At 72.0% G+C, this 53,745-nt stretch carries 60 protein-coding genes and 1 pseudogene (1 of these 61 only partly in view); 53 read left to right on the top strand and 8 right to left on the bottom strand.

The genetic code is table 11. From position 1 onward, the window contains the following. From rpsC to glmM, 29 genes are all read left to right on the top strand, one after another. Window positions 1-365 carry the final stretch of a 30S ribosomal protein S3 gene (gene rpsC, locus ACWD4P_RS17930; RefSeq protein WP_359820416.1) on the top strand. 460 nt of this gene lie to the left of the window's left edge, so the window shows 365 of its 825 coding nt (coding positions 461-825); its start codon lies beyond the left edge, outside the window; its stop codon occupies window positions 363-365. A gap of 5 nt (window positions 366-370) precedes the next feature. Further along, a complete protein-coding gene (rplP, locus tag ACWD4P_RS17925) occupies window positions 371-790 on the top strand; it encodes a 50S ribosomal protein L16 (protein ID WP_030300385.1) in 420 nt (139 codons plus the stop codon). Then, a complete protein-coding gene (gene rpmC / locus ACWD4P_RS17920) occupies window positions 790-1,014 on the top strand; it encodes a 50S ribosomal protein L29 (RefSeq protein ID WP_030232478.1) in 225 nt (74 codons plus the stop codon). Before rplP ends, rpmC begins: the two co-directional genes overlap by 1 nt. Then, a complete protein-coding gene (gene rpsQ, locus ACWD4P_RS17915) occupies window positions 1,014-1,286 on the top strand; it encodes a 30S ribosomal protein S17 (RefSeq protein WP_030055826.1) in 273 nt (90 codons plus the stop codon). The genes rpmC and rpsQ overlap by 1 nt, the downstream gene beginning before the upstream one ends. A gap of 102 nt (window positions 1,287-1,388) precedes the next feature. Continuing rightward, window positions 1,389-1,760 (top strand): 50S ribosomal protein L14, encoded by a 372-nt coding sequence (gene rplN, locus ACWD4P_RS17910; protein ID WP_030300391.1) that lies wholly within the window; start codon window positions 1,389-1,391, stop codon window positions 1,758-1,760. Between the two features lie 15 nt (window positions 1,761-1,775). Then, window positions 1,776-2,087, top strand: a complete 312-nt coding sequence (gene rplX, locus ACWD4P_RS17905) for a 50S ribosomal protein L24 (protein ID WP_030232484.1) — start codon at window positions 1,776-1,778, stop codon at window positions 2,085-2,087. Continuing rightward, window positions 2,087-2,656: a 50S ribosomal protein L5 gene (gene rplE, locus ACWD4P_RS17900; RefSeq protein ID WP_359820418.1), complete on the top strand. Its 570-nt coding sequence runs from the start codon at window positions 2,087-2,089 to the stop codon at window positions 2,654-2,656. The genes rplX and rplE overlap by 1 nt, the downstream gene beginning before the upstream one ends. Before the next feature lie 4 nt (window positions 2,657-2,660). After that, window positions 2,661-2,846: a type Z 30S ribosomal protein S14 gene (locus ACWD4P_RS17895; protein WP_030055830.1), complete on the top strand. Its 186-nt coding sequence runs from the start codon at window positions 2,661-2,663 to the stop codon at window positions 2,844-2,846. Window positions 2,847-3,133: 287 nt separating this feature from the next. Then, window positions 3,134-3,541 carry a 30S ribosomal protein S8 gene (rpsH, locus tag ACWD4P_RS17890; RefSeq protein WP_030280781.1) on the top strand — a complete coding sequence of 136 codons (408 nt, stop codon included), beginning with the start codon at window positions 3,134-3,136 and terminating at the stop codon, window positions 3,539-3,541. 22 nt (window positions 3,542-3,563) lie between these two features. Continuing rightward, entirely contained in the window at window positions 3,564-4,103 is a 540-nt protein-coding gene (gene rplF, locus ACWD4P_RS17885; RefSeq protein WP_359820420.1) for a 50S ribosomal protein L6, read from the top strand. 3 nt (window positions 4,104-4,106) lie between these two features. Beyond that, window positions 4,107-4,490, top strand: coding sequence for a 50S ribosomal protein L18 (rplR, locus tag ACWD4P_RS17880; RefSeq protein WP_030280785.1), 384 nt, complete (start codon window positions 4,107-4,109; stop codon window positions 4,488-4,490). Between the two features lie 48 nt (window positions 4,491-4,538). Then, complete coding sequence (gene rpsE / locus ACWD4P_RS17875; protein WP_030393306.1) at window positions 4,539-5,159, top strand: 30S ribosomal protein S5; 621 nt, start codon at window positions 4,539-4,541, stop codon at window positions 5,157-5,159. Beyond that, a complete protein-coding gene (gene rpmD, locus ACWD4P_RS17870; RefSeq protein ID WP_030055835.1) occupies window positions 5,159-5,341 on the top strand; it encodes a 50S ribosomal protein L30 in 183 nt (60 codons plus the stop codon). The genes rpsE and rpmD overlap by 1 nt, the downstream gene beginning before the upstream one ends. Window positions 5,342-5,343: 2 nt before the next feature. Further along, the gene (rplO, locus tag ACWD4P_RS17865) at window positions 5,344-5,796 is read left to right on the top strand and encodes a 50S ribosomal protein L15 (RefSeq protein ID WP_392867334.1); all 453 of its coding nucleotides are present in this window, start codon (window positions 5,344-5,346) and stop codon (window positions 5,794-5,796) included. 309 nt (window positions 5,797-6,105) lie between these two features. Continuing rightward, window positions 6,106-7,416: a preprotein translocase subunit SecY gene (gene secY, locus ACWD4P_RS17860; RefSeq protein ID WP_359820423.1), complete on the top strand. Its 1,311-nt coding sequence runs from the start codon at window positions 6,106-6,108 to the stop codon at window positions 7,414-7,416. Next, window positions 7,416-8,069 (top strand): adenylate kinase, encoded by a 654-nt coding sequence (locus tag ACWD4P_RS17855; RefSeq protein ID WP_359820426.1) that lies wholly within the window; start codon window positions 7,416-7,418, stop codon window positions 8,067-8,069. The genes secY and ACWD4P_RS17855 overlap by 1 nt, the downstream gene beginning before the upstream one ends. Before the next feature lie 117 nt (window positions 8,070-8,186). Continuing rightward, window positions 8,187-9,026, top strand: coding sequence for a type I methionyl aminopeptidase (gene map, locus ACWD4P_RS17850; protein ID WP_359820428.1), 840 nt, complete (start codon window positions 8,187-8,189; stop codon window positions 9,024-9,026). Between the two features lie 142 nt (window positions 9,027-9,168). Then, window positions 9,169-9,594 (top strand): large conductance mechanosensitive channel protein MscL, encoded by a 426-nt coding sequence (gene mscL, locus ACWD4P_RS17845; RefSeq protein ID WP_359820430.1) that lies wholly within the window; start codon window positions 9,169-9,171, stop codon window positions 9,592-9,594. Between the two features lie 194 nt (window positions 9,595-9,788). After that, a complete protein-coding gene (gene infA / locus ACWD4P_RS17840) occupies window positions 9,789-10,010 on the top strand; it encodes a translation initiation factor IF-1 (RefSeq protein WP_003956442.1) in 222 nt (73 codons plus the stop codon). Window positions 10,011-10,042: 32 nt separating this feature from the next. Further along, window positions 10,043-10,156 carry a 50S ribosomal protein L36 gene (gene rpmJ / locus ACWD4P_RS17835; protein WP_003956441.1) on the top strand — a complete coding sequence of 38 codons (114 nt, stop codon included), beginning with the start codon at window positions 10,043-10,045 and terminating at the stop codon, window positions 10,154-10,156. A gap of 172 nt (window positions 10,157-10,328) precedes the next feature. Further along, on the top strand, window positions 10,329-10,709 hold the full coding sequence (gene rpsM / locus ACWD4P_RS17830; RefSeq protein ID WP_188306769.1) for a 30S ribosomal protein S13: 381 nt from the start codon (window positions 10,329-10,331) through the stop codon (window positions 10,707-10,709). A 72-nt stretch (window positions 10,710-10,781) separates the two neighbouring features. After that, on the top strand, window positions 10,782-11,189 hold the full coding sequence (rpsK, locus tag ACWD4P_RS17825) for a 30S ribosomal protein S11 (RefSeq protein WP_030232513.1): 408 nt from the start codon (window positions 10,782-10,784) through the stop codon (window positions 11,187-11,189). 130 nt (window positions 11,190-11,319) lie between these two features. Further along, window positions 11,320-12,342: a DNA-directed RNA polymerase subunit alpha gene (locus tag ACWD4P_RS17820; protein ID WP_049649049.1), complete on the top strand. Its 1,023-nt coding sequence runs from the start codon at window positions 11,320-11,322 to the stop codon at window positions 12,340-12,342. A gap of 127 nt (window positions 12,343-12,469) precedes the next feature. Next, window positions 12,470-12,949, top strand: coding sequence for a 50S ribosomal protein L17 (rplQ, locus tag ACWD4P_RS17815; protein WP_097237496.1), 480 nt, complete (start codon window positions 12,470-12,472; stop codon window positions 12,947-12,949). Between the two features lie 88 nt (window positions 12,950-13,037). Beyond that, a complete protein-coding gene (truA, locus tag ACWD4P_RS17810; protein WP_449780199.1) occupies window positions 13,038-13,949 on the top strand; it encodes a tRNA pseudouridine(38-40) synthase TruA in 912 nt (303 codons plus the stop codon). A gap of 41 nt (window positions 13,950-13,990) precedes the next feature. Then, on the top strand, window positions 13,991-15,649 hold the full coding sequence (locus tag ACWD4P_RS17805) for an ABC-F family ATP-binding cassette domain-containing protein (RefSeq protein ID WP_359820435.1): 1,659 nt from the start codon (window positions 13,991-13,993) through the stop codon (window positions 15,647-15,649). 232 nt (window positions 15,650-15,881) lie between these two features. Next, the gene (gene rplM / locus ACWD4P_RS17800; RefSeq protein ID WP_030055846.1) at window positions 15,882-16,325 is read left to right on the top strand and encodes a 50S ribosomal protein L13; all 444 of its coding nucleotides are present in this window, start codon (window positions 15,882-15,884) and stop codon (window positions 16,323-16,325) included. A 45-nt stretch (window positions 16,326-16,370) separates the two neighbouring features. Beyond that, the gene (gene rpsI / locus ACWD4P_RS17795) at window positions 16,371-16,874 is read left to right on the top strand and encodes a 30S ribosomal protein S9 (RefSeq protein WP_224273932.1); all 504 of its coding nucleotides are present in this window, start codon (window positions 16,371-16,373) and stop codon (window positions 16,872-16,874) included. 168 nt (window positions 16,875-17,042) lie between these two features. Next, on the top strand, window positions 17,043-18,407 hold the full coding sequence (gene glmM, locus ACWD4P_RS17790) for a phosphoglucosamine mutase (RefSeq protein ID WP_449780198.1): 1,365 nt from the start codon (window positions 17,043-17,045) through the stop codon (window positions 18,405-18,407). Window positions 18,408-18,468: 61 nt separating this feature from the next. Here the strand turns inward: glmM and coaA are convergent, their stop codons facing one another. Continuing rightward, window positions 18,469-19,464 carry a type I pantothenate kinase gene (coaA, locus tag ACWD4P_RS17785; RefSeq protein ID WP_359820439.1) on the bottom strand — a complete coding sequence of 332 codons (996 nt, stop codon included), beginning with the start codon at window positions 19,462-19,464 and terminating at the stop codon, window positions 18,469-18,471. A 99-nt stretch (window positions 19,465-19,563) separates the two neighbouring features. On the opposite strand from coaA, the gene glmS reads away from it, so the two are divergent. Beyond that, window positions 19,564-21,420 (top strand): glutamine--fructose-6-phosphate transaminase (isomerizing), encoded by a 1,857-nt coding sequence (gene glmS / locus ACWD4P_RS17780; protein ID WP_359820443.1) that lies wholly within the window; start codon window positions 19,564-19,566, stop codon window positions 21,418-21,420. Between the two features lie 42 nt (window positions 21,421-21,462). On the opposite strand, the gene ACWD4P_RS17775 is transcribed toward glmS, so the two are convergent. Continuing rightward, window positions 21,463-22,011 (bottom strand): Uma2 family endonuclease, encoded by a 549-nt coding sequence (locus tag ACWD4P_RS17775; RefSeq protein ID WP_449780204.1) that lies wholly within the window; start codon window positions 22,009-22,011, stop codon window positions 21,463-21,465. Between the two features lie 180 nt (window positions 22,012-22,191). Here ACWD4P_RS17775 and ACWD4P_RS17770 point away from each other — a divergent pair, with 180 nt between their 5' ends. The 5 genes from ACWD4P_RS17770 (at window position 22,192) to ACWD4P_RS17750 (ending at window position 27,286) form a co-directional block, all read left to right on the top strand. After that, on the top strand, window positions 22,192-23,703 hold the full coding sequence (locus tag ACWD4P_RS17770; protein WP_449780197.1) for an NAD(P)H-hydrate dehydratase: 1,512 nt from the start codon (window positions 22,192-22,194) through the stop codon (window positions 23,701-23,703). Window positions 23,704-23,807: 104 nt separating this feature from the next. Beyond that, window positions 23,808-25,007 carry an alanine racemase gene (gene alr / locus ACWD4P_RS17765; RefSeq protein ID WP_449780196.1) on the top strand — a complete coding sequence of 400 codons (1,200 nt, stop codon included), beginning with the start codon at window positions 23,808-23,810 and terminating at the stop codon, window positions 25,005-25,007. Next, a complete protein-coding gene (locus ACWD4P_RS17760; RefSeq protein ID WP_359831040.1) occupies window positions 25,004-26,245 on the top strand; it encodes an alpha/beta fold hydrolase in 1,242 nt (413 codons plus the stop codon). The genes alr and ACWD4P_RS17760 overlap by 4 nt, the downstream gene beginning before the upstream one ends. Before the next feature lie 128 nt (window positions 26,246-26,373). After that, complete coding sequence (gene tsaE, locus ACWD4P_RS17755) at window positions 26,374-26,871, top strand: tRNA (adenosine(37)-N6)-threonylcarbamoyltransferase complex ATPase subunit type 1 TsaE (protein WP_359831042.1); 498 nt, start codon at window positions 26,374-26,376, stop codon at window positions 26,869-26,871. Between the two features lie 220 nt (window positions 26,872-27,091). Then, on the top strand, window positions 27,092-27,286 hold the full coding sequence (locus ACWD4P_RS17750; protein ID WP_359831319.1) for a hypothetical protein: 195 nt from the start codon (window positions 27,092-27,094) through the stop codon (window positions 27,284-27,286). 84 nt (window positions 27,287-27,370) lie between these two features. Here the strand turns inward: ACWD4P_RS17750 and ACWD4P_RS17745 are convergent, their stop codons facing one another. Then, on the bottom strand, window positions 27,371-27,937 hold the full coding sequence (locus ACWD4P_RS17745) for a hypothetical protein (RefSeq protein ID WP_449780203.1): 567 nt from the start codon (window positions 27,935-27,937) through the stop codon (window positions 27,371-27,373). A gap of 154 nt (window positions 27,938-28,091) precedes the next feature. Here ACWD4P_RS17745 and tsaB point away from each other — a divergent pair, with 154 nt between their 5' ends. The 5 genes from tsaB to ACWD4P_RS17720 are packed head-to-tail and all read left to right on the top strand — an operon-like array spanning window position 28,092 to window position 31,587. Further along, window positions 28,092-28,748 carry a tRNA (adenosine(37)-N6)-threonylcarbamoyltransferase complex dimerization subunit type 1 TsaB gene (tsaB, locus tag ACWD4P_RS17740; protein WP_359831317.1) on the top strand — a complete coding sequence of 219 codons (657 nt, stop codon included), beginning with the start codon at window positions 28,092-28,094 and terminating at the stop codon, window positions 28,746-28,748. A 23-nt stretch (window positions 28,749-28,771) separates the two neighbouring features. Continuing rightward, window positions 28,772-29,260: a ribosomal protein S18-alanine N-acetyltransferase gene (rimI, locus tag ACWD4P_RS17735; protein WP_359831321.1), complete on the top strand. Its 489-nt coding sequence runs from the start codon at window positions 28,772-28,774 to the stop codon at window positions 29,258-29,260. Then, on the top strand, window positions 29,253-30,344 hold the full coding sequence (gene tsaD, locus ACWD4P_RS17730) for a tRNA (adenosine(37)-N6)-threonylcarbamoyltransferase complex transferase subunit TsaD (RefSeq protein ID WP_449780195.1): 1,092 nt from the start codon (window positions 29,253-29,255) through the stop codon (window positions 30,342-30,344). Before rimI ends, tsaD begins: the two co-directional genes overlap by 8 nt. Further along, the gene (locus ACWD4P_RS17725) at window positions 30,341-30,643 is read left to right on the top strand and encodes a hypothetical protein (protein WP_359831314.1); all 303 of its coding nucleotides are present in this window, start codon (window positions 30,341-30,343) and stop codon (window positions 30,641-30,643) included. Before tsaD ends, ACWD4P_RS17725 begins: the two co-directional genes overlap by 4 nt. 38 nt (window positions 30,644-30,681) lie before the next feature. Next, window positions 30,682-31,587: a polysaccharide deacetylase family protein gene (locus tag ACWD4P_RS17720; RefSeq protein ID WP_449780194.1), complete on the top strand. Its 906-nt coding sequence runs from the start codon at window positions 30,682-30,684 to the stop codon at window positions 31,585-31,587. 6 nt (window positions 31,588-31,593) lie between these two features. Here the strand turns inward: ACWD4P_RS17720 and ACWD4P_RS17715 are convergent, their stop codons facing one another. Further along, a complete protein-coding gene (locus ACWD4P_RS17715; protein ID WP_449780193.1) occupies window positions 31,594-32,760 on the bottom strand; it encodes a THUMP-like domain-containing protein in 1,167 nt (388 codons plus the stop codon). An 82-nt stretch (window positions 32,761-32,842) separates the two neighbouring features. Beyond that, window positions 32,843-33,196 carry a hypothetical protein gene (locus tag ACWD4P_RS17710; protein ID WP_449780192.1) on the bottom strand — a complete coding sequence of 118 codons (354 nt, stop codon included), beginning with the start codon at window positions 33,194-33,196 and terminating at the stop codon, window positions 32,843-32,845. A 259-nt stretch (window positions 33,197-33,455) separates the two neighbouring features. Between ACWD4P_RS17710 and groES the strand changes: the two genes are divergently transcribed. From groES to ACWD4P_RS17695, 3 genes are all read left to right on the top strand, one after another. Next, on the top strand, window positions 33,456-33,761 hold the full coding sequence (groES, locus tag ACWD4P_RS17705; RefSeq protein ID WP_014136232.1) for a co-chaperone GroES: 306 nt from the start codon (window positions 33,456-33,458) through the stop codon (window positions 33,759-33,761). 117 nt (window positions 33,762-33,878) lie between these two features. Beyond that, window positions 33,879-35,507 carry a chaperonin GroEL gene (groL, locus tag ACWD4P_RS17700; RefSeq protein WP_359828563.1) on the top strand — a complete coding sequence of 543 codons (1,629 nt, stop codon included), beginning with the start codon at window positions 33,879-33,881 and terminating at the stop codon, window positions 35,505-35,507. A 132-nt stretch (window positions 35,508-35,639) separates the two neighbouring features. Next, the gene (locus tag ACWD4P_RS17695) at window positions 35,640-36,632 is read left to right on the top strand and encodes a LysR family transcriptional regulator (RefSeq protein WP_359828565.1); all 993 of its coding nucleotides are present in this window, start codon (window positions 35,640-35,642) and stop codon (window positions 36,630-36,632) included. A 97-nt stretch (window positions 36,633-36,729) separates the two neighbouring features. On the opposite strand, the gene ACWD4P_RS17690 is transcribed toward ACWD4P_RS17695, so the two are convergent. Beyond that, a complete protein-coding gene (locus ACWD4P_RS17690; RefSeq protein ID WP_049654358.1) occupies window positions 36,730-37,056 on the bottom strand; it encodes a WhiB family transcriptional regulator in 327 nt (108 codons plus the stop codon). A 562-nt stretch (window positions 37,057-37,618) separates the two neighbouring features. On the opposite strand from ACWD4P_RS17690, the gene ACWD4P_RS17685 reads away from it, so the two are divergent. The 4 genes from ACWD4P_RS17685 (at window position 37,619) to ACWD4P_RS17670 (ending at window position 42,346) form a co-directional block, all read left to right on the top strand. Next, window positions 37,619-38,230: a response regulator transcription factor gene (locus ACWD4P_RS17685; RefSeq protein WP_014136228.1), complete on the top strand. Its 612-nt coding sequence runs from the start codon at window positions 37,619-37,621 to the stop codon at window positions 38,228-38,230. 338 nt (window positions 38,231-38,568) lie between these two features. After that, on the top strand, window positions 38,569-39,276 hold the full coding sequence (shbA, locus tag ACWD4P_RS17680; RefSeq protein ID WP_359828566.1) for an RNA polymerase sigma factor ShbA: 708 nt from the start codon (window positions 38,569-38,571) through the stop codon (window positions 39,274-39,276). Between the two features lie 279 nt (window positions 39,277-39,555). Continuing rightward, window positions 39,556-41,058, top strand: coding sequence for an IMP dehydrogenase (guaB, locus tag ACWD4P_RS17675; RefSeq protein WP_359828568.1), 1,503 nt, complete (start codon window positions 39,556-39,558; stop codon window positions 41,056-41,058). A 160-nt stretch (window positions 41,059-41,218) separates the two neighbouring features. Then, on the top strand, window positions 41,219-42,346 hold the full coding sequence (locus tag ACWD4P_RS17670) for a GuaB3 family IMP dehydrogenase-related protein (RefSeq protein ID WP_359828570.1): 1,128 nt from the start codon (window positions 41,219-41,221) through the stop codon (window positions 42,344-42,346). A gap of 71 nt (window positions 42,347-42,417) precedes the next feature. Here ACWD4P_RS17670 and ACWD4P_RS17665 read toward each other — a convergent pair whose 3' ends face one another. Continuing rightward, window positions 42,418-42,990, bottom strand: coding sequence for a hypothetical protein (locus ACWD4P_RS17665; protein WP_359828572.1), 573 nt, complete (start codon window positions 42,988-42,990; stop codon window positions 42,418-42,420). Between the two features lie 252 nt (window positions 42,991-43,242). Between ACWD4P_RS17665 and ACWD4P_RS17660 the strand changes: the two genes are divergently transcribed. Further along, the gene (locus tag ACWD4P_RS17660) at window positions 43,243-45,153 is read left to right on the top strand and encodes a protein kinase domain-containing protein (RefSeq protein WP_449780191.1); all 1,911 of its coding nucleotides are present in this window, start codon (window positions 43,243-43,245) and stop codon (window positions 45,151-45,153) included. A gap of 9 nt (window positions 45,154-45,162) precedes the next feature. On the opposite strand, the gene ACWD4P_RS17655 is transcribed toward ACWD4P_RS17660, so the two are convergent. Continuing rightward, entirely contained in the window at window positions 45,163-45,693 is a 531-nt protein-coding gene (locus tag ACWD4P_RS17655) for an SHOCT domain-containing protein (RefSeq protein WP_449780190.1), read from the bottom strand. Between the two features lie 57 nt (window positions 45,694-45,750). Here ACWD4P_RS17655 and ACWD4P_RS17650 point away from each other — a divergent pair, with 57 nt between their 5' ends. From ACWD4P_RS17650 to ACWD4P_RS17630, 5 genes and pseudogenes are all read left to right on the top strand, one after another. Further along, window positions 45,751-46,866, top strand: coding sequence for a protein kinase domain-containing protein (locus ACWD4P_RS17650; RefSeq protein WP_449780189.1), 1,116 nt, complete (start codon window positions 45,751-45,753; stop codon window positions 46,864-46,866). A 161-nt stretch (window positions 46,867-47,027) separates the two neighbouring features. Beyond that, the gene (locus ACWD4P_RS17645) at window positions 47,028-48,782 is read left to right on the top strand and encodes a serine/threonine-protein kinase (protein ID WP_449780188.1); all 1,755 of its coding nucleotides are present in this window, start codon (window positions 47,028-47,030) and stop codon (window positions 48,780-48,782) included. Between the two features lie 95 nt (window positions 48,783-48,877). Next, window positions 48,878-50,509, top strand: coding sequence for a succinic semialdehyde dehydrogenase (locus ACWD4P_RS17640; protein ID WP_359829878.1), 1,632 nt, complete (start codon window positions 48,878-48,880; stop codon window positions 50,507-50,509). Window positions 50,510-50,726: 217 nt separating this feature from the next. Further along, window positions 50,727-52,541 carry a GMC oxidoreductase gene (locus tag ACWD4P_RS17635; protein ID WP_449780187.1) on the top strand — a complete coding sequence of 605 codons (1,815 nt, stop codon included), beginning with the start codon at window positions 50,727-50,729 and terminating at the stop codon, window positions 52,539-52,541. 120 nt (window positions 52,542-52,661) lie between these two features. After that, a pseudogene (locus tag ACWD4P_RS17630) lies at window positions 52,662-53,745 on the top strand (hypothetical protein); the annotation flags it as partial.

The raw sequence follows: 53,745 nt of genomic DNA, 5'->3' as shown, positions 1-53,745 counted from the left end.
GTCGTCTCGGCGGCGCCGAGATGAGCCGTTCGGAGTTCTACCGCGAGGGCCGTGTGCCGCTGCACACCCTGCGCGCGAACGTCGACTACGGCTTCTTCGAGGCCAAGACCACCTTCGGCCGCATCGGCGTGAAGGTCTGGATCTACAAGGGCGACGTCAAGAACATCGCCGAGGTCCGCGCTGAGAACGCCGCTGCCCGCTCGGGCAACCGCCCGGCCCGTCCCGAGGGTGGTCGTCCCGCCCGCGGTGGCGACCGCCGTGGTGGCGAGCGCGGTGGCCGTGGCCGTCGTCCCGCCGCTGCCGAGGCCCCCGCGGCCGCGGCTGCCGAGGCTCCGGCTGCCGAGAACACCGGAACGGAGGCCTGACCCCAATGCTGATCCCCCGTCGGGTCAAGCACCGCAAGCAGCACCACCCGAAGCGCCGTGGCGCCTCCAAGGGTGGCACCGAGCTGGCGTTCGGCCAGTTCGGCATCCAGGCCGTGACCCCGGCCTACGTGACGAACCGTCAGATCGAGTCCGCTCGTATCGCGATCACCCGTCACATCCGCCGTGGCGGCAAGGTCTGGATCAACATCTACCCGGACCGTCCGCTCACCAAGAAGCCGGCCGAGACCCGCATGGGTTCCGGTAAGGGTTCGCCGGAGTGGTGGATCGCGAACGTGCACCCGGGTCGGGTCATGTTCGAGCTGTCGTACCCGAACGAGAAGGTTGCTCGCGAGGCGCTCACCCGTGCCGCGCACAAGCTGCCGATGAAGTGCCGGATCGTCCGGCGCGAGGACGGTGAGAGCTGATGTCGGCCGCTACCAAGGCTGCTGAGCTTCGTTCGCTGGACAACGAGGGTCTCGTTGCCAAGCTGCGCGAGGCCAAGGAGGAGCTGTTCAACCTCCGCTTCCAGGCGGCGACCGGGCAGCTCGACAACCACGGACGGCTCAAGCTCGTCCGTAAGGACATCGCGCGGATCTACACCCTGATGCGCGAGCGCGAGCTGGGCATCGAGACGGTGGAGAACGCCTGATGACTGAGAACACCAACGAGACGCGCGGTTTCCGCAAGACCCGTGAGGGTCTCGTCGTCAGCGACAAGATGGACAAGACCGTCGTCGTCGCCGTCGAGGACCGCGTCAAGCACGCTCTGTACGGCAAGGTCATCCGCCGTACGAACAAGCTGAAGGCGCACGACGAGGCCAACGCCTGCGGCATCGGCGACCGGGTCCTCCTCGCGGAGACCCGCCCGCTGTCCGCGACGAAGCGCTGGCGCGTCGTCGAGATCCTCGAGAAGGCCAAGTAACGAAGCCGATGAGGTACGGCCGTATGTGCAGCGGGCCCCGCAGGGGCGCCGATGTGAGCAGCGGCCGGCCCGTCGACTCTCGTTGACGATCAGGAGAAAGCTGTGATCCAGCAGGAGTCGCGACTGCGCGTCGCCGACAACACTGGTGCCAAGGAGATCCTTTGCATCCGTGTTCTCGGTGGCTCCGGTCGCCGCTACGCCGGTATCGGGGACGTCATCGTCGCCACCGTCAAGGACGCGATCCCCGGTGGTTCGGTGAAGAAGGGTGACGTCGTCAAGTGCGTCGTCGTCCGCACCGTCAAGGAGCGTCGTCGTCCGGATGGCTCGTACATCCGTTTCGACGAGAACGCCGCGGTCGTTCTGAAGAACACCGATGGTGACCCCCGTGGCACCCGCATCTTCGGCCCGGTGGGCCGCGAGCTGCGTGACAAGAAGTTCATGAAGATCATCTCGCTTGCGCCGGAGGTGCTCTAACTCATGGCGAACAGCATGAAGATCAAGAAGGGTGACCTGGTTCAGGTCATCACCGGCAAGGACAAGGGCAAGCAGGGCAAGGTCATCCAGGCCATGCCGGCTGAGAACAAGGTCCTGGTCGAGGGTGTGAACCGGGTCAAGAAGCACACCAAGCCGGGCCCGGGCACTCAGGGTGGCATTGTCACCGTCGAGGCCCCGGTGCACGTCTCCAACGTCCAGCTGGTCGTGGAGAAGGACGGCAAGAAGGTCGTCACCCGCGTTGGCTACCGCTTCGACGACGAGGGCAACAAGATCCGTGTTGCCAAGCGAACCGGTGAGGACATCTGATGTCTGAGACGTCTGTTGAGAAGGTGACCCCCCGCCTCAAGGAGCGTTACAACTCCGAGATCAAGGGTCAGCTGCAGGAGCAGTTCAAGTACGAGAACGTCATGCTGACGCCCGGCCTGGTCAAGGTCGTCGTCAACATGGGTGTCGGCGAGGCTGCCCGTGACAGCAAGCTGATCGAGGGCGCGATCCGCGACCTGACCGCGATCACCGGTCAGAAGCCGGCCGTGACCAAGGCTCGCAAGTCCATCGCGCAGTTCAAGCTGCGCGAGGGCCAGCCGATCGGCACCCACGTCACCCTCCGCGGTGACCGCATGTGGGAGTTCCTGGACCGTCTGGTGTCGCTGGCCCTGCCGCGTATCCGTGACTTCCGTGGCCTCTCCCCGAAGCAGTTCGACGGCCGTGGCAACTACACCTTCGGTCTGACCGAGCAGGTTATGTTCCACGAGATCGACCAGGACAAGGTCGACCGTCAGCGCGGTATGGACATCACCGTCGTGACCACCGCTCAGACCGACGACGAGGGCCGGGCGCTCCTGCGCGCTCTGGGCTTCCCGTTCAAGGAGGCGTGAGCCAATGGCGAAGAAGTCCCTCATCGCGAAGTCCGAGCGCAAGCCGAAGTTCGGCGTCCGGGCCTACACCCGGTGCCAGCGCTGCGGCCGTCCGCACTCGGTGTACCGCAAGTTCGGCCTGTGCCGTGTCTGCCTCCGTGAGATGGCGCACCGCGGCGAGCTGCCGGGCGTGACCAAGAGCTCCTGGTAGTCCTCTCCTCGGAGAGGGGCCAGCAGCCCTAGGCACCGCCAGCTGAGCAGAGGTGCCCGATCCCACACCGGCTCGTTTTGGGCCTCCTTGCGGAATCCCGTAAGGTTGTGGGGTCGGGCCCCCTGCCACGGCGTTCCCATGGACGTCCGTGGCCCTCGTCAGAGAGGGCTCGCACCCAGTCTTACTACGTCGTAGGTCCCCTGTGCTTGTGCCCCTGGCGCACTCGGAAGAGTGCGGCAGGGGGACCTGGTGCGGAGAAACCACGGCGAGAGAGGCCTGAGGCCATCATGACCATGACCGACCCCATCGCAGACATGCTCACGCGTCTGCGTAACGCGAACTCGGCGTACCACGACTCCGTGGCGATGCCGGCCAGCAAGATCAAGGCGCACGTCGCCCAGATCCTGCAGCAGGAGGGGTACATCTCCTCCTACAAGGTTGAGGAGCCGGCTGAGGGCGAGGTCGGCAAGAAGCTGACCATCGAGCTCAAGTTCGGCCCCAACCGTGAGCGCTCCATCGCCGGCATCAAGCGCATCAGCAAGCCGGGTCTGCGCGTTTACGCAAAGTCCACCAACCTGCCGAAGGTTCTCGGCGGCCTGGGCGTGGCGATCATCTCCACGTCGTCCGGCCTCCTGACCGACAAGCAGGCCGCCAAGAAGGGCGTAGGCGGAGAAGTTCTCGCCTACGTCTGGTAATTCGGGAAACGGAGGTACAGCAATGTCGCGCATTGGACGGCTGCCCATCCAGGTCCCCGCTGGCGTGGACGTCACCATCGATGGCCAGGCGGTCTCGGTGAAGGGCCCGAAGGGCTCGCTCACCCACGTCGTCGCCGAGCCGATCGGGATCGGCAAGGGCGAGGACGGCACTGTGCTCGTCTCTCGTCCGAACGACGAGCGTCGCTCGAAGGCCCTGCACGGCCTGACCCGCACGCTGGTGGCGAACATGATCACCGGCGTGACCGCGGGCTACCGCAAGTCGCTGGAGATCAGCGGTGTTGGTTACCGTGTGACCGCGAAGGGCTCCGACATGGAGTTCGCGCTCGGTTACAGCCACCCGATCCTGATCACCGCGCCGGAGGGCATCTCCTTCGTCGTCGAGTCGCCCACCAAGTTCCACGTGGACGGCATCGACAAGCAGAAGGTCGGCGAGGTCGCCGCGAACATCCGCAAGCTGCGCAAGCCCGACCCGTACAAGGCCAAGGGTGTCAAGTACGCGGGCGAGGTCATCCGCCGCAAGGTCGGAAAGAGTGGTAAGTAAGCGATGAGTGTCTCTGTCAAGATCGGCAAGGGCAACGCCTACAAGAGCGCCGCTCGCAAGCGCCGCGCGATCCGCGTTCGCAAGCGCGTCGTCGGCACCGAGGTGCGTCCGCGTCTCGTCGTGACGCGCTCGAACCGTCACATGGTCGCCCAGGTCATCGACGATGCCAAGGGTCACACCCTGGCGTCGGCGTCCACCCTCGACGTGTCCATCAAGGGCGCCGAGGGCGACAAGACCGAGCTGGCCAAGAAGGTCGGGAGCCTGGTCGCCGAGCGCGCCAAGGCCGCCGGCATCGAGTCGGTCGTCTTCGACCGCGCGGGCAACCGGTACGCCGGCCGCATCGCCGCCCTGGCGGACGCGGCCCGTGAGGCCGGGCTCGACTTCTAAGCCGCTCGTCGACTCTGTCGACGGACGTAAACGAGAGAGGTAAATCCAATGGCTGGACCCCAGCGCCGCGGCAGCGGCGCCGGTGGCGGCACCGGTGGCGAGCGGCGCGACCGTAAGCGTGACGACCGGGGCAACGCCCCCGCCGTCGAGAAGACCGCTTACGTCGAGCGCGTCGTCGCGATCAACCGTGTCGCCAAGGTTGTCAAGGGTGGTCGTCGCTTCAGCTTCACCGCGCTCGTCGTGGTGGGCGATGGTGACGGCACCGTGGGTGTCGGTTACGGCAAGGCGAAGGAGGTTCCGGCCGCCATCGCCAAGGGTGTTGAGGAGGCCAAGAAGAACTTCTTCAAGGTCCCCCGTATCCAGGGCACCATCCCGCACCCGATCCAGGGTGAGAAGGCCGCCGGCGTCGTGCTGCTGAAGCCCGCCGCCCCCGGTACCGGTGTTATCGCCGGTGGTCCGGTGCGCGCCGTCCTGGAGTGCGCCGGCATCCACGACATCCTGTCGAAGTCGCTCGGCTCGGACAACGCGATCAACATCGTGCACGCCACCGTGGCCGCTCTGAAGGGCCTCGTGCGCCCCGAGGAGATCGCCGCCCGTCGTGGCCTGCCGCTGGAGGACGTGGCCCCCGCCGCTCTGCTGCGGGCGCGTGCTGCTGGGGTGAGCGCCTGATGGCTCGCCTGAAGATCACGCAGACCAAGTCGTACATCGGCAGCAAGCAGAATCACCGTGACACCCTGCGTTCGCTTGGTCTCAAGCGCATGCACGACGTCGTGGTGAAGGAGGACCGTCCCGAGATCCGCGGGATGGCCCACACGGTCCGTCACCTGGTGACGGTTGAGGAGGTGGACTGATCATGGGCGACAACCCGATCAAGATCCACAACCTGCGTCCCGCCCCGGGTGCCAAGACCGACAAGATCCGTGTGGGTCGTGGTGAGGGCTCCAAGGGTAAGACCGCTGGTCGTGGTACCAAGGGCACGAAGGCCCGCTACCAGGTTCCGCAGCGCTTCGAGGGTGGCCAGATGCCGCTCCACATGCGCCTGCCGAAGCTGAAGGGCTTCAAGAACCCGTTCAAGATCACGTTCCAGGTTGTCAACCTCGACAAGCTGGCCGAGCTCTACCCGCAGGGTGGCGAGGTCACCGTCGAGGACCTGGTCGCCAAGGGCGCGGTTCGCAAGAACTCCCTCGTCAAGGTGCTCGGCACCGGCGAGATCTCGGTCGCCCTCCAGGTCGCGGTGGACGCCGTGTCCGGTTCGGCCGCCGAGAAGATCAAGGCCGCCGGCGGTACGGTCACCGAGCTCATCTGAGCCCGCTGACTCCGGCTCTCGAGCCCCGCACCTCCTTCGGGAGGTGCGGGGCTCGTGCCGTTCCCGGGGATATCCGGCCGGACTCCGCTCGTTCTTTTGTGTGGCAAAACCGGGCATCCCGTACCCCGTGAGTGGGGGAGCGGCGGTACGCGCTTCTTTCGAGTGGCTGCGCACTGTTAGAGTCCGTGGAGTTCCCTTGTAGGCTGCGCGTAGGCTCGCCTGTGCCGTCTGTACGGGAGCCCGTACCGCAAACTCCCCATTCAGGACCGACCCTCCCGCCGACGACGCGCGGGAGGCGCAGGAGGCACCGTGCTCAGTGCGTTCGCGCGGGCGTTCCAGACGCCCGACCTGCGCAAGAAGCTGCTGTTCACGCTGGGCATCATGGTGCTGTTCCGGCTGGGCTCGCACATCCCGATCCCGGGCGTGAGCTTCACGGCCGTGAACGAGTGCGTGAAGGAGACCAAGAACAGTGGCCTCTTCGGACTCGTCAACCTGTTCAGCGGTGGCGCGCTCCTCCAGCTGACGATCTTCGCCCTCGGCATCATGCCGTACATCACGGCGAGCATCATCCTCCAGCTCCTCACCGTCGTGATCCCGCGACTGGAGATGCTGAAGAAGGAGGGACAGGCCGGCCAGGCGAAGATCACCCAGTACACCCGCTACCTGACCATCGCGCTCGCCGTGCTCCAGGGCACCGGCATCGTGGCGACGGCCTCCAGCGGTGCGCTGTTCTCCGGCTGCCCGCTGGCCAACCAGATCGTCCCGGACACCGGCGTGTTCCGGATCGCCGTCATGGTGCTCACCATGACCGCCGGCACGACGGTCATCATGTGGCTCGGCGAGCTGATCACCGACCGCGGCATCGGCAACGGCATGTCGCTGCTGATCTTCACCTCGATCGCCGCCCAGTTCCCGTCCTCGATGTGGGCCATCAAGCAGTCCGGCACCATCGGCGGCGGCTGGGTCGAGTTCCTCTCCGTGGTCGCGGTCGGCGTGATCGTCGTGATGCTGGTCATCTTCGTGGAGCAGGCCCAGCGCCGGATCCCGGTCCAGTACGCGAAGCGGATGATCGGCCGCCGGGCGTTCGGCGGCACCTCGACCTACATCCCGCTCAAGGTGAACCAGGCCGGTGTCATCCCGGTCATCTTCGCCTCGTCGCTGCTGTACATCCCCGCCCTGGTGGTCCAGCTGACCAACAGCCAGGCCGGCTGGGCCACGTGGATCCGGACGAACTTCGTCAAGGGTGACCACCCGATCTACATGGCCACCTACTTCCTGCTGATCGTCTTCTTCGCCTTCTTCTACGTCGCGATCTCCTTCAACCCCGAAGAAGTTGCCGACAACATGAAGAAGTATGGTGGGTTCATCCCGGGCATCCGGGCCGGCCGGCCGACGGCCGAGTACCTGAACTACGTGCTGACCCGGATCACGTGGCCGGGTTCGCTCTACCTGGGCCTGATCGCGTTGATCCCGATGATCGCCCTGGTCGCCTTCGGACAGCAGACAAACTTCCCGTTCGGCGGCACCAGCGTTCTCATCGTCGTCGGCGTCGGACTCGAAACTGTGAAGCAGATCGAGAGCCAGCTCCAGCAGCGCAATTACGAAGGGTTCCTCCGCTGATGCGAATCGTCCTCGTCGGACCTCCCGGGGCCGGGAAGGGTACTCAGGCGCACCTGCTCGCCAAGACCCTGTCCATTCCCCACATCTCCACCGGCGACCTCTTCCGCGCCAACATCGGTCAGGGCACCCCGCTGGGGATCGAGGCCAAGACCTACATGGACGCGGGCCGGCTGGTGCCGGACGAGGTCACCATCGGGATGGCCAAGGACCGGATGCTCCAGCCCGACGCGGCGCACGGCTTCCTGCTCGACGGGTTCCCGCGCAACCTGGGTCAGGCGGAGGCGCTCGACGAGTTCCTCGCCGAACAGGGCATCAAGCTGGACGGCGTGCTGGACCTGGAGGTCCCGGAGGACGAGGTCGTCAAGCGGATCGCGGGCCGTCGCCTGTGCCGCAAGGACGGCAGCCACGTCTTCCACGTGGTCTACAACCCGCCGAAGGCCGAGGGTGTCTGCGACGAGTGCGGTGGCGAGCTCTACCAGCGCTCGGACGACACCGAGGAGGCCGTGCGGGTCCGCCTGGAGGAGTACCACTCCAAGACCGAGCCGATCATCGGCTACTACCAGGAGCAGGGCCTGCTGGTGACCATCCCGGCCCTCGGCAAGGTGGACGAGGTCACCGCCCGAGCGATCGAGGCGCTGAAGCAGGACCGCTGAGTCTCTCGGCGAACGTACGACGGTACGGCCGGGTCGCCCGCCCCACGCGGGTGGCCCGGCCGTTTCGGCGTCGTACGGTGGTAACAGTGGTAATCCGGACTTGGAAGGCGTGACCAGATGGTGGAGATCAAGACCCCCGAGCAGATCGCGAAGATGCGAGCGGCCGGGCTGGTCGTCGCCGAGGCCCTGAAGGCCTGCCGCGAGGCGGTCGTCCCGGGGGTGACCACCCAGGAGCTCAACGACATCGCGGACAAGGTCATCACCGGCCACGGTGCCACCTCGAACTTCCGGGCCCACCACGGCGGGCTCTGGTTCCCGGGCGTGATCTGCGCCTCGGTGAACAACGAGGTCGTGCACGGCATCCCCGGCGACCGGGTGCTGCAGGAGGGCGACGTCATCTCGATCGACTGCGGCGCCATCCTGGACGGCTGGCACGGCGACTCGGCCATCACCGTGGCGGTCGGCGAGGTCCGCCCGGAGGTCGAGATGCTGAGCCGGGTCACCGAGGGCTCGATGTGGGCCGGCATCGCCCAGATGAAGAAGAACAACCGCCTGGTCGACGTCTCCAAGGCGATCGAGGGCTACATCCGCCGCCAGCCGCTGCCGCCCAAGGGCAAGTGGGGCATCACCGAGGGCTACGGCGGCCACGGCATCGGCACCGCGATGCACATGGAGCCGCACGTGCTGAACTACGTCGAGCGCGGCCGCGGCAAGGGCCCGAAGCTCGTCCCCGGCACCGTGCTGGCGATCGAGCCGATGGTCTCGCTCGGCACCCCGCACACCACCGTGCTGGAGGACGACTGGACGGTCGTCACCAACGACGGCACCTGGGCCTCGCACTGGGAGCACTCGGTGGCCGTGACCGAGCAGGGCCCGCTGGTGCTGACCGCCTTCGACGGCGGCCGGGCCGAGCTGGCCAAGCTGGGCATCACCGCAGCTCCGGACCCCCTCGCCTAGTCGTGGGGGCGGTCAACTGCCGCCGCTGACAAGGGATCAGAGCCCTGGAGGTTTGGACCTCCAGGGCTTTTGTCCTATTTTTATGCGCTGGCAGTGGTCAGCAGTGGTCAGCAGTGGCTAACGAGCGAGCAGGAGAGAGTACGTGCTCAAGGGATTCCGCGACTTCATGATGCGCGGCAACGTCGTCGACATGGCGGTCGGTGTGGTCATCGGTGCCGCGTTCACCGCGGTGGTGACCGGCTTCGTGTCCGCCTTCCTCACCCCGCTGGTGGGCGTGGTGGTCGGTGCGGCCGGCGACTTCAGCTCGTACAAGGCGACCGTGGCCGGGGTGACCTTCCCGTACGGGCAGTTCCTCAACGTGCTGATCGCGTTCCTGATGACGGCGGCGGTGCTGTACTTCTGCGTGGTGCTGCCGATCACCAAGGCCACCGCGCGCTACATGCCGAAGAAGCCGAAGGCGCCGAAGCGCCCGTGCCCCGAGTGCCTCACCGACATCCCCGAGGCCGCCCGCCGCTGCTCGGCCTGCACCGCGCACGTCGAGCCGCTGACGGTCGTCACCAAGGCCTGACGTAGCAGATGTGACGGCGGCCGCTTTCCGGGGCCCCCGTTTTGGTCCACCGGACGCGCTGGCGTAGGATGGACCGTCGGCTCACTCGTAGCGTGCTTCAGCGCGCCCTCTTCCCTCCGGGGGAGGGGTGAACCCAGGTTCGCACGAGCGTTCCGCATACGGTAGCCGGTCCCGGAAGGTGGATCTCGCAGTTCATGGCTAAGAAGCAAGGCGCCATTGAGATCGAGGGCACCGTGATCGAGTCTCTTCCGAACGCGATGTTCAAGGTCGAGCTGCAGAACGGTCACAAGGTCCTCGCGCACATCAGTGGCAAGATGCGCATGCACTACATCCGCATCCTGCCGGACGACCGGGTCGTCGTGGAGCTCAGCCCCTACGACCTCACGCGCGGGCGGATCGTCTACCGCTACAAGTAAGAACGTCAGATCTAGACCCGGAGAACCTGAACATGAAGGTCAAGCCGAGCGTCAAGAAGATCTGCGACAAGTGCAAGGTGATCCGCCGCCACGGCCGGGTCATGGTGATCTGCGACAACCTGCGCCACAAGCAGCGCCAGGGCTGATCGCTCTCCAGCATTTCTCGTAGTACTTCGCGCGACGCGAAAACGTCATAAGCGGGCTACCCGATCCGTCCCCGGACGGACTGCCGCCCCCGGTCAGAGGCCGGGGCTCCATCGTCGAGAGGCGAAGGAGTAGGTAGCGCGCAAGACCTCTGAAGAACCACAGGAGCCTTGAATGGCACGCCTCGCCGGCGTTGATCTCCCCCGTGAGAAGCGGATCGAGATCGCCCTCACCTACGTGTACGGCATCGGCCGTACCCGCGCCCAGCAGACCCTGGCCGAGACCGGTGTCAACCCGGATGTCCGCGTTCGCGACATCTCCGAGGACGACCTCGTCAAGCTGAGCCAGTACATCGACGCCAACTACACGGTCGAGGGTGACCTCCGCCGTGAGGTGGCCGCCGACATCCGCCGCAAGGTCGAGATCGGCTGCTACGAGGGTCTGCGTCACCGCCGCGGCCTGCCGGTCCGCGGTCAGCGCACCCACACCAACGCGCGTACCCGCAAGGGCCCGCGTCGCGCGATCGCCGGCAAGAAGAAGCCGGGCAAGAAGTAGTCCGTCCCGTAACCGGACATCCCTCCGGCCCGCGGGTCAGCGGACCGACCACCTCAGTAGGAGAACAGACTTATGCCCCCCAAGGGTCGTCAGGCTGCCGGCGCGAAGAAGATCCGCCGCAAGGAAAAGAAGAACGTCGCTCACGGCCACGCGCACATCAAGAGCACGTTCAACAACACCATCGTTTCGATCACCGACCCCGCGGGCAACGTGATCTCCTGGGCCTCCGCCGGCCACGTCGGCTTCAAGGGCTCGCGCAAGTCCACCCCGTTCGCCGCGCAGATGGCCGCCGAGGCCGCTGCCCGTCGCGCGCAGGAGCACGGCATGCGCAAGGTTGACGTCTTCGTCAAGGGTCCGGGCTCCGGCCGCGAGACCGCGATCCGTTCGCTCCAGGCCACCGGCCTGGAGGTCGGCTCGATCCAGGACGTCACCCCCACCCCGCACAACGGCTGCCGTCCGCCGAAGCGCCGCCGCGTCTGACGCAGCGCCTTCGGGCACGCGGGTCATGCTTTAAACCTGGTACGGGGTCCCGTTTTTCGCGGGACCCCGTACTCTTGGTCCTGTCGGCATCAAATAGTGGGTGCCGAAGACACACTGGAGGAACCTCCCCATGCTTATCGCTCAGCGTCCCTCGCTGACCGAAGAGGTCGTCGACGAGTTCCGCTCGCGGTTCGTGATCGAGCCGCTGGAGCCGGGCTTCGGCTACACCCTCGGCAACTCCCTGCGCCGCACGCTCCTGTCGTCGATCCCGGGTGCCGCTGTCACCAGCATCCGCATCGACGGCGTCCTGCACGAGTTCACCACCGTGCCGGGCGTCAAGGAGGACGTGACCGACCTCATCCTCAACATCAAGCAGCTGGTCGTCTCCTCGGAGCACGACGAGCCGGTCGTGATGTACCTGCGCAAGCAGGGCCCGGGTGTCGTCACCGCCGCCGACATCGCCCCGCCGGCGGGTGTCGAGGTGCACAACCCCGAGCTGGTCCTCGCCACCCTGAACGGCAAGGGCAAGCTGGAGATGGAGCTGACCGTCGAGCGCGGTCGCGGCTACGTCTCCGCCGTCCAGAACAAGGCCTCCGGCCAGGAGATCGGCCGCATCCCGGTCGACTCGATCTACAGCCCCGTGCTGAAGGTCACCTACAAGGTCGAGGCCACCCGTGTCGAGCAGCGGACCGACTTCGACAAGCTGATCGTCGACGTCGAGACCAAGCCCGCCATGCGTCCGCGCGACGCCATGGCCTCGGCCGGCAAGACCCTGGTGGAGCTGTTCGGCCTCGCCCGCGAGCTGAACATCGACGCCGAGGGCATCGACATGGGCCCGTCCCCGACGGACGCCGCCCTGGCCGCCGACCTGGCGCTGCCGATCGAGGAGCTGGAGCTCACGGTCCGCTCCTACAACTGCCTCAAGCGCGAGGGCATCCACACCGTGGGTGAGCTCGTCGCCCGCTCCGAGGCCGACCTGCTCGACATCCGCAACTTTGGTGCGAAGTCGATCGACGAGGTCAAGGCGAAGCTGGCCGGCATGGGCCTGGCCCTCAAGGACAGCCCGCCCGGGTTCGACCCGACCGCTGCCGCCGACGCCTTCGGCGCCGACGACCTCGACGACTCGCACTTCGCCGAGACCGAGCAGTACTAAGAGATTTGGCCGCGGGGGCGGTTCCACGGAGCCGCCCCCGTCGTCGTGAAAGCCGTACGGGCACAGTGCCCGTACGCCCGCCGCGGTACCTGGTACGGCCGCGGTCGGAGATTCAAGGAGTAATTCCATGCCGCGTCCCACCAAGGGTGCCCGCCTGGGCGGTGGCCCGCACCACGAGCCGCTGCTGCTCGCCGGTCTGTGCCGGGAGCTGTTCCAGTACGGCCGCATCACCACGACCGAGGCCAAGGCCCGTCGGATGCGCCCGCTGGCGGAGAAGCTGATCACCAAGGCGAAGAAGGGCGACATCCACAACCGTCGCCTGGTGCGCAAGACCATCACCGACGTCTCGGTGCTGCACACCCTCTTCACCGAGATCGCGCCGCGCTACGAGAACCGCCCGGGTGGCTACACCCGCATCACCAAGATCGGTCCCCGTCGTGGCGACAACGCCCCGATGGCCGTGATCGAGCTGGTCGAGGCGCTGACCGTCGCGCAGACCGCCGTCGGCGAGGCCGAGGCCGCCACCAAGCGCGCCGTCAAGGAGGCCGACGAGGCCGCCGCCGTCGAGACCAAGGCCGACGAGGCCGAGGCCGCCGAGCAGGCCTGACACCGCTAGGTGTGGTTGCGGGCCCGCTCTCCCAGCGATGGGGGAGCGGGCCCGTTCCGTGTTTCCGAGGTCCGGGAGAAGAGAAGCAGTGGTCAACGATTGCGCCGAGCAGCCGCCGGTGAAGGACGGCCCGGCCGAGGGGTACGTCCGGGTCCGGCTCGACCTCGCCTACCAGGGCGCCGAGTTCTCCGGCTGGGCCCGCCAGAAGGGCGGCCGCCGGACGGTCCAGGAGGAGATCGAGACCGCGCTCCGGATCGTCACCCGCAGCTCGGAGCCGTTCCCGCTGACCGTGGCCGGCCGTACCGACGCCGGGGTGCACGCCCGGGGCCAGGTCGCCCATGTCGACCTGCCGGCGGAGCTGTGGGAGGCGCACCGGGAGAAGCTGCTGCGCCGACTGGCCGGCCGGCTGCCCGGGGACGTCCGGATCTACCGGGTCGGCGAGGCGCCGGCCGGGTTCGACGCCCGTTTCTCGGCGATCTGGCGCCGGTACGCGTACCGGGTCGCCGACCACCCGGGCGGGGTGGACCCGCTGCTGCGCGGCCACGTGCTCTGGCACGACCGCCCGCTGGACGTCGACCGGATGAACGAGGCCGCGAAGCTGCTGCTCGGCGAGCACGACTTCGCCGCGTACTGCAAGAAGCGCGAGGGCGCCACCACCATCCGCACCCTGCTGGAGCTGCGCTGGGACCGCGTCCCGGTGGATTCCTACGCGGCCCAGGAGGGCTCGCTCGCGGTCGCCACCGTCCGGGCCGACGCCTTCTGCCACAACATGGTCCGGGCGCTGGTCGGCGCGATGCTGCTGGTCGGCGACGGGCACCGGCCGGTGGAGTTCCCCGGCGAGGTGCTGGCCGGCGGGGTGCGCAACTCCGCCGTCAACGTGATCCGGCCGTACGGGCTCACGCTGGAGGAGGTCGGCTACCCGCCGGACGACCAGCTGGCCGAGCGCAACCGGGCGGCCCGGCGGATGCGCACCCTGCCCGGGCAGCCGGCCGTCGGGTAATCCGTTTTGGCCCGGCGCGTCGGCTTGGGAGAATCGCTCCCATGGGACACGTCGAGATTTCGCACCTGGAGTACTACCTGCCGGACGGGCGCGTCTTGTTCGACGACGCGTCCTTCCGGGTCGGCGAGGGCGCCGCGGTCGCCCTGGTCGGCGCCAACGGCGCCGGCAAGACCACCCTGCTGAGGATGATCGCGGGGGACCTCCAGCCGCACGGCGGCTCGGTGACGATCAGCGGCGGGCTCGGCGTGATGCGCCAGTTCGTCGGCACCACCGGCCGCGAGGACCAGCAGGCCACCCCGGGCGCGCTGCCGGCCGACGCCTCGGTGCGCGACCTGCTGGTCTCGGTCGCCCCCGAGCGGATCGCCAGGGCCGCCCGCGCGGTGGACGCCGCCGAGCTGGCGATGATCGCCCAGGACGACGAGAAGACGCAGATGGCCTACGCCCAGGCGCTCTCCGACTGGGCCGACGTCGGCGGCTACGACTACGAGACCGACTGGGACGTCTGCACCACGGCGGCCCTGGGGATGCCCTTCGACAAGGCCCAGTGGCGCGGCCTGAACACCCTCTCCGGCGGCGAGCAGAAGCGGCTGGTGCTGGAGGCGCTGCTGCGCGGCCCGGAGGAGGTGCTGCTGCTCGACGAGCCCGACAACTACCTGGACGTCCCGGCCAAGCGCTGGCTGGAGGAGGCCATCAAGGCCACCCCGAAGACCGTCCTGTTCATCTCGCACGACCGCGAGCTGCTCTCCAGGACGGCCGACAAGATCATCTCCGTGGAGACCGGCGCGGCGGGCAGCAGCGTCTGGGTGCACGGCGGCGGCTTCGACTCCTTCCACGAGGCCCGCAAGGACCGCTTCGCGCGCTTCGAGGAGCTGGGCCGGCGCTGGGACGAGGAGCACGCCAAGCTCAAGAAGCTGGTCGTCACCCTGCGCCAGGCCGCGGCCGTCAGCCACGCGCTGGCCACCCGCTACGCCGCCGCCCAGACCCGGCTGAAGAAGTTCGAGGAGGCCGGCCGGCCGGAGGAGCCCCCGCGCGAGCAGAGCATCACCATGCGGCTCAAGGGCGGCCGCACCGGCATGCGCTCCTTCACCCTGGAGCGGCTGGGGCTCACCGGCCTGATGGACCCCTTCGACCTGGAGGTCTTCTACGGCGAGCGGGTGGCGGTGCTGGGCGCCAACGGCGCCGGCAAGTCGCACCTGCTGCGGCTGCTGGCCGGCGACACGACGGTCGAGCACACCGGGGACTGGAAGCTCGGCGCCCGGGTCGTGCCCGGCCACTTCCGGCAGACCCACGCCCACCCGGAGCTGTTCGGGCGCACCGTGCGGTCGATCGTCGAGGAGGAGCACGCGCTCAGCCGCGGCGCCGCGATGGGGGCGCTGCGCCGGTACGAGCTGGACCGCCAGGAGGAGCAGAAGTTCGAGTCGCTGTCCGGCGGGCAGCAGGCCCGGCTGATGATCCTCAAGCTCGAACTCTCCGGGGTGACGGCGCTGCTGCTGGACGAGCCGACCGACAACCTGGACCTGGAGAGCGCCGAGGCCCTCCAGGCCGGCCTGGAGGCCTTCGAGGGCACCGTGCTGTGCGTCACCCACGACCGCTGGTTCGCCAAGACCTTCGACCGCTTCCTGGTGTTCGGCGCGGACGGCAAGGTGTTCGAGTCGGCGGAGCCGGTCTGGGACGTGACCAGGGTGGAGCGCGAACGCTGAGTGACGGCAGGGGCCGGTCCCGGGCATTTTTGACCCGCTCCGGCCCTGCCGGTAACCTGGACGCTTGATGTGCGTATTGGCTCGCTCTATCTCACGTGAGAGGTCGGTACGCCGGAGACATCAGGTCGTCGACCAGCGGTCCCCCTTGAATTGCGTCCAAGGGTGGCCAGGCTGCTCTTCCGTCCGGGTGCTCCTGTCAGGACTCACTCACTGAAAAGCGAAGGCTACGACCGTGCGTACGTACAGCCCCAAGCCCGGCGACGTCCAGCGTCAGTGGCACGTCATCGACGCGACCGACGTCGTGCTCGGCCGCCTGGCCTCCCAGGCCGCCAACCTCCTCCGGGGCAAGCACAAGGCGATCTACGCGCCGCACGTTGACACTGGTGACTTCGTCATCATCATCAACGCCGACAAGGTGCACCTGTCCGGTAACAAGAAGACCCAGAAGCTGGCCTACCGCCACTCGGGCTTCCCGGGCGGTCTGCGCTCGGTGCGCTACGACGACCTGCTGGCGAACAACCCGGAGAAGGCCGTCGAGAAGGCCATCAAGGGCATGATCCCCAAGAACAGCCTGGGCCGCCAGATGCTCTCGAAGCTGAAGGTCTACTCGGGCGACCAGCACCCGCACGCTGCCCAGCAGCCGGTGCCGTTCGAGATCACCCAGGTCGCGCAGTAATTCGGCCACCAAGCCCCCCAACACTGAAAAGAGCTGAGGAACACCGTGGCCGAGACCACTGAAACCCTTGAGGTCGACTTCGACGAGACCGTCGTCGAGGGCGAGTACACCTCCGAGGAGAGCTACACCTCCGAGTCCCTGGCCGGCCGCTTCGGCGAGGCCGTCCCGGGCGCCGGCCTTGGCCGCCGCAAGGAGGCGATCGCCCGCGTGCGCATCGTCCCCGGCACCGGCCAGTGGAAGATCAACGGCCGCACCCTCGAGGGCTACTTCCCCAACAAGGTGCACCAGCAGACCGTGAACGAGCCCTTCAAGCTCCTCGAGCTGGACGGCCGTTACGACGTCGTCGCCCGCATCAGCGGTGGCGGCGTCTCCGGCCAGGCCTACGCGCTGCGCCTCGGCGTCGCCCGTGCCCTGAACGAGGCCGACGTGGACAACAACCGCGGCGCGCTGAAGAAGGCCGGCTTCCTGACCCGTGACGCCCGCGCCGTCGAGCGCAAGAAGGCCGGTCTGAAGAAGGCCCGCAAGGCGCCGCAGTACAGCAAGCGCTAATCGCCTCCCCGGGGGTGCGGTCCGCCCTGGCGGCGCGCACCCCCCGGTTGTGCGAAACCGTCGCCCCGGAGTACCCCGTGTACTCCGGGGCGACGTGTTCCCCGGCTACTGTGCGGCGGCCGGGATCATCGGTTGGGTTCCGAGCAGTGGTGATGGAGGAACGGGACAGTGGGACGACTCTTCGGTACGGACGGCGTGCGCGGGGTGGCCAACGAGGGCCTGACGGCGGAGCTGGCGCTCGGCCTGTCGGTCGCGGCGGCCCATGTGCTCGGCGAGGCCGGTGCCTTCGACGGCCACCGGCCGGTCGCGGTGGTCGGCCGTGACCCGCGCGCCTCGGGCGAGTTCCTGGAGGCCGCCGTCATCGCCGGTCTGGCGAGTGCCGGCGTCGACGTCTTGCGGGTCGGCGTCCTGCCCACCCCGGCCGTGGCGTACCTCACCGGCGCGCTCGGCGCCGACTTCGGCGTGATGCTGTCCGCCAGCCACAACGCCATGCCGGACAACGGCATCAAGTTCCTCGCCCGCGGCGGCCACAAGCTGGACGACCGGATCGAGGACGCGATCGAGTCCCACTACCGCAAGCACTCGCTCGGCGACGAGGACTGGAACCGTCCGACCGGCGCGGCCGTCGGCCGGGTGCGCGAGTACACCGAGGGCTTCGACAAGTACGTCGCCCACCTGATCGGCGTGCTGCCCAACCGCCTGGACGGCGTCAAGGTCGTCATCGACGGCGCCCACGGCGCGGCCGCCTACGTCGCCCCCGAGGCCTTCGCCCGGGCCGGCGCCGAGGTCGTCCACACCCTGGGGGCCGAGCCCACCGGCCTCAACATCAACGACGGCGTCGGCTCCACCCACCTGGACCGGCTGCGCGTCGCGATGAAGGAGTACAAGGCGGACCTGGGCATCGCCCTGGACGGCGACGCCGACCGCTGCCTGGCCGCCGACGCCGAGGGCAACGAGGTGGACGGCGACCAGATCATCGCCATCCTCGCGGTCGCCATGAAGGAGGCCGGCACCCTGCGCGGCAACACCGCCGTGGCCACCGTGATGTCCAACCTCGGCTTCAAGCTGGCGATGGAGCGCGAGGGCATCGAGCTGGTGGAGACCGCCGTCGGCGACCGCTACGTGCTGGAGGCGATGAAGGAGCACGGCTTCGCGCTGGGCGGCGAGCAGTCCGGCCACGTGATCCTGCTGGACCACGCCACCACCGGTGACGGCACCCTGACCGGCCTGATGCTGGGCGCCCGGCTGGCCGCCACCAAGCAGCCGCTGGCCGACCTGGCCGCCGTGATGACCCGGCTGCCGCAGGTGCTGATCAACGTCAAGGGCGTCGACAAGTCCCGGGTGCGGACCAGCACCGAGCTGGCCGCCGCGGTCGCCGGCGCCGAGACCGAGCTGGGTTCCACCGGCCGGGTGCTGCTGCGCCCGTCCGGCACCGAGCCGCTGGTGCGCGTGATGGTCGAGGCCGCCGACCCGGTGCAGGCCGAGGCGGTCGCGCAGCGGCTGGCCGAGGCGGTGCGCACCCACCTGGGCTGAGCCCGGACGGAGACACGGCGAAGGGCCCCCGCGCGAGGCGGGGGCCCTTCCTGTCGTGCGTTCAGAGCTTGCGCAGCAGCGCCCGGCGGACCTTGTGGTCCGCGCCCTTCTGGAGGACCAGGGTGGCCCGGCCGCGGGTCGGCAGGACGTTCTCCAGCAGGTTGGGCTTGTTGATGGTGCGCCAGACCTGCCGGCCGTACTCCATCGCCTCCTCCTCCGGCACCTCGGTGAAGCGGCGGAAGTAGGAGTTCGGGTCCTGGAAGGCGGTCTGCCGCAGCTTGCGGAAGCGGTCCAGGTACCAGTGCTCGATGTCGTCGGTCCTGGCGTCGACGTAGATCGAGAAGTCGAAGTAGTCGGCCACCGCGAGGCGGGTGCGGCCGTCGGTGCCGGGCAGGGCCGGCTGGAGCACGTTCAGGCCCTCGACGATCAGGATGTCCGGGCGCTCCACGGTCAGCCGCTCGCCCTGGACGATGTCGTACACCAGGTGCGAGTAGACCGGAGCGCTGACCCGCTCCTTGCCCGCCTTCACGTCGGCGACGAAGCGCATCAGTGACCGGCGGTCGTACGACTCCGGGAAGCCCTTGCGGGCCATCAGACCGCGGCGGCGCAGCTCGGCGTTGGGGAGCAGGAAGCCGTCGGTGGTGACCAGTTCGACCCGGGGGTGCTCGGGCCAGCGGGCGAGCAGCGCCTGGAGCAGGCGGGCGGTGGTCGACTTGCCGACCGCGACGGAGCCGGCCACGCCGATGATGAACGGGGTGCGGGTGCGCTCGGTGTCCGGGGTGTCCAGGAAGGTGCCCAGCGCGCCGCGCAGCTCGTGCGTGGCGTGGATGTACAGGTTCAGCAGGCGCGACAGCGGCAGGTAGACGTCGCGGACCTCGTCCAGGTCGAGGGCGGTGCCGAGGCCGCGCAGCCGCTCCACCTCCTCGGCGGTCAACGGCAGCGGCGTACGCTCGCGCAGCGCGCTCCACTCGGCCCGGCTGAGGTCCACGTAGGGCGACGGCGACGGGCCGGGCGTGGCGGCGCCCCGCGTACAGAGTTCGGTCAGCACATGCTCCATTGTGAGCCGTAGCGGCGTTCACGGTGGTTGTGGTGTCGGTCACGCAGTGTTCCCGCGCGGCGGGAAAACGGCCGGAGAACCGCCCTTATGCTGGCACGCATGTGCGGAATTGTTGGATACGTGGGCGCTCAGACCGCCCTCGACGTAGTAATCGCAGGCTTGCAGCGGCTGGAGTACCGGGGCTACGACTCGGCCGGTGTCGCGGTGCAGGTGCAGGACTCCGACGGGCAGTGGAGCCTGGCCACCGACAAGCGGGCGGGCAAGCTCGCCAACCTGGAGAAGTCGCTCGCCGAGACCCCTCTGCCCGGCGGCACCACCGGCATCGGCCACACCCGCTGGGCCACCCACGGCGGCCCGACGGACGCCAACGCCCACCCCCACCTGGACGACCGGCAGCGCGTCGCGGTGGTGCACAACGGCATCATCGAGAACTTCGCCCAGCTGCGCGCCGAGATCGCCGAGCGCGGCCACACCCTGCGGTCCGAGACCGACACCGAGGTCGTCGCCCACCTGCTGGGCGAGGCCTACGCGGGCGACCTCGCCGAGGCCATGCGGGTGGTCTGCCGTCAGCTGGAGGGCGCCTTCACCCTGGTGGCCGTGCACGCGGACGCGCCGGACGTGGTCGTCGGTGCCCGCCGCAACTCGCCGCTGGTGGTCGGCCGCGGCGAGGGCGAGAACTTCCTCGCCTCGGACGTCGCCGCCTTCATCGCCCACACCCGTGAGGCGATCGAGCTGGGCCAGGACCAGGTGGTCGAGCTGCGCCGGGAGGGCGTGACCGTCACCAACTTCGACGGCACCCCGGCCGACGTGCGCGAGTACCACGTCGACTGGGACGCCTCGGCCGCCGAGAAGGGCGGCTACGACTACTTCATGCTCAAGGAGATCGCCGAGCAGCCGAAGGCGGTCGCCGACACCCTGCTGGGCCGGATCGGCACCGACGGCCGGCTGACCCTCGACGAGCTGCGGATCTCCGACGCCGACCTGCGCTCGGTCGACAAGGTCGTCATCGTGGCCTGCGGCACGGCCTTCCACGCCGGCATGATCGCCAAGTACGCGATCGAGCACTGGACCCGCATCCCCTGCGAGGTCGAGGTCGCCTCCGAGTTCCGCTACCGCGACCCGATCATGGGCCCGGGCACGCTGGTCATCGCCATCTCGCAGTCCGGCGAGACGATGGACACCCTGATGGCCCTGCGGCACGCCCGCGAGCAGGGCGCCAAGGTGCTGGCGATCTGCAACACCAACGGCTCCACCATCCCGCGCGAGTCGGACGCGGTGCTGTACACCCACGCCGGCCCCGAGGTCGCGGTCGCCTCCACCAAGGCGTTCCTGACCCAGCTGGTCGCCTGCTACCTGGTCGCCCTGTACCTGGGCCAGGTGCGCGGCACCAAGTGGGGTGACGAGATCTTCGCCGTCATCAAGGAGCTCGGCGACGCGCCGAAGCAGGTCGAGCAGGTCCTGGAGACCATGGAGCCGGTGCGCGAGCTGGCCCGCTCGCTGGCCGACGCCCGCTCGGTGCTGTTCCTCGGCCGCCACGTCGGCTTCCCGGTGGCCCTGGAGGGCGCGCTCAAGCTCAAGGAGCTGGCGTACATGCACGCCGAGGGCTTCGCGGCGGGCGAGCTCAAGCACGGCCCGATCGCGCTGATCGAGGAGGGGCTGCCGGTCGTGGTGGTCGTGCCCTCGCCGCGCGGCCGGTCGATCCTGCACGACAAGATCGTCTCCAACATCCAGGAGATCCGGGCCCGTGGCGCCCGCACGATCGTGATCGCCGAGGAGGGCGACGAGGCCGTCGTCCCGTACGCGGACCACCTGATCCGCATCCCGGCCACGCCGACCCTGCTGCAGCCGCTGGTCTCCACCGTCCCGCTGCAGGTCTTCGCCTGCGAGCTGGCCACGGCCAAGGGCCACGAGGTCGACCAGCCGCGCAACCTGGCGAAGTCGGTCACCGTCGAGTAGGACCGCGCTCGTCGGCAACGGCGCCCCTGCGGTGGCTGCGTCCTACCGCAGGGGCGCCGTGTCGAGCGTGAAGGAGAACGGGGCGGGGAGGTCGATCGACTTGCCGAACTCGACCTTGGTCTGGGTGATGTAGTCCTCGCCGTCGGGTTCGGTGAACAGGGTGACCATGCCGTCGGTGCGGTCGATCAGCAGGTAGCAGGGGATTCGCGCGGCGGCGTAGCCCCTTCGCTTGGGCTCGCGGTCCTTGTGCGGGTTGATCGAGGTGACCTCGAAGACGAGGAGGACACCGACCGCCGGGGCCCAGGAATCCAAATGGTCGAACTGGTCGGCGGGGACGACCGTGCCGTCAGGGATGAACCGGCCTTTGGGAGTGATCAGGCCCTTGACGCCTGCGATGTCCAAATCGATCGCAGCATTCCGGAAGAACTGCTTGGCGAGCTTCGAGACCGCGCCCTCGTGGTGTCCGTCCGGTGGCGGTGTCACGACGATCTCCCCTTCGATGAACTCGGCCTTGCTTCCCAGCGGGGTGTCCAGCTCCAGAAACGCCTGGAGAAGGCTGTCCTCGCCCAGCGGGTGCTCGACAGCTGGCATGGCGACCATGGCCCTTCTCCCTCCTGTGGGTCCGTGCCGAGCCACAAGGTAGGTGCACGGACCGACACCGGTGGGGAATCGAAGTGGTTGTCACTCGAAAGTGTGCCGCAGGCCGGGCTCCCGTGGGGCGGTGGCGCGGGCTAGCGTCGGCGGTAGCCGACCGCCGAAGGAGCCGTCCCCATGCGCCATGCACACCCTGTGGACACCGTCCGGGCCGCCGAGGCCGAGCTGATGGCGCGGCTGCCGGAGGGCACCCTGATGCAGCGGGCGGCCGCGGGGCTGGCCGCGACCTGCGCGCGGCTGCTGACCCGGCGTCGGGGGCGGGTGTACGGCAGCCGGGTGACGGTGCTCGCGGGCAGCGGGGACAACGGGGGTGACGCCCTGTACGCCGGGGCCGCGCTGGCCCGGCGCGGGGCGCGGGTGACGGCGGTGCTGCTGGCGCCGGAGAAGGCGCACCCGGGCGGGCTGGCCGCGCTGCGGGCCGCCGGCGGACGGGTGACGGCGGAGCAGGACGTCGGCCTGGCCGACTTCTCGCGCGCGGACCTGGTGCTGGACGGCATCGTCGGCATCGGCGGCCGGGGCGGACTGCGCCCGCGGGCCCTGCCGTACGCGCGGACCCCGCGGGCCGGGATCGTGGTGGCGGTGGACCTGCCGAGCGGGGTGGAGGCCGACACCGGCGAGGTGCCGGGCGCCGCGCTGCGCGCCGACGTCACGGTCTGCTTCGGCACGTACAAGCCCGGGCTGCTGGTCGACCCGGGGGCCTCGTACGCGGGCGCGCTGCAGCTGGTCGGCATCGGGCTGGAGCTGCCGGAGCCCGAGGTGACGGCCCTGCAGCACGCGGACGTGGCGGCGCTGCTGCCGGTGCCCGGCGCGGAGAGCGACAAGTACCGGCGCGGCGTGGTCGGGGTGGCGGCGGGCTCGGCGACCTACCCGGGGGCGGCGCTGCTGGCGGTGGCCGGGGCGCTGCACGGCGGCGCGGGCGCCGTCCGGTACGTGGGCACGGCGGCCGACGAGGTGGTGCGGCGCTTCCCGGAGGCGCTGGTCACCGAGGGCGGGCCGGCCGGGGCCGGGCGGGTGCAGGCCTGGGTGGTCGGGCCGGGCGGCGGCGAGGGGGCGCGGCAGGCGCTGACCGAGGCGCTGGCGGCCGACGTCCCGGTGCTGGTGGACGCGGACGGGCTGACCGAACTGGGCCGGCTGGGCCCGGACGCGCTGGCCGGCCGCACGGCGCCCACCCTGCTCACCCCGCACACCGGCGAGGCCGCCCGGCTGCTCGCGGGCATCGGGGGCGGTACGCCGCCGGCCGCCGACGACCTCGCCGCGGCCCGGCTGACCACCGCCCGCCGACTGGCGGCCGGCTACCGCGCGACGGTGCTGCTGAAGGGCTCCACCACGGTGGTCGCCGACCCGGGCGGGGCCGTCCGGGTGAACCCCACCGGCACCTCCTGGCTGGCCACCGCGGGCAGCGGCGACGTCCTGGCCGGGCTGGCCGGCTCCCTGCTGGCGGCCGGACTCGCACCGCTGGACGCCGCCTCGGTGGCCGCCTACCTGCACGGCTTGGCCGGCCGCGAGGCGGCGGGCCGGCCGGGCGCCCCGACCACGGCGCTCGCGGTGGCCGACGCGCTGCCGGCGGTCTGGCGGGCGGTCCGCGGGGGACGGCCGACGGAACCGGAACGTCCGGTCACCGCGTCCTGAACGGGGTGAACGGGCGGTCCGCCGCACGTCGGAGCGGCGTAGGGGTCCGCCGTGCCGACGGGCCGTTCGGCGAGGACTCCGGGACGTCTGGGAGACTGACCCTGATGACAACTGCGAACACGACCGGCCCAGCCACCCGCACCGACGGCCTGCGGGCCGAGGCCACGATCGATCTCGCCGCCCTGCGCGGCAACCTCGTCACGCTGCGCGAGCGCGTCGGCAGCGCGTCGGTGATGCTCGCGGTCAAGGCGAACGCCTACGGCCACGGCGCGGTCGAGTGCGCCCGCGAGGCGGTCGCGAACGGGGTCGGCTGGCTCGGCTGCGCGACGCCGGACGAGGCACTGGCGCTGCGGGCCGCGGGCATCCGCCCGGAGCAGGCCCGCATCCTGTGCTGGCTGTGGACGCCGGGCGGCCCGTGGCGCGAGGCGCTGCGCGCGGACCTGGACATCTCGGTCAGCGGCCAGTGGGCGCTGGACGAGCTGCTGCCCGCCGTGCGCGAGACCGGCATCCCGGCCCGGGTGCACCTGAAGGCCGACACCGGCCTCGGCCGCAACGGCTGCCAGCCGCACGACTGGCCGCGGCTGGTGGCCGCCGCCCGCCGGGCCGAGGCGGAGGGGCTGCTGACGGTCGTCGGCGTCTGGTCGCACTTCGCCGCGGCGGACGAGCCCGGTCACCCGTCGATCCAGGCCCAGCTGGACTCCTACCGCGCCGCGCTGGCCGCGGCCGAGGCCGCCGGGCTGCGCCCCGAGGTCCGGCACCTGGCGAACTCCCCGGCCACCCTGCTGCTGCCCGAGTCGCACTTCGACCTGGTCCGCTCCGGCCTGGCCGCGTACGGGCTGTCGCCGGTGCCCGAGGTGGGCTCGCCGGCCGACTTCGGGCTGCGCCCGGTGATGGCGCTGACCGCGCGGCTGGCACTGGTCAAGCACGTCCCCGGCGGGCACGGGGTCAGCTACGGCCACCACTACACGACGCCCGGCGAGACGACCCTGGGCCTGGTCCCGCTCGGCTACGGCGACGGCATCCCCCGGCACGCCAGCGGTACCGGCCCGGTGCAGATCGACGGCAAGTGGCGCACGGTGGCCGGCCGGGTCGCGATGGACCAGTTCGTGGTGGACCTCGGCGGCGACACCCCGGCGATCGGCGACGAGGTGCTGCTGTTCGGCAACGGCGACCGCGGCGAGCCCACCGCCGAGGACTGGGCCCGCGCCTGCGGCACCATCTCCTACGAGATCATCACCCGGATCGGCGCCCGGGTGCCCCGCCGCTACCTGGGCGGCAGCCACGCCGGGGGCCCGTCGGCATGACCGACGCACCCGCCGAGGGCAGTCCGGTCGCGGCGGTCGCCAAGGCGGCCGGCGTCGCCTCCGGGGTGAGCCGGGCGGGTCTGATCGGCATCTCGGTCGGCGTCCTGGCGGCCGGGGCGGCCGCGGGCGTCGCGGTGGAGCGGCTGACCGTCGGACGGGCGACGCGCCGCCGGGCCCGGGCCGAGCTGGACGCGAACGCGCCGTACGGCTCGCTGCGCGGCCGTCCGCGGACGGTGGCCGCGCCGGACGGCACCGAGCTGTACGTGGAGCTGGACGGCACCGGCTGGGACGAGCCGGACGGGGAGCGGGCGGGCGGCGGCCCCGAACCGCTGACCGTGGTGTTCTGCCACGGCTACTGCCTCAACCAGGACAGCTGGCACTTCCAGCGGGCCGCGCTGCGCGAGGGCATGCGACTGGTCTTCTGGGACCAGCGCAGCCACGGCCGCTCCGAGCGTTCCCGCTCGTACCTGGCGGGCGAGCCGGCTGGCATCGACCAGTTGGGCGGCGACCTCAAGGCGGTGATCGACGCCGTCGCCCCGACCGGGCCGCTGGTGCTGGTGGGCCACTCGATGGGCGGCATGACGGTGATGGCGCTGGCCGACCAGCACCCGGAGCTGTTCCGCGAGCGCGTGGCCGGGGTGGCGCTGATCGGCACCCTCGCCGGGGACTGGAACGAGGTCAGCCTCGGCCTGCCGAGGGCCGGCGCGAAGCTGTTCAAGAAGGTCGCGCCCGGGGTGGTGAAGCTGCTGGGCCGCCAGGTCGACCTGGTCGAGGCGACCAGGCGGCTGGGTTCGGACGTGGCCGCCGTGTTCTACCGGAGGTTCTCCTTCGGCGGCCGGGACGTCGACCCCGGTGTGGTGCGCTTCGCCGAGCAACTGCTGGACGCCACCCCGATCGACGTGGTCGCCGAGTTCTACCCGGTGTTCGGCGCGCACGAGAAGTACGAGGCGCTGGCCGCCCTGCGCGGCCTGCCGGCGCTGGTGATGGCCGGGACGAAGGACCTGCTGACGCCCTCGACGCACAGCGAGGCGATGGCCGAGCGGCTGCCCGGGGCCGAGCTGGTGCTGGCCGAGGGCGCCGGGCACCTGGTGATGCTGGAGCGCCCGGAATCGGTCGACCACGAGCTGGCCCGGCTGCTGCGCCGGGCCGCCGCCTTCGCCGGGGCCGCGCCGCTGCCCGCGGGCGTCCTCGACCTGGCCGGGGCGCGGGCCGCGGAGGCCGTCGTCGACCCGGCGTGATCCCGGGGAGCGCCCCGCCGGTCCGTCGGCGGGCCCGCTCGCGGCACCGGGGCGCGGTCATGTGGCACGGTAAGCGGTGGCGGCCGGTGGTCGGTGCGCCGGTACGGACCGAAGGGCAAGACACGCGCATGGGCTCGCACGCCACTCTCACCGTCCCCACGCCGGAGCGGATGGGCCGGCTCGGCCGGGAGCTGGCCGCGCTGCTGCGGCCGGGCGACCTGGTGCTGCTCTCCGGCGAACTGGGGGCGGGGAAGACCACGCTGACCCGGGGGCTGGGGGAGGGGCTGCAGGTCCGCGGCGCGGTGACCTCGCCGACCTTCGTGATCGCCCGGGTGCACCCGTCGCTGGTCGGGGGCCCGGCGCTGGTGCACGTGGACGCGTACCGGCTGGGCGGGGACCTGGACGAGATGGAGGACCTCGACCTGGACGTCTCGCTGCCCGAGTCGGTGGTCGTGGTCGAGTGGGGCGAGGGCAAGGTCGAGCGGCTGTCCGAGGACCGCCTGGAGGTCCGGATCGAGCGCGCCATCGGCGGCACCGCGGCCGAGGACGACCAGGACCCGCGCCGGGTGGTGCTGACCGGCATCGGCCCGCGCTGGGCGGACGCGGCACTGGCGGACCTGGGCTAGGGCGTGTCTGGCAATTCCCGCCGGGCGTGCGACGCCAATTGTCAGACACGCCCTAGGAGCCCCAGACGGCGGATCCGGGCCGGCAGAACCCGGACGGCCGACGGCGCGCCGAAATCTTCCCGACATCTTGCCGACAAGCTGTCGGGAAGATGTTGCGGGCGGGGTGCCGGGCGTGGTGGGATGGGTGCTGCGGTTAGGTCTGCCTAACTAGGGAGGCGCCATGTCGAGCACCACCCCCGCCCCGCAGCGCGCGGTTCCCGCGGCCGGGGCCGGAGAGTCCGCCCGTCGCGCTCCGGGAGAGCCGATGCGGGCGCTGCTGGCCGCCTGTGCGGCCGCCGAGGCGGTGTCCACGCCGCCCGAACCGCGGTCCGAGCACGACGAACGGCCCGAGGCGCGGACGCCCCGGGCCGCCTGAGTCCGGTTTCCCCGGTCCGGTCTTCCCCGGCCGGGTCTTCGTCGGTCCGGTTCGCCCGGGTCGCTCGCCCCGGGCCGTCCGGGATCAGGGGACCACGACCACCTTGGTGTCCTTCGGTGCGAAGTCCCAGAGCAGCTGGCCCTCGGGGCGGCCGCTGCGGATGCCGCCGGTCTTGGCGCTCGGGTCGGTGGTCGGCGTCGAGCCGTCCACCGCCGCGCTGAAGCCGAACACCACGCCGTTCTGCTGGGCGAAGCGCACCACGTGCTCGATCTGCCTGCCGTCTGTCCCGGTGGTGGTCTGGGTGCGGCTGTACACCGCGTAGCTGCCCGCGGCCGGCTCGACCGAGCCCGGGGTGACCGGGAAGGCGGCCGCGACCTGCGGGCTCTTCTTCGGGTCGACCAGCCAGACGTAGTGGCTGCCGACCGAGTAGACGACCCGGGTGCCGGTGCCCGAGGTGGCCGGCAGCGCGGGGACGGTCGGGGTGGCCGAGGGGGCGGGTGCCGCGGTGGTGGCCGTGCCGGTCGCCGTGGTGGTGGCGGTGGGCTTGGCGCCGCCGGCCCGGTCCTGGGCGCCGCTCGCCTGGAAGGCCAGCAGGCTCACCACCGCCAGGGCCCCCAGGGTCAACCCCGTGACCACCACTCCAGGACCCATCTTCGCCACGTCGCCGCTCCCGCCACTGTCCCTTTACGTACGGCCCCATCGTGCCAGGTTCATCCGCGCGGGTCGCAGCGCCTCGGACCTGTGTTCCCGAGTGGTACACCTTGCCGATCGGCCGGTCGGCCCAACGTCGGTCTAACCTTGACCCGTGCTGCTGCTCGCGTTCGACACCGCTACCCCCGCCGTCACCGCCGCCGTCCATGACGGCACGGCCGTCCTCGCCGAGACCCACCAGGTCGACGCCAGGCGCCACGGCGAACTGCTGCTGCCCGCGATCGACCAGGTGCTGCGGGCCGCTGGGGTGGACAAGCACCGGCTGACCGGCATCGCGGTCGGCGTCGGCCCCGGCCCGTACACCGGCCTGCGGGTCGGCCTGGTGACCGCCGCCGCGCTCGGCCACGCCCTCGGGCTGCCGGTGCACGGCGTCTGCACCCTGGACGCGATCGCCTTCCAGGCCCGGGCCGAGGGCCTGGCCGGGCAGCCGTTCACGGCCGCCACCGACGCGCGCCGCAAGGAGGTCTACTGGGCCTCGTACGACGCCGAGGGCCGCCGCACCGAGGGCCCAGGCGTGGACCGCCCGGCCGAGCTGACCCCGCCGGAGCGCTCCGTGGGCGCCGGCGCGCTGCTCTACCCCGACACCTTCCCGGGCGCGCACGGCCCCGCGCACGTCTCGGCCGGCGCCCTGGCCGCCTTCGCCGCCGCCGAGCTGGCCGCCGGGCGCGAACTGCTGCCGAACCACCCGCTGTACCTGCGCCGCCCGGACGCCCAGGTCCCGGCCGGCTACAAGGCGGTGCTCCCGGCGTGAACCACGGCACCACCCTGCGCCCGATGCGCTGGTGGGACATCGCGCCGGTGCTGGAGCTGGAGCTGCGGCTCTTCCCGGAGGACGCCTGGTCCGCCGGGATGTTCTGGTCCGAGCTCGCCGAGGCCCACCGCGGCGGCACCCGCCACTACACCGTCGCGGCCGCTCCGGACGGCACGGTCGTCGGCTACGCCGGGCTGATGGCGATCGCCGGCGAGGGCGACGTCCAGACCATCGCCGTCGACGACCGCCACCAGGGCGCCGGCCTCGGCACGGCACTGCTCACCGACCTGATCCGGGAGGCCGCCCGGCGCGAGTGCGCCGAGCTGCTGCTGGAGGTGCGGGTGGACAACCTGCGCGCCCAGCGGCTGTACGAGCGGCACGGCTTCCAACCGGTGGGCATCCGGCGCGGCTACTACCAGCCCGCCAACGTCGACGCGCTGGTGATGCGCCTCGACCACCCCAGCACTGACAGCACTGACCCGAAGGACATTGAGGACACCCGCCATGGCTGACGAACCGCTCGTCCTCGGCATCGAGACCTCCTGCGACGAGACCGGCGTCGGCATCGTGCGCGGCACCACGCTGCTGGCCGACGCCGTCGCCTCCAGCGTCAACGACCACGCCCGCTTCGGCGGTGTCGTCCCGGAGATCGCCAGCCGCGCGCACCTGGAGGCGATGGTCCCGACCATCCAGCGCGCCCTGGACACCGCCGGGATCAAGGCGAGCGACCTGGACGGCATCGCCGTCACCGCCGGCCCCGGCCTGGCCGGTGCGCTGCTGGTCGGCGTCAGCGCCGCGAAGGCGTACGCCTGGGCGCTGGACAAGCCGCTGTACGGGGTCAACCACCTCGCCTCGCACATCTGCGTCGACCAGCTGGAACACGGCCGGCTGCCCTCGCCGACGATGGCCCTGCTGGTCTCCGGCGGGCACTCCTCGCTGCTGCTCAGCGAGGACATCACCAGCGACGTCCGCCCGCTCGGCGCGACCATCGACGACGCGGCCGGCGAGGCCTTCGACAAGGTCGCCCGGGTGCTCGGCCTCGGCTTCCCCGGCGGCCCGATCGTCGACCGCACGGCCCGCGAGGGCGACCCGAAGGCGATCGCCTTCCCGCGCGGCCTGACCGGCAAGAACGACCCGGAGTACGACTTCTCCTTCTCCGGCCTGAAGACCGCCGTCGCCCGCTGGGTGGAGGCCAGGCGCCGGGCCGGCGAGGAGGTGCCGATCGCCGACGTGGCGGCGTCCTTCCAGGAGGCGGTCACCGACGTGCTCACCCGCAAGGCCGTCAAGGCGTGCAAGGACAACGGTGTCGACCACCTGATGATCGGCGGCGGCGTGGCGGCCAACTCGCGGCTGCGCGAGATGGCCCAGCAGCGCTGCGACCGGGCCGGCATCCGGCTGCGGGTGCCCCGGCCGGGCCTGTGCACCGACAACGGCGCGATGGTCGCCGCGCTGGGCTCCGAGATGGTGTGGCGCGACCGCACGCCGTCCGCCTTCGACCTGTCGGCGGACTCCTCGCTGCCGGTGACCGAGGTGCACGTCCCCCACACCGATGTCCACGGCCAGGCCTACGACGCCCTCGGCGGCGGCGCGGCATGACCGTCGCCGCGATGTGGGAGGCCCGGGCGGCGACCGGCCGAGGAGTCGAACTCGCCGCCTGGGTGCGGGAGTCGGTGCTGCCGGCCGTCCGCGGCGCGGCCGGTCTGGAACGCCTCGAACTGCTCTCCGCTCCGGGTGAGCGAGTACTGCTGATCACCTGGTGGACCGGCGAGCCGGTGCCCGTCGCCGACCCGCCGGCCGAGCTGCTCGGCCGCCCGGTGCACCGCTGGTCCTTCACCAGCGAGCATGTCGAACAGCCCGCGGTCGGGAACCGGCGGCCCGACGGCTACCGTGCATAGCTGAGAGAAGGCTGGACGGGAACCGGGAGCGGGCAGCGGTGAACAGGGACGGGCGGAGCAGGACCAGGACGTACGCGGTGGGGGCACTGGCCGTGCTGGCCTTCGCCACCGCGTGCGGCGACGGAGGCGGCGGCACCGCAGCCCCGGCCGCCGCGAGCACGCCGGCCGCGCCCCGGCCCACCGGCGCCGCGCCGACCAGCGCGGCCGCGGCCCCCACCACCGGCGCCCCGGCGGGAGCGGGCGCGGCGGCCTGGGCCAAGTGGAACCTCACCCCGCTCGCCCCCGCCCCGGCGCCGCCCGCCGACAAGCCGATCAAGCTCGAACGGACCGGCCCCGTACCGGTGTTCAGCGATGTGAAGACCAGTGACAAGGTCGTCTTCATCACCATCGACGACGGGGCCGAGAAGGACCCGAAGTTCGTCGAGATGCTCACCGACCTCAAGGTGCCGATCTCGATGTTCCTGACCAGGGACATCGTCAAGAACGACTACGCCTACTTCAAGCCGCTCCAGGCGCTGGGCAACCACATCCAGAACCACACCGTGGACCACCCGGTGATGAGCAAGATCCCGCCGGAGAAGCAGAAGGCCGAGATCTGCGACGACCAGTCCGCGCTCACCCAGCAGTACGGCACCGCCCCGCTGCTGTTCCGCCCGCCGTTCGGCGACGGCGCCAACACCCCGACCCTCAACACCTCGGTCCAGCAGTGCGGCCCGCGCGCGATCGTGCTGTGGCGCGAGTCGATGCAGATCCACGACATGCAGTACCAGGCGGCGGACAAGAAGCTGAAGCCCGGCGACATCATCCTGGCGCACTTCCGCGGCCCCAAGGAGCTCAAGGGCGCCACGATGACCCAGATGTTCGGCGACCTGCTGGCCCGGATCCAGGAGCAGGGCTTCTCGGTGGCCCGCCTGGAGGACTACATCCAGGCGCCCGCCTCGTAGCCCGGCTCAGACCGGCTGCCCCAGCATCATCAGCGGCCCGTTGTCGGTGCGGCTGAGGATCACGGTGACGGTGTTCGGCCCGGAGGGCTTGAGCTGACGGCGCAGCTCCTCCGGGGTGATCGCCATCCCGCGCTTCTTGATCACCACCGTGCCGACCGCCCGCTCGCGCAGCAGCGCCTTGAGCTTCTTGATGTTGAACGGCAGTACGTCGGTGAGCTCGAAGGCGTGCGCGTACGGGGTGGCGACCAGCTCGTCCGAGGTCAGGTAGGCGATCTTCGGGTCGATCAGCCGGCCGTTCACCTGCCCGGCGACCTCGGCCACCAGGTGGGCCCGGATCACCGCGCCGTCCGGCTCGTACAGGTAGCGCCCGACCGGGCCGGCCGGCGGGTCGGGCAGGTCGCCGCCGGTCAGAGCGGCGCCCTGCGGCAGCAGGGTGGCCCGGTGCGGGCTCGTGGCCCCGGTGCCGAACCAGAGCACCGCCTCCTTGACGTCGCCGTGGTCGGAGACCCACTCGGCCTCGGCGTCCTCCGGCACGGCCTCGTGCGGGATGCCCGGCGCGACCTTCAGCGCGCCGACCGGGGTCCGCCGGCCGGCCTCGATCGCCCAGGAGAGCGGCGGGGCGTACGCCTCGGGGTCGAACACCCGGCCGCGCGCGGTGCGCCGGGCCGGGTCGGTGAACACCGCGTCGTAGCCGGTGACGTCCACCTCGGCGACGTCCGCGCAGCGCACCTCGACCAGCTCCGCGAGGCCCAGGGCGGCGGCGTTGGCCGCGGTGGCGGCGCAGGCCGCCGGGTCCTTGTCGACGGCCAGCACCTCGATGCCCGCCCGGGCCAGCGCCAGCACGTCCCCGCCGATGCCGCAGCACAGGTCCGCCAGCCGCCGTACGCCCAGGGCCGCGAACCGCCGCGCCCGCCACTCGGCCACGCTGCGCCGGGTGGACTGCTCGACGCCGTTGGGCGTGAAGTACATCAGGTCGGCGTCCGTCCCGAACTTCGCCCGCGCCCGCTGCCGCAGCCGTGCCTGGCCGAACGCGGCCGACACCAGCTCCGCCGGGTGCTCCCGTCGCAGCCGGGTCGCCAGCGCGAGCTCCTCCTCGGGGGTGAACTCGCGCAACTCGGCGAGCAGGGCCTGGCCCTCGGGCGTCAGCAGCGGCTGGAGGTTCTCGGTGTCCACGGGCCCATTCTCGCCGGTCGGCGGGGCGGGCGGAGCGACGGCGTCCGCCGCCCGGTGCGCCCGGGTGTGCCGGGCGGCGGGTTCACCGGAGGAGGCCTGAGGAGAGCAGCGTGGGCAGTGAGAACGGGGCGGCCAGGGCGGTGGTCGCGGCGGCGACCGGGAGGAACCGGTAGCCGGACCGGAGGCTGCGGACGGCCGTCACGACGCTCACCGTGAGGGCGACCACCGGGGTGGCCAGGAAGGCCGCGCCCAGGGTGGCCCAGGCGCTGCCGTCCCCGTCGTCGCCGCCGTCGAAGCCGGCGGCGCTGCCGGCGAGGCAGACGAGGAGGAACACGGCGACCGGGAGCACCGCCCCCAGCAGGAGCAGCGCCAGCAGGGAGAGCGCCGCGTCCTTGGAGCGGGGCGGGTCCACGCGGACCGGGAGGATCGGAGTCATGGCACGAGTCTGGCGAGCCGGGCCGGGCCGCACATGAGTACGGCTACTCACCGGCTACTCACCCTCGAACCGGGGTCCTCAGGGCGCGTCGTTGGCACTCTGGTTGACTGAGTGCTAACACGGCCCTATGGTCGTCCTTGGCACTCACCACCTGGAGAGTGCTAACGCGACGACGCGTGTCTGACCCCCGCGACGGCAGACCCGCAGGATCGCCCCTACCCGTTAGAAAACCCCGTAATCTCCGAAGGGGAGCTCGGACGTGACCACCAGCAGCAAGGTTGCCATCAAGCCGCTCGAGGACCGCATCGTGGTCCAGCCGCTCGACGCCGAGACCACCACGGCCTCCGGCCTGGTTATCCCGGACACCGCCAAGGAGAAGCCCCAGGAGGGCGTCGTCCTGGCCGTCGGCCCGGGCCGCTTCGAGGACGGCCAGCGTCTGCCGCTCGACGTCGCCGTGGGTGACATCGTCCTGTACTCGAAGTACGGCGGCACCGAGGTGAAGTACCAGGGCGAGGAGTACCTGGTGCTCTCCGCCCGCGACGTTCTCGCGATCATCGAGAAGTAAGACGTCCCCGACCCGCCCCGGATCCGTGTCCTCCGTGACAGTGGCCCGGGGCGTGGTTGTTGGTTCACGTAGTTCGGCGGCCGGTGGGCCTGCCGCAGTCCCGAGGGAATAGGGAACATGGCGAAGATCCTGCAGTTCGACGAGGACGCCCGCCGCTCGCTGGAGCGCGGTGTCAACAAGCTGGCCGACACCGTCAAGGTGACCATCGGCCCCAAGGGCCGCAACGTCGTCATCGACAAGAAGTTCGGCGCCCCGACCATCACCAACGACGGTGTCACCATCGCCCGCGAGGTCGAGCTGGACGACCCGTACGAGAACCTTGGCGCGCAGCTCGTCAAGGAGGTCGCCACCAAGACCAACGACGTCGCGGGTGACGGCACCACCACCGCCACCGTGCTGGCCCAGGCCCTGGTCAACGAGGGCCTGCGGAACGTCGCCGCCGGCGCCGGCCCGGCCGCCCTGAAGAAGGGCATCGACAAGGCCGTCGCCGCCGTCTCCGAGCACCTGCTGTCCGTCGCCCGCGAGATCGAGGGCAAGGACGACGTCGCCGCCGTCGCGTCCCTCTCCGCGCAGGACACCCAGGTCGGCGAGCTGATCGCCGAGGCGATCGACAAGGTCGGCAAGGACGGTGTCATCACCGTCGAGGAGTCGAACACCTTCGGCGTGGAGCTGGACTTCACCGAGGGCATGCAGTTCGACAAGGGCTACCTGTCGCCGTACTTCGTCACCGACGCGGAGCGGCAGGAGGCGGTCCTGGAGGACCCGTACATCCTGATCAACCAGGGCAAGATCTCCTCCATCCAGGAGCTGCTGCCGCTGCTGGAGAAGATCCTCCAGGGCGGTGCCTCCAAGCCGCTGCTGATCATCGCCGAGGACGTCGACGGCGAGGCGCTGTCGACCCTGGTCGTCAACAAGATCCGTGGCACCTTCAACGCCGTCGCCGTCAAGGCCCCGGGCTTCGGCGACCGCCGCAAGGCGATCCTCGGCGACCTGGCCGTCCTGACCGGTGGCCAGGTCATCTCCGAGGAGGTCGGCCTCAAGCTCGACCAGGTCGGCCTGGACGTGCTGGGCACCGCCCGCCGCGTGACCATCACCAAGGACGAGACCACGGTCGTCGACGGCGCCGGTGACGCCGAGGCCGTCGCCGGCCGCGTCGCCCAGATCAAGGGCGAGATCGCCGCGACCGACTCCGACTGGGACCGCGAGAAGCTGCAGGAGCGCCTGGCCAAGCTGGCCGGCGGCGTCTGCGTCATCAAGGTCGGCGCCGCCACCGAGGTGGAGCTGAAGGAGCGCAAGCACCGCCTGGAGGACGCCATCTCGGCGACCCGCGCCGCGGTCGAGGAGGGCATCGTCGCCGGTGGTGGCGCCTCCCTGGTCCACGCCGCCAAGGTGCTGGAGGACGGCCTGGGCCTGTCGGGCGACGAGGCCACCGGTGTCGCCGTGGTCCGCAAGGCGCTGCACGAGCCGCTGCGCTGGATCGCCCAGAACGCCGGCCTGGAGGGCTACGTCATCACCTCCAAGGTCTCCGAGCTGGAGGCCGGCCAGGGCTACAACGCCGCCACCGGCGAGTACGGCGACCTGGTGAAGGCCGGCGTCATCGACCCGGTCAAGGTCACCCGCTCCGCCCTGGAGAACGCCGCCTCGATCGCCTCCCTGCTCCTCACCACCGAGACCCTCGTGGTGGAGAAGAAGGAGGAGGAGGCCGACAACGGCGGCCACTCGCACGGCCACGGCCACTCGCACTGAGGCTCCGACGCCTGACCGGAGGCCCGGTCCGCACCCCGCGAGGGGGAGCGGGCCGGGCCTCCGGCGTTGATCTTCATCCTTCAACTATCAGTAGAATTTTGCAGAATGCAAAGATTGCCTTATAACTGAGGCATGATCGAGGCCCGCCACCTGCGCGTCCTGCGTGCCGTCGCCCGCACCGGCTCCTTCTCCGCCGCCGCCCGCGAGCTGGGGTGCACCCAGCCCGCCATCAGTCAGCAGATGAAGGCCCTGGAGAAGTCGGTCGACACCCCGCTGGTGGTCCGCTCGGGCCGCGGGATGCAGCTCAGCGAGGCGGGACGGGTCCTGCTCAAGCATGCCACCGGAATCCTGGCCGGGCTCTCCGCCGCCGAGGAGGAGGTGGCCGCGATCGCCGGCCTGCGGGCCGGGCGGGTCCGGCTGGTGTCCTTCCCGACGGCGAGTTCCACCCTGGTGCCGCCGGCGGTCGCCCGCCTGCGGGACGGCCATCCGGGGGTGCGCGTGTCGCTGGTCGAGGCGGAGCCGCCGGAGTCGCTGGCGATGCTGCGCGGCGGCGAGTGCGAGATCGCGCTGGCCTTCCGCTACCCGCAGTCCGACGGGGCCGTCGCGGCCCCGGCGCCCGCCCACGGCACGCCGCGCGAGGCCCGGGCCGAGGCCAACCTGGAGGCCCAGCAGCTGACCGCCGGGACCGACTGGTCCGATCTGGTGGTCACCCCCCTGCTGGACGACCCGATGCTGGGCCTGCTGCCGGCCGCCCACCCGTTGGCCGGACGGGGCGTGGAGCTGGCCGAGCTGGCGGGGGAGCAGTGGATCGCCGGCTGTCCGCAGTGCCGGGGGCACCTGGTGGAGCTGTGCGCCGGAGCGGGCTTCGAGCCCCGGATCGACTTCGCGACGGACGACTACCCGGCGGTGGTCGGCCTGGTGGCGGCCGGGCTCGGAGTGGCGGTGCTGCCCCGGCTGGCGCTGCAGTCGGTACGCCCTGACGGCGTGTCGACGGTGCCGGTGCGGACGGCCTCCGGGGCGCCCGCGGTGCGCCAGGTGGTCGCGCTGACCCTGCCGGACCTGGCCGAGGTGCCGGCCGTGGCGCTGATGCTGGAGCGGCTGGCGGGGGCGGCCGCCGACCGCTGACGGTGAGTGACGGGGCTGCCGCGTCCCGCACGCACGGTGAGCCGGAAGGCTGAAGCGCCGAGAAGAAACGTTTCTTCACGGCGCTCCTGGAGTCGGGTCAGCGCTGGGCGACCGCCGGCGGGGCCAGCGGCACCTCGACCAGCCGGTGCCGCGAGCGTCCCAGCATCTCCTCGCGTTCGTCCTCGGTCATCCCGCCCCAGACGCCGTACGGCTCGCGGACCGCCAGCGCGTGCGCCGCGCACTCGGCGATCACCGGGCAGCGCATGCAGACCTCCTTGGCGCTGGCCTCGCGCGAACTGCGCGCGGCCCCGCGCTCGCCCTCGGGGTGGAAGAAGAGCGAGCTGTCCACGCCACGGCAGGCTGCGGAGAGCTGCCAGTCCCAGAGGTCCGCGTTGGGACCGGGGAGGCGGGAGAAATCTGCCATGGCTCATTCCCTTCAGAGGCTGTCGGCCGTCGGCCGGGCGTTCGGCGGGGCTGCTGCCGAGCGGTGCGGCGGGGCTTCGATGCACTGGTGTGGACACCTGGAAATATGACTTAAGGCAACTCCATGGACAAGTCACCCACACACTGGCACAACAGTCAATGACCATACGAAAGCTATAAAAACGGGCATAGTGGGCAAGGGCTCCGCCGGGCGCGCGCGTGGCAATCGGGTGGCCGACGGGCGCGCGACGTGCCGAATCGGTGTGCGGGTCGTACGCCGACCGCGCGTGAGCTGCGCAAAAGTGCGGCGTGTGCACCGCGATGCGGCTGATCGGTAATGGATTGGCCACGTACAGTGGTGGAGATGGCCCCGAAGGCCGTAACTCATTCGAGTGACGGTCGTTGGAAGTGCGGAGGCGGTTAGCGGGCGCCGGACGTCGGGAACGATCGCGGGCAGGTTGGGGCGATCAGGACGAAGTCTGTCGCCGATCGGCCGTGTCGGAGAGGTTCGTACCAGCCAGGAGGCTCAACGTGACGCGGATCAGCTGCGGAGGACGACGGTCATGACTTCCGTTCTCGTTTGCGACGATTCCCCGCTCGCCCGCGAGGCGCTTCGCCGCGCCGTCGCGACCGTACCCGGTGTGGACCGGGTCACCACCGCGACGAACGGGGAGGAGGTCCTCCGCCGCTGGGTGGCCGACCGCTCCGACCTCGTTCTGATGGACGTCCGGATGCCCGGCCTCGGCGGGGTCGAGACGGTCCGGCGGCTGCTGTCCGCCGACCCGGGCGCGCGGATCATCATGCTCACCGTCGCCGAGGACCTCGACGGGGTCGCGCTCGCGGTGGCCGCGGGCGCCCGCGGGTACCTGCACAAGGACGCCTCGCGCGCCGAGCTGCGGGCCACCGTCACCCAGGCCCTCGCCGACCCGACCTGGCGGCTCGCCCCGCGCCGGCTGCGCAGCCCCGACATGGGCGCCGCGCCGACCCTGACGGCGCGTGAGATCCAGGTGCTGGAGGGCATGAGCCACGGCCGCAGCAACGCCGAGATCGGCCGCGAGCTGTTCCTCTCCGAGGACACGGTCAAGACCCACGCCCGACGGCTGTTCAAGAAGCTCGGGGCCTCCGACCGGGCGCACGCGGTGGCGCTGGGCTTCCGCTGGGGCCTGGTCCGCTGACCACCGGCGGCGCCGCCGGTTGCGGCGTGCCGCCGGAGGTTCCCGGGGCGGTCCCCGTACGGGCGTGTGACGTTACGGTCCCGAGGTTGCACCATGGAGGTGTGGAGCACCTCGGGGACCAGCGGACAGGCACTGCGGCGAACCACGCAGCCGCAGGACACTCGGCGGACGGCGCGACGGACGGAACCACCACCGACGGCGGCGGGGCGGGAGGCGGCACGGTGCAGGAGGGGCCGGTGGTGCGCGGCATGCCGTACGGTGCCGCAGCGCATAACGTTCCGGTGCACAACTCCGGACGCGGTGCCGCGTTTTCCCGCTCGACCAGGCACCATGGACCGATGCGCGACGACGTCGCCGGTGCGGCCGGCCAGGCGGACCCGGTGGAGGCCGAGCCCTCCGGTCCGGGCCACGATCCGTCGTACGCCGATCCCGCCGGCGCGGCCGGTCCGGACCGCCCGCCGGTGCTCGGCACGGGCGGCTCGCCGCTGGTGGGCGAACTGGTCGCGGCCGCGGTGCGCGGCGAGGGCCCGGCGATCGACGCGCTGCTCGCCTACGTCCACCCGCTGGCGCTGCGGTACTGCCGCGCCCGGCTGGTCCGGCTGCCCGGCGGGGCCCGGCACCACGTGGACGACGTCGCGCAGGAGGTCTGCGTCGCGGTGCTCTGCGCGCTGCCCCGGTACAAGGACCAGGGCCGCCCCTTCGAGGCCTTCGTGTACGGGATCGCCGCCCACAAGATCGCCGACCTCCAGCGGGCCGCGATGCGCGGGCCCGGCTCGACCGTCGTGCCGCAGGACGACCTGCCGGAGGTGCCGGACGAGGCGCTCGGCCCGGAGGAGCAGGCGCTGCTGAGCAGCGACGCCGCCTGGGCGAAGGAGCTGCTGTCCAACCTGCCGGCCCGTCAGCGCGAACTGGTGCTGCTGCGGGTGGCCGCCGGGCTCTCGGCGGAGGAGACCGGCGAGGTGCTCGGGATGTCGCCCGGCGCCGTCCGGGTGGCCCAGCACCGGGCGCTCAGCCGGCTGCGCGCGCTCGCCGAGGAGTCCTCCTGACCGCTGCTCCCGGTCCGTACCCGTTTCCGCCGGTTGCGGGGGGAATGATCCACGGGGCGGTGGTGTTGTCAAGGGCACACGAGGACACATTCGCGGTGCCAGTACCATGGGGTATCGGCGCCTGGGCGGGTTGCCAAAGTTTGGCGGGTGCGCGCGGGGTCCCCTTGGAGGATCCTCCTATTCGCACCCGGCTTCGGCGGTCTGCGCGAGTGAGCGATGAATGCGCCCCCACCCTCAGGGCGTGAGCGGATTAGGCCGGCCACGGAAGGTACCCCCCAAATGTCTTACAACGCCGCAGGCGTACCCGAGAAGTTCGCGATGCTCGGGCTCACGTACGACGACGTGCTGCTGCTGCCCGGGGCCTCCGAGGTGCTGCCGAACCAGGTGGACACCTCCTCCCGGATCTCCCGGAACGTGCGCGTCAACATCCCGCTGCTCTCGGCGGCGATGGACAAGGTCACCGAGTCGCGCATGGCCATCGCGATGGCCCGCCAGGGCGGCGTCGGCGTGCTGCACCGCAACCTGTCCGTCGAGGACCAGGCCAACCAGGTCGACCTCGTGAAGCGCTCCGAGTCCGGCATGGTCACCGACCCGATCACGGTCGGCCCCGAGACCACCCTGGCCGAGGCCGACGCGCTCTGCGCCAAGTTCCGCATCTCCGGCGTGCCGATCGCCGACGAGGCCGGCAAGCTGCTCGGCATCGTCACCAACCGCGACATGGCCTTCGAGTCGGACCGCACCCGCCAGGTCCGCGAGATCATGACCCCGATGCCGCTGATCACCGGCAAGGTCGGCATCTCCGGCGTGGACGCGATGGCCCTGCTGCGCCGCCACAAGATCGAGAAGCTGCCGCTGGTCGACGACGAGGGCCGGATCAAGGGCCTGATCACCGTCAAGGACTTCGTCAAGGCCGAGCAGTACCCGAACGCCGCCAAGGACGCCGAGGGCCGGCTGCTGGTCGGCGCCGCCGTCGGTGCCAGCGCCGAGGCGTTCGACCGGGCCCAGGCCCTGGTCGAGGCCGGTGCCGACTTCCTCGTGGTGGACACCTCGCACGGCCACAGCCACAACGCGCTGGCCTGGATCGCGAAGATCAAGTCGGCCGTCGGGATCGACGTGGTCGGCGGCAACGTGGCCACCCGCGACGGCGCCCAGGCGCTGATCGACGCCGGCGTGGACGGCGTCAAGGTCGGCGTCGGCCCCGGCTCCATCTGCACCACCCGCGTCGTCGCCGGCATCGGCGTCCCGCAGATCACCGCCATCTACGAGGCCGCCCAGGCCTGCCAGGCGGCCGGCGTGCCGGTCATCGGCGACGGCGGCCTGCAGTACTCGGGCGACATCGGCAAGGCGCTGGCCGCCGGTGCCGACACCGTGATGCTCGGCTCGCTGCTGGCCGGCTGCGAGGAGTCCCCGGGCGAGCTGCTGTTCATCAACGGCAAGCAGTTCAAGTCCTACCGCGGCATGGGCTCGCTGGGCGCCATGCAGTCCCGCGGCCAGGGCCGCTCGTACTCCAAGGACCGCTACTTCCAGGCCGAGGTGGCCTCGGACGACAAGCTCGTCCCCGAGGGCATCGAGGGCCAGGTGCCCTACCGCGGCCCGCTGTCGGCCGTCCTGCACCAGCTGGTCGGCGGCCTGCGCCAGACCATGGGCTACGTCGGCGCCGCCACCGTCGCCGAGATGGAGAGCAAGGGCCGCTTCGTCCGGATCACCTCGGCGGGCCTCAAGGAGAGCCACCCGCACGACATCCAGATGACCGTCGAGGCGCCGAACTACTCGACCCGCTGAACGGTGTGAACCACTGAGGGGCCCGTTGCCGCACCGCGGCGGCGGGCCCCTCGGGCTGTCCGGGCCGTGGGCCGTCGGGGCGGGAGCCGTGCCGGTGCGGGATACTGGGGTGCGGCCGGGGTGACCCGGCAGGCATGAGCAACAAAGAGAAGGGCTCGAAGTGACCGAGATCGAGATCGGGCGAGGCAAGCGCGGCCGACGGGCGTACGCCTTCGACGACATCGCCGTCGTCCCCAGCCGGCGTACGCGGGACCCGAAGGAGGTCTCGATCGCCTGGCAGATCGACGCCTACCGCTTCGAGCTGCCGTTCCTGGCGGCCCCGATGGACAGCGTGGTCTCGCCGCAGCAGGCCATCGCGATCGGCCGCCTCGGCGGTCTCGGCGTGCTGAACCTCGAAGGCCTGTGGACCCGCTACGAGGACCCGCAGCCGCTGCTGGACGAGATCGCCGCGATCACCGACGAGTCCACCGCGACCCGCCGGCTCCAGGAGGTCTACGCCGCGCCGATCCGCGCCGAGCTGATCAAGCAGCGGATCCAGGAGGTCCGCGACTCCGGCGTCGTCACCGCCGCCGCGCTCTCGCCGCAGCGCACCGCCGAGTTCTCCAAGGCTGTCGTGGACGCCGGCGTCGACGTCTTCGTCATCCGCGGCACCACCGTCTCGGCCGAGCACGTCTCCAGCGCCGCCGAGCCGCTCAACCTCAAGCAGTTCATCTACGAACTCGACGTGCCGGTGATCGTCGGCGGCTGCGCCACGTACACCGCAGCACTGCACCTGATGCGGACCGGCGCCGCCGGTGTGCTGGTCGGCTTCGGCGGCGGTGCCGCCCACACCACCCGCAACGTCCTGGGCATCCAGGTGCCGATGGCGACCGCCGTGGCCGACGTGGCCGCCGCCCGCCGTGACTACATGGACGAGTCCGGCGGCCGCTACGTCCACGTGATCGCGGACGGCGGGGTCGGCTACAGCGGCGACATCCCGAAGGCGGTCGCCTGCGGCGCCGACGCGGTGATGATCGGCGCCGCGCTGGCGCGGGCCACGGACGCCCCGGGCAAGGGCTTCCACTGGGGCATGGAGGCCGTCCACGAGGAGCTGCCGCGCGGCAAGCGGGTGGACCTCGGGACCGTCGGGACCACCGAGGAGATCCTGACCGGGCCCTCGCACACGCCGGACGGGACGATGAACCTGTTCGGGGCGCTGCGCCGGGCGATGGCCACGACGGGGTACACGGAGCTCAAGGAGTTCCAGCGGGTCGAGGTGACGGTGAACCCGGCGCTCGACCACCGCTGAGCCGTGTGTCGAAGGAGGCCCCTGCCGGTGACGGCGGGGGCCTTCGGCGTTCCCGGCGGCGGCCGCCGGGGTCAACTCCGGGTGGCGGTGCGGCGGGTGAGGAGGAAGCCGCCGATCAGGGCGATGGCGTAGAAGGCGGCGTCGAGGGGGCGGAGGTCGGCACGCCAGGTGGTGAGGGTGTCGTGCAGGAGGCCGCGGGGCGCGGGGGTGCCGGCGGGGAGGCGGCGGAGGTGCTCGATCAGCTGGCCGAGGAGGAGGGCACCGGCGGCGAGGAGGGCGCCGAGCGGGGGGAGTAAGCGGGCCCGGCCGCCGAGGCGGCCCAGCGGGAGGGCGACCAGGCCCGCGGGGGCGATGGCCAGCCAGCCGAGGCTGTCGGCGGCGCGCAGCGGGGCGCTGCCGTAGGCGAGGCCGCCGAGCAGCATGGCGAGCAGGGCGAGGGCGACGGCCAGGGCGGTGCGGTGCCGGGGGGCCGCGGGGGGCGTCGGGCGGGCGGGTTCGGGGGGTTCGAAGCCGGCCACCGGGGCGCCGGGCATGCCGGGGGCGACGTAGCCCTCGGGGGCGGCCGGGGGTGGGGCGACCGAGTAGTGCTGGGCGGTGCGCGGCCGGGACGATGGGCCGTCAGTGCCCGGTGCGGGTGCGGTCATGGGCGTCGAATCCCCCCGGAAAGACGATGAGCTGCCGAACGGTAGCAGTGGCCCGGGCAGATCTTGGCGAGTTTTCGATCACAGATCGGGCACGGAGCGCCGTTACCGTTCCGGTTCGTCCCAGCTTGGGGCGGGGGTGGGTGGTCGAGGGCCCTCGGGACAGGGGATGATGGAGGCTTGGGCGTCCGGGACCCAGGTCGGGCCGACGCGCCGTCACCACGACCGCCGGCAGCACATGGGGGAACGTTCCGAATGACCCAGGCGAAGGGTTCCACCGGCCGCCTCCTGGCCGGCCGCTACCGCCTGAACGGCGTGCTCGGGCGCGGCGGCATGGGCACGGTCTGGCGCGCCGAGGACGAGATGCTGGGGCGGACCGTCGCGGTCAAGGAACTGCGGATGAACGCCAGCGTCGACGAGGAGGAGAAGCACCGGCTGATCACCCGGACGCTGCGCGAGGCCAAGGCCACCGCGCGGATCCGGCACAGTTCGGCGGTGACGGTCTTCGACGTGGTCGACGAGGACGACCGGCCGTGGATCGTCATGGAGCTGGTCGAGTCCCGCTCGCTGGCTGACGTGGTGCGCGAGGACGGTCCCCTGGAGCCCGGCCGGGCGGCGGAGATCGCGCTCGACGTGCTGGGCGTGCTCAGCGCGGCGCACGCGCTCGGGATCCTGCACCGGGACGTCAAGCCGTCCAACGTGCTGATCGGCGAGGACGGCCGGGTGGTGCTCACCGACTTCGGCATCGCCAGCGTGGAGGGCGACGCCTCGGTCACCTCGACCGGGATGCTGGTCGGCGCGCCCTCGTACATCTCGCCGGAGCGGGCCCGCGGGCAGAAGCCCGGGCCGCCGGCCGACCTCTGGTCGCTGGGCGGCACGCTGTACGCGATGGTCGAGGGCCGGCCGCCGTACGACCGGGGCTCGGCGCTGGCCACGCTGACCGCGGTGATGACCGAGGACCTGACCACGCCGGCGAACGCCGGGCCGCTGCTGCCGGTGATCGAGGGGCTGCTGGCGAAGGACCCGGCCGAGCGGCTGGACGCCTCGCAGACCCGGTCGATGCTCAAGCGGGTGGTCGCGGAGGCGACCGCGCGGGCGGAGTCGACCACCGAGCACGCGGTGCCGGTGGAGAAGGCCGCCGAGGCCGAGGCGACGAAGGCTCCGCAGACTCCGCAGGAGGAGCCGGAGCGGCCCGAGCAGGGGCGCAAGCGGCCTGTGGGCGGGCTGCTGGGGACGGTCCGGGTCGGCAGCCGGGCCCAGGGCGGGGAAGCCGCCGAGGAGCCGTCCGGGGAGCCGGCGCCGGAGTCGATCCGGCCGGTGACCAGCGAGTGGACGATGGGGGCGACGCAGGCGGCCGGGGCGGACCCGCGCACCGGCCGGCGGCGGCTGGCCATCGCCACCGTGATCGTGGTGCTGCTGCTGATCGCCGGGGTGGTGGCGGTGATCCAGATGGTCGGCAACGGGGACGGTGCCGCCGACGGCGCGGCCTCGCAGAGCGCGGGGGCCAGCGCGCCGGTGGCGGCCGGTACGGAGCCGGAGCCGAGCGGGAGCGCGCCGGCGACCGCGCCCGCGACCGAGCCCGCCCCCGGGCCGGCGGCCTCGCAGCCGACCGGCGACCCGGCCGCGGTGCCGGACGCGCCCGCGCAGTCGGCGAGCGCGCCGGCGGCCCCCGCGCAGCCCCCGGCACCGGCCCAGACCCCGGTGCAGCCGGTACCGGGCGCCGTGCCGGCCGGGTACCACGAGTACAAGGACCCGAGCGGCTTCTCGGTGGTGCTGCCGGACGGGCTGCAGCAGACCGGGTCGGACGCCAACCGGCGGATCTTCAAGAACGCGGCCGACGGCAGCCAGCTGCGGATCGAGTGGACCACGTCGCCCGGCGCCAGCGCGGTGGCGGACTGGCAGGAGTCGGAGCCCAACGTCCGCGGCCAGGTCAGCAACTACCAGCGGCTGAACCTGTCGGCGATCACCTACCGGCAGTGGACCAACGCGGCGGACTGGGAGTGGACCAACGGCACGCCCAAGACGCACTCGCTCAACCGCGGCTTCGTGACCGGCACCCCGGCCAAGTACGGGTACTCGATCTACTGGATCGTCCCGGACGCCGAGTGGGCCGCCCAGGCCCCGGTCCGGGACGTCGTCTTCAACAGCTTCCAGCCCGCGCCGTGACGGGCCCGCTCAGCCGATCAGGCGCTGCTTGGCGCGGGTGAACTCGTCCTCGGTGAGGGCGCCGGAGGCGTGCAGGGCGGCGAGCCGTTCGAGCTGACCGACGAGCTGTTCGCCGGTGGAGGCTTCGGCGGGGGCGGCGGACAGGGACTTCGGGGCGTTCCGGGCGGCCCGGGCGGCGGCCCGGAGCTGCTCGGCGAAGAACTCGGCCTTGACCACGTCCTCGAAGCGGTGCGAGCCGGTGAGCGCCACCACCAGCAGCACTTCGCCGTTGAGTTTGGTGCGGGTCACGGTGGCGTCGGTGACGGAGGCCAGCGGAACCGGGACCGGCGGCTTCCCGTCCTTCAGGAAGAGCAGCCGGTGGGTGGTCAGCACGAGCACTCCCTTGCGGAAGTGGTCGGGGTGGCGCCCGGCGGTGGAGGCGACCGGCTTCTCGTCGGCCACGACGGACGCCTCGACGGCCCGAACGGCCTCCGCGTGGTTGCCCTTGCCGCTGTTTCCGGCCACCTCGAAGGCGGTGTCGATCAGATCGGTCCAGTCCATGGGATCGAGCCTAAGGGAGCCGCTCAGTAGGCTGGTCGGCGAGCGAGAGGAACTGGCATGCGAGGCGGCCCCGGACAGTTGCTGGCGGGGCGGTACCGGCTGACGGACCGTCCCGAGCCGCTGCGTGCCCACGCGGTGGACGAGCGGACCGGCGAATCGGTCCTGCTCGGCGCCCTGGAACTGCCCGGGCTGCTGTCGGCCGGTCAGGATCCGGAGAAGGCCGCCGCGGCGCAGGCGGACCGGCTGGTGCGGCGGGTGGCGGCGGTCGGTTCGGCCGCTCCGGTCGCGCACCCGCGGCTGCTGCGCGGGGTGGGCGCCTTCGTCGAGGGCGAGCTGCTGTGGACGGTGGAGGAGCGGCCGGCCGGGCGGACGGCGGCCGACCTGCTCGTCGACGGACCGCTGCCGCCGTACCGGGCGGCCGAGTTGGCGGCGGACCTGGCCGGAGCGCTGCGGGCGCTGCACGCGGCCGGGCTGACCCACGGCGCCGTGACCGCGGAGTCGGTGCTGGTCTGCGAGGACGGCGCCGCGATGCTCGGCGGGCTGCTCGCCGGGGTGGCGGAGGAGGCGCTGGCCGAGGACCTCGGCGGGCCGGGCGGGCGGCGCCGGTACGAGGTGCGGGCCGACCTGGTCGGGCCGGTGGCGGAGCGCTGGCCGCTGGACGGCGGCCCGGCGGGCGACTGCTGGGCGCTCGGGGTGCTGCTGCAGCGGCTGGTCACCGGCCGCTCGCCGTACCCGGAGCGGGACGTGCCGGAGCTGGTCACGGCGGTGCGGGACGGGCGGCGGGAGCCCTCGGTGGTGTGCGGGCCGCTGGCGTCGCTGGTGGAGCGGCTGCTGCAGCCCGATCCGGCGCTGCGCCCGACGGCGGAGGCGGTGCGCCGGGAACTGGCGGAGCTGCTGGCGGGGGCGCCGGAGCCGGTCGACGGGGAGCGGTCGGCGGTGGTCCGGGCGACGCGGGCGGAGGCGCCGGCGGTGCCTCGGCCGCGGCGTCCGGGGGGCGGCGGCTCCGGGGCGCGGGGGAGTGCCCGAAAGGGCGGCGACGGTGGGGACTTCGGGGCAGGAAACGGGGCGAAACCGCCCCGGATACCCCCCTCCCTGTGGGGGCCGCTGTTGGTGGGTGGAGTGTTCGTGCTGCTCGCGCTGGGAATTGCCGCCGTGGTGCTGTTCGCGGGCTGACGACCCGCCGGGGTTCCGGTCCTGCGGTCCAGCGGGTGGGCGTGATTACCGGGGGCGGCAAGGTGCGCCTAATGTGTGCGTGGGATTTGTTCGAACAGTGGTCTGCACCAGGTCCTCCGTCGCGGTGACGGCAGGCGGAATGTGTGGGGGAGCGGGCGCAGATGGGCGTGCAGGACCGGCCGGATGCGGCCGAGGCGGAGCGGTTGCTGGCCGGGCGGTACGAGCTCGGCGAGCGGCTCGGCCGGGGTGGCATGGGCACCGTCTGGCGGGCCTGGGACCGGATGCTCGACCGCGAGGTCGCGGTCAAGGAGCTGACCGTCAACCACCTGCCCGAGGAGGACCTCCAGATCCTGCACACCCGGATGAAGCGCGAGGCCAGCGCGGCCGCGCGGATCAAGCACCCCGGTGTGATCACCGTGCACGACGTGCTGGAGCAGGACGGCCGGCCGTGGATCGTGATGGAGCTGGTCGACGGCCGCTCGCTGGCCGACGTGATCAGCCAGGACGGCACCCTGCAGCCGCGCGCCGCCGCCGAGGTCGGCAGCCAGGTGCTGGCCGCCCTGCACCGCGGCCACCAGCTGGGCGTGCTGCACCGGGACGTCAAGCCGGCCAACGTGCTGCTGGAGCGCGGTACCGGCCGGGTGGTGCTGCTGGACTTCGGCATCGCGAAGTACGAGGGCGCGACCGAGCTGACCCGGCCGGGCGACCTGGTCGGCTCGCCGGACTACCTGGCGCCGGAGCGCGCCCAGGGCGAGCGGCCCGGACCGGCCTCCGACCTGTGGGGCCTCGGGGCGACGCTGTACGCGGCGGTCGAGGGGCAGTCGCCGTTCCGGCGGGACTCGCCGATCACCACGCTCGCCGCGGTGGTCGACGAGCCGCTGCCGGAGTCCCGGCGGGCCGGCCCGCTGGGCCCGGTCCTGGCCGCGCTGATGGCCAAGGACCCGGCCGAGCGGCCCGCCGCCGACGAGGTGGCCCGGATGCTGGCCGAGGTGCAGGCCGGGCACACGATCGGCCTGAAGTCGGTCGCCGCGGTGCGCACGCCCACCCAGTCGGTGCCGGTGGTGGACCGCAGCGAGCGCCCGGAGCCGGCGACGGAGCCGGCCGGGGGCTCCGAGGAACCGACCGAGCCGAAGGCCGCCGCGCCCGCCGGGCCGCCCGCGCCGCCCGCCGTCCCCGCCGAACCGGACACCGCCGGGGGCGCGCAGGCCATGGCACGGGCGCAGACCGGGCCCGTCGCGCCGGTGCCGCACTCCATAGCGCCCGTGCGCGGACCGGCCAAGCGCCGCAGCCTGCTGAAGATCGTCGGTGTGGCGGTGGCCGTCGGCCTGCTGGCCGCCGCGGGCACCTTCCTCGTCACCCGGCACGTGGTGGGCGGCGGCGGCCCCGACGACCCGACGCCGTCCGCCGCCGAGTCCACCGGGCCGGAGCCCACCAGCGACGCCACGCCGGCGGTGGCGCCGCCCAGCGGCTACCACTGGGTCGACGACCCGGCCGGCTTCCGGTTCCCGCTGCCGAACGGGACACCGGCCTGGCAGCGGATCAGCGCGGGCGACAACCAGATCTTCTACAGCCCCGACGGCAAGGTGCACTACCTCCAGTTCGCCGTCACCGTCGGCCAGTCGGTCAAGCCGCTGGATCACATGCGGCAGATGGAGACCAGCGTCTCCAAGTCGCTCAGGGACTACAAGCAGCACCGGATGGCCGGCACCGCGGTGAAGGGCCAGGAGGCGGCGGTCTGGGAGTTCAGCTACCTGGCCAAGGAGGGCGGCCGCCGGCGCGCGATCGAGACCGAGTTCATCAGCCAGGACGGCACCAGCTACGCGATCTACTCGTCCAGCCCGGAGAAGGGCAGCGAGTGGAACGAGGCCGAGCAGCGCTTCTACGCGGTGCTCAACAGCTTCACCCCGACCCGCTGACCGGGCCGGGCGGCGCGTCCGCTTTCGCCCGACTGCGGCAGATTCTTGTTACCGACGGGTACCGGGACGGCCGCCGGTCGCCTAGGCTGCGCCGTATGTCGGACCTCACAGCAGATGCAGTGGCCACCGAACACCCCGGCGCCGGCAACCCGGCCGCCCCCGGCGGCGGCCGGACCGTCGCGGCGGCCGTCCCGCCGGCCCTGGTCGCCCGGCTGGCCGCCGGCGTCACCGCCACCGGCGAGCCCGACCTGGTGGAGACCGTGGCCCCGCTGACCGGCGAACGGCTGGCCAGCCTGCCGCAGTCCACCCCGGCCGACGTCGAGGTCGCCTTCCAGCTGGCCCGCCGCGCCCAGACGGCCTGGGCCGCGCTGCCGGTGCGCCGCCGGGCCGCCGTGCTGCTGCGCTTCCACGACCTGCTGCTCAAGCGGCAGGACGAGGTGCTGGACCTCGTCCAGGCGGAGACCGGCAAGGCCCGGCTGCACGCCTTCGAGGAGGTGCTGGCCGTCGCCATGGCCGCCCGGCACTACGGGCGGGCCGCGCACGGATACCTCAAGGACAAGCGGCGCGGCGGCGCGCTGCCGGTGCTCACCCACGCCGTCGAGGCCCGCCGCCCCAAGGGCGTGGTCGGCCACATCTCGCCGTGGAACTACCCGCTGGAACTGTCCGTCGGCGACGCCCTGCCCGCCTTCGCGGCCGGCAACGCGGTGGTCAACAAGCCCGACACGCAGACCGCGCTGACCGCGCTGTGGGCCCGCGAGCTGCTGGTCGAGGCCGGACTGCCGGCCGACCTGTGGCAGATCGTGATCGGCGACGGCCCGGTGATCGGCCCCGCCGTGGTGGAGCACGCCGACTACGTCTCGTTCACCGGCTCCACCCGCACCGGCCGCGACGTCGCCCAGCGCGCCGCCGCCCGGCTGGTCGGCGCCTCGCTCGAACTCGGCGGCAAGAACGCCATGCTGGTGCTCGCCGACGCCGACCTCGACGCGGCCGCCGCGGGCGCCGTCCGGGCCTGCTTCTCCTCCGCCGGGCAGCTGTGCATCTCCATCGAGCGCCTGCTGGTGCACCGCTCGGTGGCCGACGAGTTCCTGGAGCGCTTCGCCGCCCGCACCCGGGCGCTGCGCCTCGGCGGCGGCCTCGCGTACGGCGCGGACATGGGATCGCTGGTCTCCGTCCGCCAGCTGGAGACCACCACCCGGCACGTGGACGAGGCGGTCAAGGCGGGCGCCACCGTGGTGGCCGGCGGGCGCGCCCGGCCGGACCTCGGCCCGTTCTTCTTCGAGCCGACCATCCTCGACGGCGTCACCCCGGACATGGCGGTCTGCGCCGAGGAGACCTTCGGGCCGGTCGTCTCCCTCTACCGCTTCGACACCGACGAGGAGGCGGTGGCCGCCGCCAACTCCACGCCGTACGGCCTGAACTCCAGCGTCTGGACCAGGGACCTGCGGCGCGGGCGGACGGTCGCGGCCCGGCTGCGCACCGGCACGGTCAACGTCAACGAGGCGTACGCCGCCGCGTACGGCTCGGTCGGCTCGCCGATGGGCGGCATGGGCGACTCCGGGCTGGGCCGCCGGCACGGCGCCGAGGGCATCCTGCGCTTCACCGAGGCGCAGACCATCGCGACCCAGCGGCTGATGCCGATCGCGCCCTCGTTCGGCCTGGACGACCGGCAGTTCGCCGCTGTGATGACCGGCGGGCTGCGGGCGCTCAAGGCGCTGCGCTTCAAGTAGGCCCGCTCCGGGCGGGCCCGGAGTGCGGAGAGGCCCGGTGCGCGGAGCACCCCGGCACACGCGGGCCCGGTGCGCTCCGGCCCGTCGGCGCGGGCCCGGTTCACGCAGGCCCGTTCACGCGGGCCCGTTCACGCAGGCCCTTCGGGCCCCGCCCGTCCGGCGGGGCCCGGTTCGCGGTACCCACAGGCAGGTTCATCCGGCGAAGGAGCGGTGGCAGATGGTGGAGTCCGGCGGTGCGGCGGAGTTCGACTACGACGTGGTGGTGGTCGGGTCCGGCTTCGGCGGTTCGGTCGCGGCCCTGCGGCTGACCGAGAAGGGCTACCGGGTCGCCGTCCTGGAGGCCGGGCGGCGCTTCGACCGGGACGAACTGCCCAGGAACTCCTGGGACCTGCCGAACTACCTGTGGGCGCCGCGGCTCGGGCTGTACGGCATCCAGCGCATCCACCTGCTGGCCAACGTGCTGATCCTGGCCGGTGCCGGGGTCGGCGGCGGCTCGCTGAACTACGCCAACACCCTGTACGTGCCGCCGAAGGCCTTCTTCGAGGACCGCCAGTGGCGCCACATCACCGACTGGCAGCAGGAGTTGGCGCCGTTCTACGACCAGGCGCAGCGGATGCTCGGGGTCCGGCTCAACCCGACCCTCACCCCCTCCGACGTCCACCTCAAGGCGGCCGCCGAGCGGATGGGCGTCGGCGACACCTTCCACATGGCGCCGGTCGGGGTCTTCTTCGGTGACGGCGAGGACGCCGGGGGCACCTCCCGGGCGGCCGGGGCGGCCCCCGGGGGCGAGGTCGCCGACCCGTACTTCGGCGGCGCCGGTCCGTCCCGCAAGGCCTGCGTGGAGTGCGGCGAGTGCATGACCGGCTGCCGGCACGGCGCCAAGAACATGCTCACCGAGAACTACCTGTACCTGGCCGAGAAGGGCGGGGCGGAGATCCACCCGCTCACCACGGTGGCCCGGATCCGGGAGATCGGCGGGGCCGACGGGAGCCGCGGCTACGCGGTGGACGTGCGGCGCACCGACGCGCGCTCGAGGACCGACCGGGTGAAGGCGGGCGCGCGGACCGTCACGGCGGCGCGGGTGGTCGTCGCGGCCGGCACCTACGGCACCCAGTCGCTGCTGCACCGGATGCGGGAGGACGGCCACCTGCCCCGGATCTCGGCGCGGCTGGGCGAGCTGACCCGCACCAACTCCGAGGCCCTGGTGGGCGCGCAGACCACCGACCGGCGCTACGGCACCAAGGCGGACTTCACCAAGGGCGTGGCGATCACCTCCTCGATCCACCCGGACGCCAACACCCACATCGAGCCGGTGCGCTACGGCAAGGGCTCCAACGCGATGGGCGCGCTGTCCATCGCCCAGGTCAGGGGCGGCGGCGCGGTTCCGCGCTGGCTGCGCTACCTGGGCAACTCGGCGCTCCACCCGGTGACCTTCGCCCGCTCGATGAACCAGCGCCGCTGGTCCGAGAAGACGATCATCGGCCTGGTGATGCAGTCGCTGGACAACTCGATTACCGTCTCGCTGAAGAAGGGCCCGCTCGGCAAGCCCCGGCTCACCTCCGCCCAGGGCCACGGCGAGCCCAACCCGACCTGGATCCCGGCGGCGGAGCGGGGCGCCCAGGCGCTGGCCGACGAGATCAACGGCTTCCCGGGCAGCACCGTCGGCGAGATCTTCGACATCCCGATGACGGCGCACTTCCTGGGCGGCTGCCCGATCGGCGACGCCCCCGGGACGGGCGTGGTGGACCCGTACCACCGGCTGTACGGCTACCCCGGGATCAGCGTGGTGGACGGTTCGGCCGTCTCCGCCAACCTGGGGGTCAACCCCTCGCTCACCATCACCGCGCAGGCCGAGCGCGCCCTGTCGATGTGGCCGAACAAGGGCGAGGCGGACCCGCGACCGGCCCAGGGCGAGGAGTACCGGCGGGTGGCGGCGGTGGCGCCGGTGCGGCCGGCCGTGCCCGAGGGGGCGTTCGGGGCGCTGAGGCTGCCGCTGCTGCCCGTCCCGGAGGTCCCGAGGAAGCGGGGCTGAACCCGGCCCGGAGGGCCAACCCGCGTGCCCCCGTTCCCGGTTGACATCGGTTCGGGTCCGATGGGATAAACGGGCTCCCTGGGCCTGCCAGGGACTCGTCGAGCGGGGGGAACGCGGGCCATGGCCGACTGCACAGCGTGCGGGGCGACGTCGGAGGAGGGGGCGCCCACCTGCGGGTCGTGCGGGCGGCCGTTCGCGCCCCCGGCCCCGGCACCCGCCGCCCCGTCCGCCGTCCCGCCCGCCGCGCCCGCCGTCCCGCCGCCCCCGCCGGGCGCGGCTCCGCCCGTCCCGCCGCCCCCGCCGGGTGCGGCTCCACCCGTTCCGCCGCCGCCCGGGTACGGGCCGACGGCCGCGGCCCCGCCCGCCCTGGGCAGCTGGGGCGCCGGGCAGGCGTACCAGCAGGCGCCCGCCCTCCAGCGCCTGCTGGCCGCCGCGGACTGGCGCCCCGCGGTCAGGGCGGCCCTCGCGCCGACCCTCGTCCTGCTGGCCGTCGCGCTGATCGCGGCGATCCCGAGCGACTACCAGTACGAGTACCGCTTCCAGTCGGGCGGCTTCGGCGAGCGCTTCGGCTCGGCGCTGTCGATGGCCCTGAACGCGCTCGGCGCGCCGTTCCGGCTCGGCTACGAGAGCGCGTCGGGCGCGAGCCGGAGCGACCGGCTGGAGATCGCGCTGCGGGTGCTGCCGCTGACCGTCACCGTCCTGTGGTGCCTGGCGCTCTGGCTCGGCCTGCGGGCCGGGCTGCGCCGGCGCAAGGCGGTGGAGGGCCAGCTCACCCGGGGCCAGGCCGCCGGTGAGGCGGTCCGCACCGCTCTGGTCCTCGCGGCGGTGAGCGGGCTGCTCGGGCTGGTCGGCAGCACGGAGTGGCACCCCGCGAGCCGGGTGAAGCCCGACTACTTCGGCGCCGGCGGTCCGCTCGGCTCCGCCGGCGCGAGGTCCGGCCAGGCGCTGATCACGGCGGACTCCGGCTGGCTGGAGGCGGTCGCCTGGACGGCGGTGGCGGCAGGCCTGCTGGCCTTCGCCGTCCACGGCACCGACGCGCTGCGCTGGGCCGCCTGGCGCAGCCGCGCGGTCCGCGGTTGGGCGGTGTCCGCGCTGGCCGCCGGGCAGGCGCTGGCGGTCACGGTGGGGCTGGCCTCGGTGACGGCCTTCGTGCTGGTCGCGGTCGACAGCGACAGCGGGGCGCGGACCGGGATCTCGCTGGCCT

The sequence above is a fragment of the Kitasatospora sp. NPDC002543 genome (assembly GCF_053594915.1).
The sequence above is the reverse complement of the archived record's forward strand: the minus strand, read 5'-3'. Positions and strand labels throughout refer to the sequence as shown.

Coding starts and splice junctions, on each gene's coding strand:
- rplP (WP_030300385.1), top strand. CDS start 371: ATGCTGATCCCCCGTCGGGTCAAGCACCGCAAGCAGCACCACCCGAAG.
- rpmC (WP_030232478.1), top strand. CDS start 790: ATGTCGGCCGCTACCAAGGCTGCTGAGCTTCGTTCGCTGGACAACGAG.
- rpsQ (WP_030055826.1), top strand. CDS start 1,014: ATGACTGAGAACACCAACGAGACGCGCGGTTTCCGCAAGACCCGTGAG.
- rplX (WP_030232484.1), top strand. CDS start 1,776: ATGAAGATCAAGAAGGGTGACCTGGTTCAGGTCATCACCGGCAAGGAC.
- rplE (WP_359820418.1), top strand. CDS start 2,087: ATGTCTGAGACGTCTGTTGAGAAGGTGACCCCCCGCCTCAAGGAGCGT.
- ACWD4P_RS17895 (WP_030055830.1), top strand. CDS start 2,661: ATGGCGAAGAAGTCCCTCATCGCGAAGTCCGAGCGCAAGCCGAAGTTC.
- rpsH (WP_030280781.1), top strand. CDS start 3,134: ATGACCATGACCGACCCCATCGCAGACATGCTCACGCGTCTGCGTAAC.
- rplF (WP_359820420.1), top strand. CDS start 3,564: ATGTCGCGCATTGGACGGCTGCCCATCCAGGTCCCCGCTGGCGTGGAC.
- rplR (WP_030280785.1), top strand. CDS start 4,107: ATGAGTGTCTCTGTCAAGATCGGCAAGGGCAACGCCTACAAGAGCGCC.
- rpsE (WP_030393306.1), top strand. CDS start 4,539: ATGGCTGGACCCCAGCGCCGCGGCAGCGGCGCCGGTGGCGGCACCGGT.
- rpmD (WP_030055835.1), top strand. CDS start 5,159: ATGGCTCGCCTGAAGATCACGCAGACCAAGTCGTACATCGGCAGCAAG.
- rplO (WP_392867334.1), top strand. CDS start 5,344: ATGGGCGACAACCCGATCAAGATCCACAACCTGCGTCCCGCCCCGGGT.
- ACWD4P_RS17855 (WP_359820426.1), top strand. CDS start 7,416: ATGCGAATCGTCCTCGTCGGACCTCCCGGGGCCGGGAAGGGTACTCAG.
- map (WP_359820428.1), top strand. CDS start 8,187: ATGGTGGAGATCAAGACCCCCGAGCAGATCGCGAAGATGCGAGCGGCC.
- infA (WP_003956442.1), top strand. CDS start 9,789: ATGGCTAAGAAGCAAGGCGCCATTGAGATCGAGGGCACCGTGATCGAG.
- rpmJ (WP_003956441.1), top strand. CDS start 10,043: ATGAAGGTCAAGCCGAGCGTCAAGAAGATCTGCGACAAGTGCAAGGTG.
- rpsM (WP_188306769.1), top strand. CDS start 10,329: ATGGCACGCCTCGCCGGCGTTGATCTCCCCCGTGAGAAGCGGATCGAG.
- rpsK (WP_030232513.1), top strand. CDS start 10,782: ATGCCCCCCAAGGGTCGTCAGGCTGCCGGCGCGAAGAAGATCCGCCGC.
- ACWD4P_RS17820 (WP_049649049.1), top strand. CDS start 11,320: ATGCTTATCGCTCAGCGTCCCTCGCTGACCGAAGAGGTCGTCGACGAG.
- rplQ (WP_097237496.1), top strand. CDS start 12,470: ATGCCGCGTCCCACCAAGGGTGCCCGCCTGGGCGGTGGCCCGCACCAC.
- ACWD4P_RS17805 (WP_359820435.1), top strand. CDS start 13,991: ATGGGACACGTCGAGATTTCGCACCTGGAGTACTACCTGCCGGACGGG.
- coaA (WP_359820439.1), bottom strand. CDS start 19,464: ATGGAGCATGTGCTGACCGAACTCTGTACGCGGGGCGCCGCCACGCCC.
- glmS (WP_359820443.1), top strand. CDS start 19,564: ATGTGCGGAATTGTTGGATACGTGGGCGCTCAGACCGCCCTCGACGTA.
- ACWD4P_RS17775 (WP_449780204.1), bottom strand. CDS start 22,011: ATGCCAGCTGTCGAGCACCCGCTGGGCGAGGACAGCCTTCTCCAGGCG.
- ACWD4P_RS17770 (WP_449780197.1), top strand. CDS start 22,192: ATGCGCCATGCACACCCTGTGGACACCGTCCGGGCCGCCGAGGCCGAG.
- alr (WP_449780196.1), top strand. CDS start 23,808: ATGACAACTGCGAACACGACCGGCCCAGCCACCCGCACCGACGGCCTG.
- ACWD4P_RS17760 (WP_359831040.1), top strand. CDS start 25,004: ATGACCGACGCACCCGCCGAGGGCAGTCCGGTCGCGGCGGTCGCCAAG.
- tsaE (WP_359831042.1), top strand. CDS start 26,374: ATGGGCTCGCACGCCACTCTCACCGTCCCCACGCCGGAGCGGATGGGC.
- ACWD4P_RS17750 (WP_359831319.1), top strand. CDS start 27,092: ATGTCGAGCACCACCCCCGCCCCGCAGCGCGCGGTTCCCGCGGCCGGG.
- ACWD4P_RS17745 (WP_449780203.1), bottom strand. CDS start 27,937: ATGGGTCCTGGAGTGGTGGTCACGGGGTTGACCCTGGGGGCCCTGGCG.
- rimI (WP_359831321.1), top strand. CDS start 28,772: ATGCGCTGGTGGGACATCGCGCCGGTGCTGGAGCTGGAGCTGCGGCTC.
- tsaD (WP_449780195.1), top strand. CDS start 29,253: ATGGCTGACGAACCGCTCGTCCTCGGCATCGAGACCTCCTGCGACGAG.
- ACWD4P_RS17725 (WP_359831314.1), top strand. CDS start 30,341: ATGACCGTCGCCGCGATGTGGGAGGCCCGGGCGGCGACCGGCCGAGGA.
- ACWD4P_RS17710 (WP_449780192.1), bottom strand. CDS start 33,196: ATGACTCCGATCCTCCCGGTCCGCGTGGACCCGCCCCGCTCCAAGGAC.
- groL (WP_359828563.1), top strand. CDS start 33,879: ATGGCGAAGATCCTGCAGTTCGACGAGGACGCCCGCCGCTCGCTGGAG.
- ACWD4P_RS17695 (WP_359828565.1), top strand. CDS start 35,640: ATGATCGAGGCCCGCCACCTGCGCGTCCTGCGTGCCGTCGCCCGCACC.
- ACWD4P_RS17690 (WP_049654358.1), bottom strand. CDS start 37,056: ATGGCAGATTTCTCCCGCCTCCCCGGTCCCAACGCGGACCTCTGGGAC.
- ACWD4P_RS17685 (WP_014136228.1), top strand. CDS start 37,619: ATGACTTCCGTTCTCGTTTGCGACGATTCCCCGCTCGCCCGCGAGGCG.
- shbA (WP_359828566.1), top strand. CDS start 38,569: ATGCGCGACGACGTCGCCGGTGCGGCCGGCCAGGCGGACCCGGTGGAG.
- guaB (WP_359828568.1), top strand. CDS start 39,556: ATGTCTTACAACGCCGCAGGCGTACCCGAGAAGTTCGCGATGCTCGGG.
- ACWD4P_RS17665 (WP_359828572.1), bottom strand. CDS start 42,990: ATGACCGCACCCGCACCGGGCACTGACGGCCCATCGTCCCGGCCGCGC.
- ACWD4P_RS17660 (WP_449780191.1), top strand. CDS start 43,243: ATGACCCAGGCGAAGGGTTCCACCGGCCGCCTCCTGGCCGGCCGCTAC.
- ACWD4P_RS17655 (WP_449780190.1), bottom strand. CDS start 45,693: ATGGACTGGACCGATCTGATCGACACCGCCTTCGAGGTGGCCGGAAAC.
- ACWD4P_RS17650 (WP_449780189.1), top strand. CDS start 45,751: ATGCGAGGCGGCCCCGGACAGTTGCTGGCGGGGCGGTACCGGCTGACG.
- ACWD4P_RS17645 (WP_449780188.1), top strand. CDS start 47,028: ATGGGCGTGCAGGACCGGCCGGATGCGGCCGAGGCGGAGCGGTTGCTG.
- ACWD4P_RS17640 (WP_359829878.1), top strand. CDS start 48,878: ATGTCGGACCTCACAGCAGATGCAGTGGCCACCGAACACCCCGGCGCC.
- ACWD4P_RS17635 (WP_449780187.1), top strand. CDS start 50,727: ATGGTGGAGTCCGGCGGTGCGGCGGAGTTCGACTACGACGTGGTGGTG.